This is a genomic window from Clostridia bacterium (assembly GCA_026414765.1).
Classification (GTDB): domain Bacteria; phylum Bacillota; class Clostridia; order Acetivibrionales; family DSM-27016; genus SKW86.
Window position 1 is genome coordinate 1 of the sequence record JAOAIJ010000015.1, and the last position, 57,671, is coordinate 57,671.

50 protein-coding genes and 2 tRNA genes (1 of these 52 running past the window's edge) are annotated in these 57,671 nt (G+C 37.9%); 45 read left to right on the plus strand and 7 right to left on the minus strand.

Translation table 11 applies throughout. The features are described 5' to 3' along the window. Positions 1–669: EF-Tu/IF-2/RF-3 family GTPase (locus N3I35_03795; GenBank protein ID MCX8129207.1), on the plus strand; the 669-nt coding region annotated here is incomplete at its 5' end. A 58-nt stretch (positions 670–727) separates the two neighbouring features. Here N3I35_03795 and N3I35_03800 read toward each other — a convergent pair. Next, the gene (locus N3I35_03800; GenBank protein ID MCX8129208.1) at positions 728–1,273 is read right to left on the minus strand and encodes a biotin transporter BioY; all 546 of its coding nucleotides are present in this window, start codon (positions 1,271–1,273) and stop codon (positions 728–730) included. Between the two features lie 246 nt (positions 1,274–1,519). Here N3I35_03800 and N3I35_03805 point away from each other — a divergent pair, with 246 nt between their 5' ends. From N3I35_03805 to N3I35_03840, 8 genes are all read left to right on the plus strand, one after another. Continuing rightward, complete coding sequence (locus N3I35_03805) at positions 1,520–2,227, plus strand: response regulator transcription factor (GenBank protein MCX8129209.1); 708 nt, start codon at positions 1,520–1,522, stop codon at positions 2,225–2,227. Next, complete coding sequence (locus N3I35_03810) at positions 2,217–3,308, plus strand: HAMP domain-containing histidine kinase (GenBank protein MCX8129210.1); 1,092 nt, start codon at positions 2,217–2,219, stop codon at positions 3,306–3,308. Before N3I35_03805 ends, N3I35_03810 begins: the two co-directional genes overlap by 11 nt. Positions 3,309–3,455: 147 nt before the next feature. Continuing rightward, the gene (locus tag N3I35_03815) at positions 3,456–5,387 is read left to right on the plus strand and encodes a serine hydrolase (GenBank protein ID MCX8129211.1); all 1,932 of its coding nucleotides are present in this window, start codon (positions 3,456–3,458) and stop codon (positions 5,385–5,387) included. Positions 5,388–5,480: 93 nt separating this feature from the next. Further along, positions 5,481–6,662, plus strand: a complete 1,182-nt coding sequence (locus N3I35_03820) for a flavodoxin domain-containing protein (protein ID MCX8129212.1) — start codon at positions 5,481–5,483, stop codon at positions 6,660–6,662. Between the two features lie 155 nt (positions 6,663–6,817). Continuing rightward, positions 6,818–7,921 carry a beta-lactamase family protein gene (locus tag N3I35_03825; GenBank protein ID MCX8129213.1) on the plus strand — a complete coding sequence of 368 codons (1,104 nt, stop codon included), beginning with the start codon at positions 6,818–6,820 and terminating at the stop codon, positions 7,919–7,921. Positions 7,922–7,933: 12 nt separating this feature from the next. Continuing rightward, positions 7,934–8,890 (plus strand): MoxR family ATPase, encoded by a 957-nt coding sequence (locus N3I35_03830; protein ID MCX8129214.1) that lies wholly within the window; start codon positions 7,934–7,936, stop codon positions 8,888–8,890. Next, on the plus strand, positions 8,887–10,023 hold the full coding sequence (locus tag N3I35_03835) for a DUF58 domain-containing protein (GenBank protein MCX8129215.1): 1,137 nt from the start codon (positions 8,887–8,889) through the stop codon (positions 10,021–10,023). The genes N3I35_03830 and N3I35_03835 overlap by 4 nt, the downstream gene beginning before the upstream one ends. Beyond that, the gene (locus N3I35_03840; GenBank protein MCX8129216.1) at positions 10,016–11,428 is read left to right on the plus strand and encodes a hypothetical protein; all 1,413 of its coding nucleotides are present in this window, start codon (positions 10,016–10,018) and stop codon (positions 11,426–11,428) included. The genes N3I35_03835 and N3I35_03840 overlap by 8 nt, the downstream gene beginning before the upstream one ends. Before the next feature lie 73 nt (positions 11,429–11,501). On the opposite strand, the gene N3I35_03845 is transcribed toward N3I35_03840, so the two are convergent. Then, positions 11,502–11,831, minus strand: a complete 330-nt coding sequence (locus N3I35_03845) for a carbohydrate-binding protein (GenBank protein MCX8129217.1) — start codon at positions 11,829–11,831, stop codon at positions 11,502–11,504. A gap of 599 nt (positions 11,832–12,430) precedes the next feature. Between N3I35_03845 and lon the strand changes: the two genes are divergently transcribed. Together lon and N3I35_03855 are read left to right on the plus strand one after the other, a co-directional pair. Continuing rightward, positions 12,431–14,875, plus strand: a complete 2,445-nt coding sequence (lon, locus tag N3I35_03850) for an endopeptidase La (GenBank protein ID MCX8129218.1) — start codon at positions 12,431–12,433, stop codon at positions 14,873–14,875. A 140-nt stretch (positions 14,876–15,015) separates the two neighbouring features. After that, positions 15,016–16,704: a SpoIIE family protein phosphatase gene (locus tag N3I35_03855; protein ID MCX8129219.1), complete on the plus strand. Its 1,689-nt coding sequence runs from the start codon at positions 15,016–15,018 to the stop codon at positions 16,702–16,704. 44 nt (positions 16,705–16,748) lie between these two features. Here N3I35_03855 and N3I35_03860 read toward each other — a convergent pair whose 3' ends face one another. After that, complete coding sequence (locus tag N3I35_03860) at positions 16,749–17,279, minus strand: hypothetical protein (protein MCX8129220.1); 531 nt, start codon at positions 17,277–17,279, stop codon at positions 16,749–16,751. A 433-nt stretch (positions 17,280–17,712) separates the two neighbouring features. Here N3I35_03860 and N3I35_03865 point away from each other — a divergent pair, with 433 nt between their 5' ends. The 3 genes from N3I35_03865 (at position 17,713) to N3I35_03875 (ending at position 21,927) form a co-directional block, all read left to right on the plus strand. Further along, the gene (locus N3I35_03865; protein MCX8129221.1) at positions 17,713–19,239 is read left to right on the plus strand and encodes a hypothetical protein; all 1,527 of its coding nucleotides are present in this window, start codon (positions 17,713–17,715) and stop codon (positions 19,237–19,239) included. A gap of 70 nt (positions 19,240–19,309) precedes the next feature. After that, positions 19,310–20,416 carry a PRC-barrel domain-containing protein gene (locus tag N3I35_03870; GenBank protein ID MCX8129222.1) on the plus strand — a complete coding sequence of 369 codons (1,107 nt, stop codon included), beginning with the start codon at positions 19,310–19,312 and terminating at the stop codon, positions 20,414–20,416. 140 nt (positions 20,417–20,556) lie between these two features. After that, on the plus strand, positions 20,557–21,927 hold the full coding sequence (locus N3I35_03875; protein MCX8129223.1) for a VanW family protein: 1,371 nt from the start codon (positions 20,557–20,559) through the stop codon (positions 21,925–21,927). A 40-nt stretch (positions 21,928–21,967) separates the two neighbouring features. Here N3I35_03875 and N3I35_03880 read toward each other — a convergent pair whose 3' ends face one another. Continuing rightward, positions 21,968–22,594, minus strand: a complete 627-nt coding sequence (locus tag N3I35_03880) for an adaptor protein MecA (protein ID MCX8129224.1) — start codon at positions 22,592–22,594, stop codon at positions 21,968–21,970. A 428-nt stretch (positions 22,595–23,022) separates the two neighbouring features. Here N3I35_03880 and N3I35_03885 point away from each other — a divergent pair, with 428 nt between their 5' ends. The 9 genes from N3I35_03885 to minE all read left to right on the plus strand — a co-directional run bounded on the left by N3I35_03885 (position 23,023) and on the right by minE (position 30,021). Continuing rightward, positions 23,023–23,979: a hypothetical protein gene (locus tag N3I35_03885; GenBank protein MCX8129225.1), complete on the plus strand. Its 957-nt coding sequence runs from the start codon at positions 23,023–23,025 to the stop codon at positions 23,977–23,979. A 208-nt stretch (positions 23,980–24,187) separates the two neighbouring features. Next, positions 24,188–24,766 carry a Maf family protein gene (locus N3I35_03890; protein MCX8129226.1) on the plus strand — a complete coding sequence of 193 codons (579 nt, stop codon included), beginning with the start codon at positions 24,188–24,190 and terminating at the stop codon, positions 24,764–24,766. 42 nt (positions 24,767–24,808) lie between these two features. Beyond that, complete coding sequence (gene radC, locus N3I35_03895; protein ID MCX8129227.1) at positions 24,809–25,516, plus strand: DNA repair protein RadC; 708 nt, start codon at positions 24,809–24,811, stop codon at positions 25,514–25,516. 48 nt (positions 25,517–25,564) lie between these two features. Beyond that, positions 25,565–26,587: a rod shape-determining protein gene (locus N3I35_03900; protein ID MCX8129228.1), complete on the plus strand. Its 1,023-nt coding sequence runs from the start codon at positions 25,565–25,567 to the stop codon at positions 26,585–26,587. Positions 26,588–26,622: 35 nt separating this feature from the next. After that, entirely contained in the window at positions 26,623–27,480 is an 858-nt protein-coding gene (gene mreC / locus N3I35_03905) for a rod shape-determining protein MreC (protein MCX8129229.1), read from the plus strand. Continuing rightward, positions 27,477–27,992, plus strand: a complete 516-nt coding sequence (mreD, locus tag N3I35_03910; protein MCX8129230.1) for a rod shape-determining protein MreD — start codon at positions 27,477–27,479, stop codon at positions 27,990–27,992. The genes mreC and mreD overlap by 4 nt, the downstream gene beginning before the upstream one ends. Positions 27,993–28,048: 56 nt before the next feature. Next, positions 28,049–28,723 (plus strand): septum site-determining protein MinC, encoded by a 675-nt coding sequence (gene minC, locus N3I35_03915; protein ID MCX8129231.1) that lies wholly within the window; start codon positions 28,049–28,051, stop codon positions 28,721–28,723. A gap of 199 nt (positions 28,724–28,922) precedes the next feature. Then, positions 28,923–29,723 carry a septum site-determining protein MinD gene (minD, locus tag N3I35_03920; protein MCX8129232.1) on the plus strand — a complete coding sequence of 267 codons (801 nt, stop codon included), beginning with the start codon at positions 28,923–28,925 and terminating at the stop codon, positions 29,721–29,723. 13 nt (positions 29,724–29,736) lie between these two features. After that, positions 29,737–30,021, plus strand: coding sequence for a cell division topological specificity factor MinE (minE, locus tag N3I35_03925; protein MCX8129233.1), 285 nt, complete (start codon positions 29,737–29,739; stop codon positions 30,019–30,021). A 40-nt stretch (positions 30,022–30,061) separates the two neighbouring features. On the opposite strand, the gene N3I35_03930 is transcribed toward minE, so the two are convergent. Next, positions 30,062–30,319 (minus strand): YkuS family protein, encoded by a 258-nt coding sequence (locus tag N3I35_03930; protein MCX8129234.1) that lies wholly within the window; start codon positions 30,317–30,319, stop codon positions 30,062–30,064. 223 nt (positions 30,320–30,542) lie between these two features. Between N3I35_03930 and N3I35_03935 the strand changes: the two genes are divergently transcribed. The 4 genes from N3I35_03935 (at position 30,543) to N3I35_03950 (ending at position 34,868) form a co-directional block, all read left to right on the plus strand. Next, positions 30,543–31,406, plus strand: a complete 864-nt coding sequence (locus N3I35_03935; protein ID MCX8129235.1) for a M23 family metallopeptidase — start codon at positions 30,543–30,545, stop codon at positions 31,404–31,406. Next, positions 31,407–32,309: a site-2 protease family protein gene (locus tag N3I35_03940; protein MCX8129236.1), complete on the plus strand. Its 903-nt coding sequence runs from the start codon at positions 31,407–31,409 to the stop codon at positions 32,307–32,309. It begins immediately after the preceding gene. A gap of 90 nt (positions 32,310–32,399) precedes the next feature. After that, the gene (gene pdaA / locus N3I35_03945; protein ID MCX8129237.1) at positions 32,400–33,401 is read left to right on the plus strand and encodes a delta-lactam-biosynthetic de-N-acetylase; all 1,002 of its coding nucleotides are present in this window, start codon (positions 32,400–32,402) and stop codon (positions 33,399–33,401) included. A gap of 99 nt (positions 33,402–33,500) precedes the next feature. Further along, complete coding sequence (locus N3I35_03950) at positions 33,501–34,868, plus strand: aspartate aminotransferase family protein (protein ID MCX8129238.1); 1,368 nt, start codon at positions 33,501–33,503, stop codon at positions 34,866–34,868. Positions 34,869–34,965: 97 nt separating this feature from the next. On the opposite strand, the gene metF is transcribed toward N3I35_03950, so the two are convergent. Beyond that, positions 34,966–35,829 (minus strand): methylenetetrahydrofolate reductase [NAD(P)H], encoded by an 864-nt coding sequence (metF, locus tag N3I35_03955; GenBank protein ID MCX8129239.1) that lies wholly within the window; start codon positions 35,827–35,829, stop codon positions 34,966–34,968. 529 nt (positions 35,830–36,358) lie between these two features. On the opposite strand from metF, the gene N3I35_03960 reads away from it, so the two are divergent. The 11 genes from N3I35_03960 (at position 36,359) to N3I35_04010 (ending at position 49,683) form a co-directional block, all read left to right on the plus strand. Then, positions 36,359–36,538: a hypothetical protein gene (locus tag N3I35_03960; GenBank protein MCX8129240.1), complete on the plus strand. Its 180-nt coding sequence runs from the start codon at positions 36,359–36,361 to the stop codon at positions 36,536–36,538. A gap of 207 nt (positions 36,539–36,745) precedes the next feature. Continuing rightward, positions 36,746–38,374, plus strand: coding sequence for a sodium:solute symporter family protein (locus N3I35_03965; protein MCX8129241.1), 1,629 nt, complete (start codon positions 36,746–36,748; stop codon positions 38,372–38,374). A gap of 146 nt (positions 38,375–38,520) precedes the next feature. Next, positions 38,521–39,162: a TetR/AcrR family transcriptional regulator gene (locus N3I35_03970; GenBank protein MCX8129242.1), complete on the plus strand. Its 642-nt coding sequence runs from the start codon at positions 38,521–38,523 to the stop codon at positions 39,160–39,162. A gap of 49 nt (positions 39,163–39,211) precedes the next feature. Next, entirely contained in the window at positions 39,212–40,045 is an 834-nt protein-coding gene (locus N3I35_03975; GenBank protein MCX8129243.1) for a hypothetical protein, read from the plus strand. A 185-nt stretch (positions 40,046–40,230) separates the two neighbouring features. Further along, positions 40,231–41,064 carry a sulfide/dihydroorotate dehydrogenase-like FAD/NAD-binding protein gene (locus N3I35_03980; GenBank protein MCX8129244.1) on the plus strand — a complete coding sequence of 278 codons (834 nt, stop codon included), beginning with the start codon at positions 40,231–40,233 and terminating at the stop codon, positions 41,062–41,064. A 43-nt stretch (positions 41,065–41,107) separates the two neighbouring features. After that, positions 41,108–42,499 (plus strand): NADPH-dependent glutamate synthase, encoded by a 1,392-nt coding sequence (gene gltA / locus N3I35_03985; GenBank protein MCX8129245.1) that lies wholly within the window; start codon positions 41,108–41,110, stop codon positions 42,497–42,499. 720 nt (positions 42,500–43,219) lie between these two features. Then, positions 43,220–44,557: an NADP-specific glutamate dehydrogenase gene (gene gdhA, locus N3I35_03990; GenBank protein ID MCX8129246.1), complete on the plus strand. Its 1,338-nt coding sequence runs from the start codon at positions 43,220–43,222 to the stop codon at positions 44,555–44,557. A gap of 152 nt (positions 44,558–44,709) precedes the next feature. After that, a complete protein-coding gene (locus N3I35_03995; GenBank protein ID MCX8129247.1) occupies positions 44,710–45,105 on the plus strand; it encodes a secondary thiamine-phosphate synthase enzyme YjbQ in 396 nt (131 codons plus the stop codon). 421 nt (positions 45,106–45,526) lie between these two features. Further along, a complete protein-coding gene (locus tag N3I35_04000) occupies positions 45,527–46,153 on the plus strand; it encodes a PilZ domain-containing protein (GenBank protein ID MCX8129248.1) in 627 nt (208 codons plus the stop codon). Between the two features lie 305 nt (positions 46,154–46,458). Beyond that, on the plus strand, positions 46,459–47,919 hold the full coding sequence (gene gltX / locus N3I35_04005) for a glutamate--tRNA ligase (protein ID MCX8129249.1): 1,461 nt from the start codon (positions 46,459–46,461) through the stop codon (positions 47,917–47,919). A gap of 45 nt (positions 47,920–47,964) precedes the next feature. Then, positions 47,965–49,683, plus strand: coding sequence for a glutamine--tRNA ligase/YqeY domain fusion protein (locus tag N3I35_04010; GenBank protein ID MCX8129250.1), 1,719 nt, complete (start codon positions 47,965–47,967; stop codon positions 49,681–49,683). A 131-nt stretch (positions 49,684–49,814) separates the two neighbouring features. Here N3I35_04010 and N3I35_04015 read toward each other — a convergent pair whose 3' ends face one another. Continuing rightward, positions 49,815–50,717, minus strand: coding sequence for an MBL fold metallo-hydrolase (locus N3I35_04015; protein ID MCX8129251.1), 903 nt, complete (start codon positions 50,715–50,717; stop codon positions 49,815–49,817). Between the two features lie 181 nt (positions 50,718–50,898). On the opposite strand from N3I35_04015, the gene N3I35_04020 reads away from it, so the two are divergent. The 7 genes from N3I35_04020 to rapZ form a co-directional block, all read left to right on the plus strand. Next, positions 50,899–50,973: transfer RNA gene (locus tag N3I35_04020), tRNA-Gly, on the plus strand. Between the two features lie 96 nt (positions 50,974–51,069). After that, positions 51,070–51,143: transfer RNA gene (locus N3I35_04025), tRNA-Gly, on the plus strand. 382 nt (positions 51,144–51,525) lie between these two features. After that, complete coding sequence (locus N3I35_04030; protein ID MCX8129252.1) at positions 51,526–53,982, plus strand: sodium-translocating pyrophosphatase; 2,457 nt, start codon at positions 51,526–51,528, stop codon at positions 53,980–53,982. Positions 53,983–54,138: 156 nt separating this feature from the next. Further along, positions 54,139–55,086, plus strand: coding sequence for an HPr(Ser) kinase/phosphatase (gene hprK, locus N3I35_04035; protein MCX8129253.1), 948 nt, complete (start codon positions 54,139–54,141; stop codon positions 55,084–55,086). A gap of 15 nt (positions 55,087–55,101) precedes the next feature. Then, positions 55,102–55,812, plus strand: a complete 711-nt coding sequence (locus tag N3I35_04040; GenBank protein ID MCX8129254.1) for a phosphatase — start codon at positions 55,102–55,104, stop codon at positions 55,810–55,812. 142 nt (positions 55,813–55,954) lie between these two features. After that, positions 55,955–56,869, plus strand: coding sequence for a UDP-N-acetylmuramate dehydrogenase (murB, locus tag N3I35_04045; GenBank protein ID MCX8129255.1), 915 nt, complete (start codon positions 55,955–55,957; stop codon positions 56,867–56,869). 15 nt (positions 56,870–56,884) lie between these two features. Beyond that, positions 56,885–57,671 carry the 5' portion of an RNase adapter RapZ gene (gene rapZ, locus N3I35_04050; GenBank protein MCX8129256.1) on the plus strand. 89 nt of this gene lie beyond the right edge of the window, so 787 of the gene's 876 nt are visible here — the first part of the coding sequence; it begins with the start codon at positions 56,885–56,887; its stop codon lies off the right edge, out of view.

The window sequence follows — 57,671 nt, forward strand, 5'->3', positions numbered from 1 at the left end:
TCGTCGGCAGCGTCAGATGTGTATAAGAGACAGGAATACAAATGTATTCTCGACATTATGAACACTGTTGACAGCTATATTCCTACTCCTGAAAGAGCAACTGACAAGCCTTTCATCATGCCTGTAGAAGATGTATTCACCATCACAGGCCGTGGTACTGTTGCTACTGGTAGAGTTGAAAGAGGCGTAGTAAAGGTTAGCGACGAAGTTGAAAGCGTTGGTCTGGCTGAAGCTCCCAAGAAGACTGTCGTAACTGGTGTTGAAATGTTCAGAAAGCTGCTGGATCAGGCAGTTGCCGGTGACAACATTGGTGCTCTTCTCAGAGGCGTTCAGAGAAATGATATCGAAAGAGGACAGGTTCTGGCTAAGCCCGGTTCCATCAAGCCTCACACTCACTTCACCTGCCAGGTGTACGTTCTGTCCAAAGAAGAAGGCGGAAGACATACTCCTTTCTTCAACAACTACAGACCTCAGTTCTACTTCAGAACAACTGACGTTACTGGTGTTGTAGAGCTTCCTCAGGGTGTTGAAATGGTTATGCCTGGTGATAACATCACCATGACTATCAAGCTCATCACTCCTATCGCTATGGAAGAAGGCTTGAGATTCGCTATCCGTGAAGGTGGTAGAACAGTTGGTTCAGGAACAGTTACTTCAATAATTGAATAATTTGAGCTAACATAAAAAATCCGGTGTCATCGACACCGGATTTTTTGATTTTCAATTTTTAAAGCAAGCTGGCTTTTTTAAGAGCCATTCTTACCTGGTAGCCTAGTATAGAGGCTGCAATAAGTTTTACAATATCAAATGGGATAAAAGGTATTACAACAGCATTTATTGCCTTAACGTAATCATACCCTTTAATCAAGCCAAATTGGAGTGTTCCAAAGGTATAGCATATAATCATCCCTATTACTAAAAGTCCGATTACATCTGTCCTTGATACTTGCTTTTTACGTTCCATAACAAAACCAATAACAAAAGATATTACTGGAAAACTTAATAAAAATCCCCCTGTTGGTCCGATAAGCCATCCTAATCCACTGCCACCATTTGAAAAGACCGGCATTCCAACTATTCCAATCATAATGTAAACAATTTGCGAAAGGGCACCGTATTTACTACCTAGGATAACTGCAGACATGAATACGGCAAATGTCTGCAGTGTTATCGGTACTGGAGCGAGCGGCGTATTAATGGAAATACGGGCACAAACGGCAGTTAGAGCTGCAAATAGACTTGCTAAGATTAATCCTCTTAAATTTAGTTTCATATTAGCCTCCTCGTTGATTGTCAACCAGTGCACGAAAAACGGTTGACAATATAAAGAATAATGTATTTACCTTTCTTTGTCAATACGGGTATCTCATTGCAAGCAGATAAACATATATCACTAATTAACACAGGAATTGGGGTTAAGAAAATCTTAAGGATTATTATCTGTAATTTTTAAATAATAAAGTTTATAATTTATATAATAAATACAACGGTTTTTATGTTTATTGAGGGAGTAGGATGTATGGCTGGAGAAACTGTTTTGGTAGTAGATGATGAAAAGGAAATCGCGGATCTGATAGAGATATATTTATCCAATGAGGGTTATAGGGTATTGAAAGCATATAGTGGCATTGAAGGATTAAGTATTGTCGAAAAGGAGAGTTTACAACTTGTAATACTTGATATAATGATGCCTGGAATGGATGGCTTGGAATTATGCAGAAGGATAAGGCGGGAATGGAATATTCCTATTCTCATGCTGAGTGCCAAATCACAGGATATTGATAAAATAATGGGTTTAAGCACGGGAGCTGACGACTATCTGACAAAACCCTTTAATCCTCTGGAGCTTATAGCAAGGGTTAAATCCCAGTTAAGAAGGTTTTTACAGCTGAATCCCCAGAATAATCCGGCGGCTGAAGGCTATGAAAGCTCTATAACAGTAAACGGACTTTGTATAAACACAAGAAACCATTCTGTAAGTGTGTATGGGAATGAAATAAGCCTGACACCTACGGAGTTTGGCATACTTCATCTGCTAGCCAGCAATAGAGGCCGTGTATTCAGTTCGGAGGAGATATTTGAGAGAGTCTGGAAGGAAAGATATTTTGAATCCGATAATACTGTGATGGTACATATCAGAAAAATCCGTGAGAAGACAGAGGAAAATCCAAGAAAGCCTGTTTTTATAAAAACTGTGTGGGGGGTAGGGTATAAAATTGAAAACTAATTACTTCTCAAGCATCAGATTCAAGTTTATATTTATGTTTATTATGAGTGGTATTATAGCTTTTGCGGGTACAATAATGATAGCTGCCGGTACATATATTGCAATTCTTCTGTTTAAGCCGCTCGGACGGGTTATTTCATTATTTGTCAGAACAGATATTGCAGTTATAGTAATAATATTTTTATGCTTTCTTGTTTTATTTATTGTAACATATCTCCTATTTACTCAGCGGAGCATCCGGTATATAGAAGAAATATCTGCATCTTTGAGAATTATTGCCGAAGGCAATCTTGATTATAGTATACCTATACGTTCAAAGGACGAACTGGCACATCTTGCAGAGAATATCAACTCCATGACTTTCAAATTAAGAAAATCAATAGAAGAGGAAAGATGTGCGGAGAAAACAAAGAATGATATTATAACCAGTGTATCTCACGATCTGAGAACCCCACTGACGTCTATATTAGGGTATTTGGGACTGGTAGCAAATGATAAGTACAGGGATGAAGTTGAATTACGTTATTATATAGATATTGCATATAATAAATCACAAAAGCTTAAGAAGTTGATTGACGAGCTATTTGAATATACAAGACTGAGTAGTGATGGGTTTGTGCCTGTTCCCGGAAGAGTCAGCTTAAATGATATGCTAGAGCAGCTTGCAGAAGAATTTGTTCCTGTTTTTGATGATGCAGGTATGAAGTACAGATTATTCATTACCACTGAGAAGGCTTATACTTATGCTGACGGAGATATGCTGGTAAGAGTTTTTGAAAATTTGATTTCTAATGCCGTACGATACGGGAGAGACGGTAAATATGTTGATATAGAGCTTTTTAAAGAAAGCAGGGATGCTGTTGTGAGGATAATTAACTATGGAAAGCGGATTCCTGAAGAAGAGCTGCCATACATTTTTGAAAAATTCTACAGGATTGAAAAGTCAAGGTCGGAAAATACGGGAGGCACAGGGCTGGGTCTTGCAATAGCAAAAAACATTGTTGAGCTTCACAAGGGAAGAATTACGGCATACTCTCAGAATGACAGGACTGTATTCGAAACAAGGCTTAGTGTTGTATAGGTGTGATAGGGCTTGATAAACATCAGGCTCTTTTTGTTTATATTAAGAAAATATTAAGGAAAAGTCTAACAATTTATTTAGCATTTTCAGGTAAAGTTTTATTGATATGGGATTCGGTTTAGCTTAACAATGAAAGGAGATGTTTTGATGTCTGTTAAAGCGGAAATGGCAATAAAAAGACTAGCAGCTGTTATTCTTGCAGGTTTACTTATATTGACAGCTTATACACCGGTAATAGCAGAAACGAAAGAAAAAAAGATAGAAGATAACCATGAGTTGGAGGACTTTTTTGAAAAGTGTATAGGCGCAAATATGGAAAAGCATCATGTGCCGGGGGTTGCTGTCGTGGTAGTGAAGGATGGAAAAGTCATCCTAAAAAAGGGGTATGGATATTCAGACCTTGAGGAAAAGATTAAGGTAGACCCTGATATTACAGTATTCAGGAGCGGGTCGGTTGGAAAGCTGTTTACACAGACGGCAATAATGCAATTATATGAGCGTGGGCAGTTGAGGCTGGACCATGATGTTAATAAATATCTCAAGAAAATCCAAGTAGATAACCGCTTCTCAAAGCCGCTGACCATGGAAAACCTTCTGACCCATACAGGGGGTCTTGATGAGATCCTATTTGATACTTCCTTTGCGGATAAGAATGATGTTAATGCTTACGAAAGCTATATGAAGAGCAATATTCCAAAAGTAGTGGATGAGCCGGGAAAAACTACAAAATACAGCAATATAGGGACAAACCTGCTAGGGTATATCGTTCAGGTTGTTTCCGGTATCGGCTATAAAGATTATATAAAAAACAACATATTCGAGAAACTGGATATGAGAAACAGTGTTGTTTCAACACCAATACCTAACATGTCCAAAGGGTATATATATGAGAATAATAAATACCGTGAGATTGATTACGTATTTTTTTCTGACCCGGGATCAGGAGATATTAACTCTACCGTAGCAGATATGGGAAAGTTTATGATTGCACATTTACAGAATGGAGAATATCAGGGTAAAAAAATTCTTCAGCCGGCTACTGTGCAAATCATGCATAAGCAGCATTTTACACATCATCCCAGGTTACCGGGCATGGCATATGGATTTATTGAAGATTACAGGTATGGTAAGCGTGTTTTAAAGCATGAAGGTGCAGTGCCGGGTTTTGCAACAACTTTGTTCCTAATTCCTGAAACTGGTCTGGGAGTTTATATAGCAACTAACGCCCTGGGACCTATGCCGTTATACGTAGAAGATGAATTTTTTGAGCATTACTTCAAGCAGGAAAAAGGTAATCAAACGAAAGAGGTCTTTAAAAGTTTGGGCGATAACGTTGTAAAATTTACAGGAAGCTATAGAGATTATAGTGAGCTTTCTAAAACCGGTATAGCAAAATTCATGGGGTTGTTGCCTGGTAGTGAATCAAAGATTATTGATAATATGGATGGAACTCTGACTCTTGAAGAATTCAATTTTAAAAAGGAGTTTGTCAGAACTGTGCTAAAACAAGTAGAACCATATGTATTTAAGAGGGAGGATAACCAGGGTTATGTTGTATTCCGCGCAGATGGGAAAGGGAATGTGACGCATTTTTTTAACGGGAACCCAATAGTTTCTTATGAGAAATTGAAGTGGTATGAAAAACAGGGTTTACAGAGAATAATTCTGATGTGTTGCTTAGCAATATTCAGTGTTTCATCTCTGGTTTGGTTTATCAGGTATCTTGCTGTTGGTTCAAGGGGGAAGAAAAAGGCAGGTTTCGGTACTGCTGCATTTGCCAGGCTGCTGGGAGGAGTGGTCTGCTTTCTTAATTGTATTTCACTTATTGGGATTATTTTTATTGCTTCTTTAGCTGGACTTGGCCTCCAGCACTGGATGCTTACAGCAATAACAGCATTTTTAGTTGTGCTTTTTATTACCAGTATCCTGACTTTTGGATTAGTAATGTTTGCCTCTTTAGCCTGGAGGGTTGGATATTGGACAATTGCAGGCAGGATTCATTATTCGGTTGTAACTGTGGCATCATTGGTATTTGTATGGGTATTGAATTATTGGAATCTGCTGAGATTAATACCTTAGCATATATTTATACACTCTGTTGGAATAAACGAGTTTAAACAAGCTCCAAATGGGAATATATATGTTTAAAGAAAATGAATAAGGAGTGTAGTTATGCTTGAGATAAAAAAGAAAATATACTGGATAGGAATTAAAGACTGGGAGCTCAGAGTATTCCATGGGCATGAGCTATCTACGCACAGAGGTTCCACTTATAATTCCTATATTATTAAAGATGAAAAGACAGTTTTGGTAGATACTGTCTGGGATCCTTACAAGGAAGAGTTTGTAGAAAATCTTGAAAAAAAAATCGGGTTAAGAAATATAGATGCAATTGTGATAAATCATGTTGAACCCGACCATGGAGGTAGTCTGGGTTATTTAATGGAAAAAATGCCGGATACGCCTATTTACTGTACAAAAAATGGAGCTGAAATAATAAAAAGACATTTTCATAAGGACTGGAATTTTAACATTGTAAAAACAGGAGATACTTTTAAGACAGGGGAATATGAGCTTGTATTCGTCGAAATGCAAATGCTGCACTGGCCAGACAGTATGGCAACCTATGTGAAGGGAGCCAATACTCTGTTATCCAATGATGCATTCGGGCAGCACTACTCGCCTGCATCGCTGTTTAATGATGAGGTTGACAACTGTGAGCTGTATCAGGAAGCATTAAAGTATTATGCAAATATACTTACCCCCTTTAGTGCTCTAGCAAAGAGAAAAATAGAACAGATAAGAGAATTAAAACTGCCCATAGATATGATTGCCCCGAGTCACGGAGTTATTTGGAGGGAAAACCCTGCGCAGATAATTGAAAAGTATTATGAGTGGGCACAGGACTATAATGAAGGTACCGGAGTTATAATTTATGATACTATGTATGATGCAACAAAAGCTATTGCAGAAGCTATCGGTGAAGGACTTGCCGACAGCGGAATAAAATTCAAAATGTACCATGCTGCCGAAACGGACAGAAGTGACCTTCTTACGGAGATTTTCAAAGCCAAGGCTGTTATTGTAGGCAGCTGTACTGTAAATAATGTTGTTATGCGTGCAATATCATCACTTTTAGATGATATTAAAGGACTTAAGTTTAAAAACAAGCTGGGAATGGGCTTCGGCAGTTATGGCTGGAGTGGTGAAGCTCCGAAGATTATTCACCAGAAGCTTGGTGATGCAGGCATTAGTATGGTACAGGAGCCTTTGGGAATCAAATACAGACCCACTGGGGAAGAACTTGGACAGTGTGTGGAATTGGGCAGAAAAATTGCGGCAAATATGAAATAGAAGGGATTAAAAAAGCTTTTATACAGTCAGGTATAAAAGCTTTTTTAATGATTGCTGAAAAAAAACCACCTACAAACAGAAAAATATCTACTTCATACTATCTTTTCAATGTGATAAGCTATACATGAAAATGGTGTGGGATGGGGGAGTTTTTTTTGAACAGATTTGCAAAAGAGATTATTGTGATATCAGTAATTCTTATTGTCTCCATATGCATCAGTATTCCTTCCTATATAAAAAACGATAAAGAATACAAGGTTATGAGGGAAAAGGAAGAAGCTAACTCAAAAGATTGGGTTGTTTCAACGCCTGAATCCCAGGGTATGAACCCGGAAGTGCTTAAGAGGGCGGATAAGGTGCTAAAGAGGACAGATGCTCTTAGTTTCCTGGTTGTGCGGCATGGGAGACTTGTGCATGAAAGCTATTACAGCAGCGCTGGCAGGGATGACTATAATAATGTGTTTTCAGTAACAAAAAGCTTTATTTCTGCTCTCACGGGTATAGCTATCGATAGAGGTTATATTAAAGGGATAGATGAGAAAATCAATATATATCTGCAAGGATACTATTCACAGATTAATGATACAAGGAAAGAAGAAATTACCATAAAACATCTTCTGACTATGACACCGGGGTTTGTTGAGGATTTCAGCAGCTGGACAGGAAGCACAGATTGGATAAAACATACGATTAGGCTTCCTCTTAAATATGACCCGGGTCAAAAATTCCAGTATGCAAACTCGGCTTCACACTTGCTCTCTGCTGTTCTGACGAAAGCTGTAGGCAAGAGTATGTCTGAATTTGCCGATCAATGTCTTTTCAATGAGTTGGGTATCAAGGACAAAAAGTGGACTGCCGATCCTCAGGGTTATACTGCAGGACATGCGAATCTGTATTTAAGACCCAGAGATATGGCAAAATTCGGACTACTTTACTTGAATAAAGGGATGTGGAATAACAAAAGAGTACTGTCCGCTGAGTGGGTGGAGGAATCTACAAAAAAGCATGTTGATACTGAACCGGAAAAAACCAGGGGTACACCGACTGGATATGGTTATAAGTGGTGGACCTTTGAGGAAAAAGGATACTACATATATGCAGCAGCGGGTTTTGGCGGACAGTATATCTGTATCATTCCCGACCTGGATATTGTATTGGTTACAACTTCGTTACCGGGAAGGCGGGGCAGCTTAGATGATAATTACCGTTCGGTACTAATAAAAGAATACATAATACCTTCAGTAAATGATAAACAGTAAGGAGTGTGTCCTATGAAACTGCATGAAATAAAAGAGCTTGGTGAAAGAATAAAAGGCAATATTTCAAAGGTGATAGTCGGTAAAGACGATACCATAGACCTGATACTTGTTGCACTTTTCTGTTCAGGGCATGTGCTGCTTGAAGATGTGCCGGGTGTAGGCAAAACCGTATTGGCAAAATGTCTTGCTAAATCAATTGATTGCAAATTTAAGAGGATACAGTTTACTCCTGATTTGCTACCCTCGGATTTGACCGGGATAAATTTTTACAATCAGAAGGAAAGTGAATTTGTTTTCAGACCGGGACCTGTATTTGCCAATATAATACTTGCTGATGAAATTAACAGGGCGACGCCCAGAACCCAATCAAGCTTGCTTGAGTGTATGGAAGAAAGACAGGTTACCATAGATGGTGAAACCAAGGCAATAGGATTACCCTTTTTTGTTATTGCTACACAAAACCCGGTAGAGACTCACGGGACATTTCCGCTACCCGAGGCCCAGCTGGACAGGTTTTATCTGCGGCTGAAGCTCGGATATCCATCCTTGCAGGAGGGAAGGCAGATACTGGACAGATTTCAGAATGTAAGTCAGATTACATCCGTTGATTGTGTAGCAAAAGCGGAAGAAATCCTGGAAGCACAGAAGTCTTTTTCTGTTGTTAAGATCAGCAGTGAGGTAAAGGATTATATAATTAACATTATTGAAAGAACGAGAAAACATGAAAGAATATTGCTTGGAGTAAGTCCAAGAGGTAGTCTGGCACTGATGAGGGCAACCCAGGTATTTGCGATTTTAAAGGGACGTGACTTTGTGACGCCTGATGATATTAAGAGTGTTGCTGTAGCAGTTCTTGCCCACAGGATCATACTAAAAGGACATTCAGTTTCAGGTAGTGCTTCTTCAGCTGAAATTATTATTGAAGATATTTTAAAGACAGTTCCTGTACCTGTGGAGAATGTTATATGAAAATCATAGCTTTTATGATTATAGTATTTGCAGCAATACAACTACAGAAAGTGGTTTTTACTGCACTGGGATTGAAGAAGCTTGAATACATGTGTGGTTTTAGTGAGAACGAAGCCCATGAAGGCGATGAAGTATTTCTGGTCGAAACTGTACATAATAAAAAGCTTTTACCTGTTCCGTGGTTGAAAGTTGATATTCATTCTTCGAGATGGCTTGAATTTGCAGGAGTAAGGTCGGTCATAACTCAGGATAACAGGAGAGTAACGAGCAGTTTTTTGCTTAAAAGCTATCAGAAGGTAACACGGAGATGGAACCTCAGATGTTTGAAAAGGGGTGTTTTCTTTACCGAGAATGTAACTTTGATTTGGGGAGATATACTCGGGATAGGAAATGATTCTGCTGCTGTCCCGGTAAATGCCAGATTGATCGTATACCCTGAGATACTGAATCTTGAGGATATGTTCATACCCGCAAATTATGTTCCGGGAGATACGATTGTTAAAAGATGGATTGTAGATGATCCCTTTATGGTTTCCGGAGCAAGGGAATATACTGAAAGAGATCCCATGAACAGGGTGCATTGGCAGGCTACTGCCAGACATGGGAAGCTTATGGTGAGAAAAAGTGATTTTACATCCCAGCTAAGTCTTACAGTCATACTAAATATGCAGTCCGTAGAGTATGAATATGACAGGGTAATGTACAGAGACAAGGCAGAACTGGGAATAAAGGTAGCAGCAACGGTTCTGGATAGAGCGGCAAGAATGGGAATTCCTGCAAGGCTTATATCCAATGGGCATACTGTCCATGATGATAAAAATATGGTGTATAGTAGTGAGGCTGGAGGTATCGAGCATATCAGAGGTCTGATGAAAATCCTTGCTGAGCTGGAGCTTAAGAATTTAAAGGATTTTGATAATTTCCTAGAGGGTGTTATTCCTGATATAGCAAACAGTCAGGTAGTATTAATCACTTCATATATGAACAGACAGACTGCTGATTCAGCAAGATATCTTAGGCAGAATGGAAATGCTGTAAAAATAGTTTTGCTGGATTACATTTCAGAAGCGGGGAAACTCCCCGGAGATATTGATTTATTTATGCTTTCAGGAGTTGATAATATTTATGCCTGAAAAAATCAGAATAACTGTAATGAAGTTAACGGCGTTAACCGGAGTTTTTTTGTTTATCTATCCTGGTGTTGAGTTGTTAAGGTATACTGTTTTTAAGGGTGCATCAGAGCTGCGGGACATATTCTTTTTCGCACTGACGGTTTTTTTCGGCTATCTTACAGGAAGAGTAGTGGTGAGAGATAAATCCAAAATACTGGAAAGAATCATTTCTGTTCCTGCAGTGGAGTTTTTTCTGGATAAGCATGCTACAGTTCTCTTCATGTCAAAGCTTACTGCATACTTAACCTCACTTGTGCCATTTTTTGCTGTAATTATTTTCTCTTCAGGAGAAAGTTTGCAAAGGCGGCTTATAGAAGCAAGTATTGCTCTTATCTTTTATTTTATCGGGTTAAGGGCTAATTTTCGCGAGTTTGGCAGGATACTTGGCAGCACATTTTTTTATATTGCATTTATTTTCTCTATGTGCCTGCTTTTTGCAGTAACCTACTCTAAAGGCCTTAGTCACCTAAGAATTCAATTTTCCATCATGTTTTTTATTGCAGTTATAGCTTCACTAATCATACAAAATCAAGCCTATCTGGACTTAATGGTAATGAAAAAGGAAGCACATTCTGCCGGCACTCCCAGGAATATAAGAATTTTTAATATTAAAGCAGTTGTCATGTTTTTGTTTTTTTTAGTACTTCTTTTGAATTTAAACAGTATCGTTGCATTTACTCTTAGTATGCTGAAAATGTTTGTGAGTGTGGTAGTAGAGATAATGATGAAGCTTTTTAGACTACTTTTTCCGGATGCAGGAGGAGCTAAGATACAAACAGCAAGTGCTGAAGTCCCTTTTTTTGGGAGGATCAGGTTACCTAGCCCATTCTGGAATTTTATTACTGAGGTTTTCAGAAATGCTATTTTTTTATATGCGATATATAAATTTATACCTGCTGCTATTCTGAAAATCAGAAATATGCTATTGTGGATAATTAAGTTGATAAAACGTTTATTGTTCAGCAATGTGGAAAGCGCTGCCGCTAATTTACCAGTAGACTATACCGATGAAACTGAGACAGTAGGGCCACCCTGGTTAAGAAAAAAGAAAGAGAGCACAGGGAAAAATATCCGTAAATTCAGGAAAGCCCTAAAGGATATCAGCGATCCTATAGTGAAAATCAGAGTTATCTATGCTTGTATAGCTGAAATCTTTATTGAAAAGAAAATTGATATCAGAAAGTCTGATACTACAGGAGAGATTCTTAAGAAAGCAATGCATATGGAAGAAATAAGGGATGCTTTGAGCAGCGTTACATCTGTGTATGATAAAGTAAGATATGGCGATGTAATCCCCCAGGAGACAGAGGTATTTAGTACAGAAAAGAGTTTTGAAAGGATATGTGGGACAATAGATAGAAAGTAACTAAAAAAGAGTTGAAACACGCTGGTCTCCTTAAACACTGCCTGTTTCAACTCATCGAAATCAATTAACTTGTTTATCTCGTATCTATTGATACAAACCTATTCTGTACTTCGAAGGAGTAGTTTCTTCCTGAGTTATTATCCCAGTGATTTGCACTGTCTTTAAAAGCTATCTTTAACTGTTCACGTGAGGTTATAGGCAAGTGTGCCTCAAAACCTTCATCTGTTCTGCTCATTTTTATGTCTTTTGCATCTTTCCAGTCTTCACTATAACCTATATGCATATAAACCGAGTCTGCTCCTTTGTTGTGCAATATCCCTTTATACATCACAGTTGCGGTATCACCTTCGGCAATTACGTTGGGCCTGATTACGACACCGTTCTGATGATAAATATTATACACAAAACCACCCCTTATAGTTTTTTTCAAGAATTAAACTATTTTTATAGGTTTAATTCTTGTCGGCAAAACTGAAAAGTTACAGACAACAAATTTTCTGTGATAAGCTGTCCGTATTTATTATTTCTTGCGAGGTTTATATTATGTGAGACTCTTTTTGACTATTAAGATACATTTAAACATTACTTTGCGTTTTTAAAGCAAAATATGCTATAATAATTAATATAATACCATTCAAAAAATTTCCACACTAGATTTGATATTTGTTTCGGCAGGCAATGAAGAAGTGGTTCCCTCTTATTCCATATAAAACAATTGAAAATAAAAAATTTAACAGTTATAATTGTTAGCATTGAGGAAGTTCGGATATTAATGTGCTGTTTTGTGTATGCTCCTGCTAAAAGATTCTGTGAATACACCGCACTGCTAGTGGCCGAATTTAAGTATATGCCTGTTGTATATGTAATATATTTATTATTACTTGTGAAGTAACGACTATCCGTAACTTCATAAATTTATTTTTATTTCCCAAATTAGATATAAATCCAGGGAAATAAATTAACAAATATTTATTTATTTTATTTAATTGAGGGGATGGTCAAATGACTGAATCAAAAAAAGTTATTAAAAGGCAGGTACTACCGTTATTGCCTCTCAGGGGACTGACAGTGTTTCCATATATGACTTTGCCGTTTGATGTAGGTAGGATTAAATCTATAAAGGCATTGGAAGAAGCCATGATCAACAATCAGTTAATACTGCTTGTTACACAAAAGGATGCAAAAAATGATTCTCCCGGTGAAGAAGATATTTACAATGTAGGTACGATATCTAAAGTTAAGCAGCTTTTAAAACTTCCGGGAGATACGATAAGGGTACTTGTTGAAGGGGTCAGCAGAGCTGAAATTGGTGAATTCACTCAGACAGAACCGTTTTTTATGGCTGAGGTTATAGAGAAGATCTATACTTATGATGAAGGAAGCAGTGTGGAAGTAGAGGCTCTCAAGAGGAGAGTGCTGACGACTTTTGAAGAATATGTCAAGCTGAGTAACAAGGTTCCTGCTGAAATAATGCTTTCAGTAGGAAGCATAGAAGACCCGGGACAACTGTCTGATATTATTACTTCAAACCTGACACTGAAGGTAGAACAGAAACAGGATATTCTGAATGAATTCAATCCCAATTCCAGGTTGGAAAAGCTTCTTGAAATACTCTTGAAAGAGATAGAGATCCTAGAAGTAGAGAAAAACATTAATGCGAGGGTCAGAAAACAGATAGACAAGATGCAAAAGGAATATTACCTTAGGGAGCAGCTGAAAGCTATACAGACAGAATTGGGAGATAAAGACGGAGTTGCCGGAGAAGTAGAGGAATACAAGGAAAAGCTTAAGAATGCAAATGTTTCCGAAGAGGTGGAAAAAAAGGTTCTCAAAGAGTTGGACAGACTATTGAAAATGCCTTCAGGATCCGCAGAAGGTTCTGTTATCAGAACATATCTCGACTGGATATTTGATCTTCCTTGGAATAAGACTACTGAAGAGGTAATAGATCTCAAAATAGCCAGAGATATACTGGATGAAGATCATTATGGGCTGGAAAAGGTCAAAGAGAGAATTATTGAATATCTTGCAATCAGGAAGCTGAAAAACTCGCTGAAGGGGCCTATTCTTTGTTTAGTCGGACCTCCAGGGGTAGGAAAGACTTCTATAGCAAAATCCATAGCCAGGGCGCTTAACAGAAATTATGTAAGAATGTCACTTGGCGGGGTAAAAGATGAATCTGAAATAAGAGGGCATAGGCGTACTTATGTAGGTTCAATGCCTGGAAGACTTATTGCAGCACTCAAACAAGCGGGCTCTAAGAACCCACTTTTATTGCTTGATGAAATAGACAAGATGAGTAGTGACTTCAGGGGGGACCCTGCATCAGCTATGCTGGAAGTGCTTGATGGTGAGCAGAATTTCTCGTTCAGGGATCATTACCTGGAATTGCCGTTTGACCTTTCAGATGTTATGTTCCTCACTACGGCTAACAGCCTTGATACCATACCGAGGCCACTGCTTGACAGGATGGAAGTCATAAGCCTTACCAGTTACACAGAAGAAGAAAAGATCAATATAGCTATGAACCACTTGATTCCAAAGCAGATACAGGCTCACGGCCTTAAAAAGAACAATATTATTATAGAGGAACAGGCTGCAAGGGATATAATTAATTTCTATACACGAGAGGCAGGAGTAAGAAATCTGGAAAGAGAGATTGCTGCTGTGTGTAGGAAAGCTGCCTGTAATTTGGTTTCAACAAATAAAAAGTCAATTAGAATTACATCAAAAAATATAGAGAAGATGCTTGGTACTAAGAAGTACAGATACGATAAGGCTAATGAAAAGGACGAAGTAGGAATAGCTACAGGCCTTGCGTGGACGTCTGTAGGTGGTGATACGCTTTCCATAGAAGTTACACTGATGAATGGAAGTGGAAAAATTGATCTTACTGGACAACTCGGAGATGTGATGAAGGAGTCTGCAAAGGCGGCAATAAGCTATATACGTTCAAGAGTAGACCAGCTTGGTATAGACAGTGAATTCCACAATAAGTATGATATCCACATTCATGTTCCTGAGGGTGCTACACCTAAAGATGGGCCATCGGCGGGTATTACACTTGCAACAGCTATGGTTTCTGCACTTACAGGAATGCCTGTAAGGAAAAACGTAGCAATGACAGGAGAGATAACCCTTAGAGGAAGGGTTCTGCCTATAGGCGGATTGAAGGAAAAAGTACTTGCTGCTCACAGAGCAGGAATAAATACAATAATTGTTCCGTTTGACAATAAGAAGGATATAGATGATATTCCTGAAAACATACGGAAAAAATTGAAGTTTGTTATTGCGGCTGATATGGATACGGTATTGAATACTGCTATTATAAAGGGGAAGTCAAAACAGCTTACAAGTGGGGTACGTGAAGAGGGGGCAATAATATTGCCCGCAGATCAGACAGTTATGACTGGTGTCGAACAGAGTGCCAGCTTGATTGAACAGTAATTTTACAAAAGTTAAAAGTGTTCAAGGAATTATGTTTAGCGATTGACAATTCCTGGAACACTTTTTTCTCTATTCAGTTGTAAAAAAGCACTGCAAAATGTTAGAATCTATTTTATCGGATTGACTATAAAGGAGCTCCTATGAAGGCGGTAAGAGAATCAATAAAGCAATCGGCAAGGTATAATAGCTATATATTTCTTGCGTCAATTATTTTATCTGCATTGGCCGTATTTCTTGCAGCATATTTCCTGGAACATGAATTCAGTCAGGTGATGAGTGTAGCCAGCTACCTTACATGGCACAATCTTTTTGAATTTATAAGCATTCTGGTCTCTTTTTCCATTTTTGCTGTTTCATACTATACATATGAGCAGACGCGTAGACTAAGATCTATATTTATTGGCAATATACTGCTGCTGACAGGCATGCTTGATGCATTTCATACTCTGAGTTTTAAAGGGATGCCAGACTTTTTTGTAGCTAATGATGGAGCAAACAGGGCGACAACACTCTGGATAATTTCGAGGCTGATAATATCTGCAGGGTTCTTTGCTTCTTGCTTTATTCCTAAGGAAAAACGCTCTTTACTAAATAGAAAGATTTTCATCATACCGTCATTAGCGGCAAGTGTGTTGATATTGGTTACAGTAACCTATTATCCGGAAGTTTTCCCCCTAATGTTTGATGAAAAAAGTGGGATTACCGGCATAAAAAAGATACTTGAGATACTGGTAATAGTTTTGTTCTTATTGACAACTGCTAAATTTCTGTATGAGTATGAAAAAACCAGGGATTATCTTATAGTAATGCTTGCAGCTGCGTTGATTCTTGGTGTTTTTAGTGAATGGGCCTTTGTTTCCTACAAGAATGATGTGCACAATATCTATAACTATTTGGGGCATGTATATAAATTTGTTTCATACTTCATTATTTTCAGAGTGATATTTATTTACAATGTAAAGCAACCGTATATCGAATTATCCCTGGCAAAAAATGAACTGAAGGAGTATGCAGAAAATCTTGACAGGACTGTAGAAAAGAGGACACAGGAATTAAGACTAATAAATCAAAGGCTTTTAGAGGATTTGGAGTATGCGAGGGATATACAGAAGGCAATACTGCCATCCACACTTCCTAAAGAGCAAGGAGTAAGCTTCTGTGCACGATATTTTCCGGCAGAACGTGTAAGTGGAGATTTTTATAATATATTTAAAATTGATGAAAACAATATCGGCATGTATATAGGGGATGTGGCCGGGCATGGTGTTCCTGCTGCGATGCTGATGGTATTTCTCAATCAAAGTATAAAAACAATAAGTGAAGCAAATGAAAAAAAGAGTGAAATACTGAAACCCTCAGAAGTATTGAAATCCTTGTATACATCCTTTAATAGGACCAACTTCAAGGAAGACGTTTACGTTGTTTTGATATATGCAGTTTATAATATTAAGGATAAGAGGCTTACGTATTCTTCGGCAGGTATAAATGTTCCCCCATTAATAATTAAGAAAGACACAGGAGTAACTGAAATGGAGGTTAAAGGATTTCCCATATGCAAGTTCATTGAATATTATAGCGCCGAATATGCTGATGAGACTCTGCAACTAAAAAAAGGCGATAAAATCTTTTTTTATACAGATGGTCTGGTAGAAGCGGAAAATGAAGTAAGGGAACTATTTGGAGAAAATAGGCTGAAAGGGCTTCTTAGAGAAAACAGAGAGTATACGTGTTTAAAGCTGATAGAAAAAATAGAAAAAACGTTTTTTAGGTTCTTAGATAAAAAAATATTAAAGGACGATATAACGTTTTTTGTTATGGAGGTACAATAAGACGGATCTGGTTTTTGAAATAAATCTATCTGGTACACGATCTATCAGTATTTCTGGTTTATATAGCTATCTATCAGAGACTTGCGTTCCTCGTTTGAAAATGCATTTTCATATATCAGCATGTTTAGTATGCTTTCACTTGTAGAGTGAAGGATCACGCTTTCGTATTCCTTTAATACTATCTCAAAAAGCCTGTTTTTCAGATTCGGAGATTTAACTTTCACAAAATATGCTTCAATACCCCTGAAGTCAAGCAGCTTCAAAAGCTTTTCAGTGACATGATCTTTCTTTGAATAATAATAGTTTGACAGCTCAAAAAAATCTTCTCTGGATGCATTTCTTTTATTAAGATCATGAGCACGCTTCTGATAGTATTTTGCAAGTACATTATAATACTGATAGTTGTAAATTGCTTTTTTTACATTGTCAATCTTCTGGAAGGGCTTTATATCCAAAGCATTTATACAGGCATAATTTTCTTCGATGAATTCTTCCTTTGAAAGATCACCTTTTGCATATTGATCGATCAGGTTTTGTCTGTTTCTAAGGAACTGTTCAAATTTGTTCAATGCCATTTAATCAATCCATTCTATGCGTAGTGGGCTATGTATATACTAAATTATAATGATAAAAAAGTAAAGTGTATAAGCATAATGAAATATTATGCAGGAATAGCGGCATGAAGATACACATTTTCAGGTGTTACCTTAATAAATAAATTAATGTATTATAGAAAAAGTATTGAAGAAAATGAGAAAATTGCACGATAGATATATATAGCAAATATATTTTTTGCGATTTTAGCAGGAATTATTGCGGATAATAGCGAATATCTCTTAGGATTATAGAAAAATATCATAATTATTTATTATCAGTGAAAAACCGCATTATATCTTGTTAAAACACTTTTTATCTGCTATATATGGAAATCTATCAAGTGATACGGAAGTCAGCCTGAAGACAGGAAAATAAACATACAAAAGAGAAAGTGTTTAATGGGAGGACATTATGGGGATTTATACTATTGGAATGATTTCAATGGTAGTTTTATCAACCGCAGCGTTAGTGTATATACTTAAGAAAAACAGCCTTCTAAACCTCAATATGGTTGCTGCAATAGCTGTCAGCTCAGTTTCAATCTGTCTGTTAATCCCTTTTATATTTTCTAAAATAAGCCTGGTTGGACTAAATTTCATTCCTGCCATTCTTATAACTATTTTACTATATATAACTGTTGTTTTCGTGGTAGCCGTAGCCATATCAGTATTTGTTACTGAGAAGAAAGCCGGGGAAATCCTGGATAAAATATTAAAATCAAAAGTATTACAAGCTTGCAATACACTATATACAAAAATTACACAAAAGGTCAAAACCAGAAAAACAAAGTATGACGATAATGTGCTAATAGAAATAGAACCTTCTGCAAAAGATGACAAATTAGGGGAAACTTTGCAGGACAGTACCAAAGAAAATTCCGATATTAATATGGTAAACATTGCTCAGGATGGCTCTGAAATAGAGAATGAACCACCACTTGATGAAAATGGCATGGATTATGTTGATGGGCAAGTTGAAAATATCTTAGAAAAACATGTTGACACTGAGCGAATTATTGATAAAATGGGAATAGAAAATGTTAATGAGGATATACTGGGAATAAGTGTATCTTTAGAATGCGACAAAAATCTACAGAGTATCGAACAACCTGAGCTTGATTCCTCATTATATGAAAACAAAGAAGATAATACTGATGACGCCCAGCATACTGAGAAGTACGAAGTGAGTATAGATTACTACAATACCGGCTATTTTGAAGAAAATACAGAAAAAGAAAATATTGTGTTTCAAACAGATTATACAGAGCAGTGTGATGAAACGGCAGTGTTTGTATCAGATGAAGTTGAAGAAAACCTGTTTGGGAATGATTTGGGAATGATTGAACTTCCGCTTCAAAGCTCAGCAGACGTCTTAAAAGAAGCTGAGGAAGATGCTGCACCCGTAATAGAAGAATTTACTGCGATAGAAGAAACTGCAATAGAAGAAACTGCAATAGAAATAAAGGATTTACTGCAAGAGAAAATACCTGTTCAGGAAGAATATGTGCCGGATGGGGTTGAAACTGTTGATGAGTCACCTGTAGAAACCGTTAAGGATCCCGCAAATATAAATGATTCCATAAGTGGAGACACATGGTGCTTGCAAACAGAGCAATCAATTGGTAATATTGATATTGCAGAAGATATTGTGAAAATCGACAAAGAGGATAATCGGGAAATAAATGATTTTATAAATGAAGCTTTCAGACTTAAGGAAAATGGTGACAAGGAAGGGGCAATACTTCATTATATGTACGCCCTGGAAAAGAATCCTGAAATAGATGCTGTGTTTTGGATTGTACTTGATACCTGTGTATTGTATAAGGAATTGGGACAAGTTGATTTGGCAAAAGAGATACTGGAGGGTTATGTATCTGATTTTGGAGATGTAATAAATCCGGATATTAAGGCGGAGATTGAGAGAAATTTATCAAATTAGCAGATTTGGAACTTGTTTTGTGACTGGTAAGGGATTGGCTTAACGTAATCAGAAGGGGGAATTGTAAGCAATGAAAAAAACTCAGGAAATAATAGGCTTACCGATAATCAGCATATCTGACGGGATGGAAGTGGGCAAGGTAAAAAGCATTATAATAAATGCGGATAAGGGTGCCATTGACTACATAGTTGTTGACAGCGGTATTCAGATTCTAAGTGCAAGAGTTATCCCTACAGACAGTGTTCAGGGAATAGGAGAGTATGCGCTTACTATAGAAAATGAAAATGCTATTAACGATATCAGCAAAATTCCCGCGGCTATAGATCTTCTTCAGAAAAACATTCAGGTCAAGGGAACCAAGGTTCTCACCAAAAAAGGCAGATTGATTGGTGAAATAGGCGATATTTATATTGATGAAGATGAGTGCTGTAAAATAACCGGTCTTGAGTACATTGCCGATATTACCCAGAAAAGGATAAGGCTTATTCCGCGTAAGAGCGTAATAACATTTGGTAAGAATTTAGTAGTAGTTACAGAAGATGTAGAAAGTACTCTGGTAGATAAAATAACAGAATTAGCCACTGGGGAAGGAAGCCTGGGGGCCGAAAAAAAAAATCTGACGGATTCTGATTCTGGTAATTTGGGCGCAGAAATCGTTATGCCTGATAGCGAAGAAAGTAATAATTATGTAGCACCTGTAGATTATAGCAGCTCCTTACCACATATTGAGAAAATAGTTGCAGATGGTGAAGCTTTGTATAAGGATAATACTGCTGAAAATGAAAAGCAGGAAAGCAGGCAGCAATCTACAGAAACATATACTATAGAAGCAGATACTACGGATAGCCTTAAGAATAATGATACTAATTTACTCAGCGGTTTTGATACAACCGTTGGACAGGAGGCCCCCGATAATGGGGGAATGTTTCCCGGACAAGAACAGATTGCTCGACAGGATGTACAGCCTGCTAGTGATGCTCAGACAGAAAGCAGCGCTGCTAATTTATTCGAACAAAGGCAAAGACAGTATCTTAATGGCAGAAGGGCTACAAAAACGATAGTGGATAACAATGGTAATACTATTGTGAGCGAAGGGACACTTATAGATAACGGCATTATAGATATGGCAAAAGAAAGTGGAAAACTAATTGAGCTGGTTATGAACAATAAGGCATAGAGGTAAATATAGATATATCGATAATACAGATTGAGAAGTATAAAACATAAGAGTTTTATACTTCTTGTATATTGAGGGTAGTTTGAAATATCCCGATTGTTTTAATTCAATTACAAAACCCGGAAGTTGGAGTGACTCTTGTGACCAAGGTACAGAAAAGTGTTTTTATAGTTTTCATATCAGTATTGGTTCAGACCGTATTAGGGCTCTCAGTTGGGCTTGGGATGCTGTACATTTCCTCCAGGGACCACATAAACGATAATGTTTATATAGGCAATACTCCTTTAGGCAATCTGAACAGGGAGGAAGCCGCGGCAAAGGTTGAGGAGATGTACAAAGCTACTATATCCAACGGGTCTTTTACAATTATATATGGAAGCAATAAGAAATTTCTGGTCAAGTATAGTGAGATTGATGCATTTTTAGATATTGCAGCTACTATCAGAACTGCATTTGGCAGTACCGGATCAGAATCCTTTGAGAATATGATAAGAGGGCATTTCTCATCTCAAAAAAGGGAAATCACGCCTGTAATAACATTTAACGAAGGCAAATTGCGGGAAAAGCTCAATGAGCTTGCAATTTATATTAATAAAGAACCTGTTGATGCAGACATAGAGGTAAAAGAAGGCAAGGTAGTAAAAATTCCTGAAGAGAAGGGATTAAAGCTAAATTTCAATAAATCATTAAAAAGAATAGAGTCGGAAATAGGAAAGAGTATAGGCGGTTTTATTAGCTTCAGAGAAGCAGATGATCTTGAAGTGGAAACTATTGCTGCTGAATACACTTTAAGCAGTTATGATGGGCTGAATGAGATAATCTCACAGCATACGACAAAAGTGCTTGATTTAGACGTTGCTGATTCACTTATTCAGGCGGCTTTTGCAATAAACAAAGTTTGTGTTCCTTGTGCGGATTTAAAGAATAGAAAAGAGCCTTCAAGCTTTTCTTTTAACAAATACCTAGTCATAGAAGGCGGGATTATTAATAAAAATGATGAGGGATATAATCAGGTGGCATCTACGCTATACGCAGCTGTGCTGAAAGCTGGAATTGATCCCAAATTTATAACACGGACACCGCATAAAAATACCGTTGACTATATCCAGCCGGGCTTAGATGCTGTTGTTATAAGTAATACCTATGACTTCAAATTTGTGAATACACTAGACAGTCCGGTACTGATTTATACTGAGATACATGGAGATACTCTGACAGTAAGTATAATAAGTAAAAAAAAACAGTCTCAGGTGACTGGCAATCTGGAAACTGAAGTGATTCAGAAATACACTCCTACAGTTGAATATGTAGAGAATGAAAAAATGGCAGCCGGAGAGAGAAAAATGGTCAGTTCCGGAAGAGAAGGGCTTTTGGTAAAGGTATACAGGACTGTACCCAATAGTACATCGGAAGATACAAGAAGGTTTTTGTATGAAGATAGATACGAGGCGGTAAAAGCTATTATTGAGATAGGCCCTAATACTCGTTGGGGAGATGACAGTATAAAATAAATCCCAAGCTAAAGAATTCTGGCTTGGGATTTTACATTTTCTAAAAATAGTTATTTAGTATTTCTATTGCATTATACTCAATAATCTTTGTTCCGTATTCATTCAGGTAGCCTTCATAAAATCCGGTATTGGGTACTTTATTACCATATTCGCCGAGCATTACCTCAAAGAGTTTTGTATTCGAAATAGTAAGACTGCTTCTGGTCAATACAAGGTAGTAGGTTTCCTTATATTTAAATAGAGAGCTGTCTCCTGAATACAAGGAACTGATTTTCTTGCTCAGGGAACATAAATCCTCAAATTCTCTAAAAGAATAAATCATTAAAGTCGAATAGATTTTCCTGTTTTTTCTCTTTACCTTTAAATCATTCTTTTTAAACTTATTCTTAATGTACTTCTGTATTGACTCAAAATCTCCATCTTCGTCCATCTTTGTTATTGTTACTATAAAACCCTCGTCCGAATCCGGCAGTGCTTCTATGCACAATTGAGAATCTGATGTGTTGAAACCGTACTGCACCTCGGCTTGCTCCATCATATCCCAGAATAATTCCTGGGCTGCAGGTGAATTATAGTTAAGAGAGTTCAAATCAATATTTCTTTCCTCCAGATCGCTGATAGAAATAGTAACCTTTATTTCATTTTCACTTATCTTTTCAATTTTCATTGATATCACCACAATCTAATTTTATATTTTTTCACTTGCAGGTGACAGAAAACCTGTGCCTGATTAAGCATATATCATTTATACTTTAAGTTTACTCACTATAGGAACTATAAGAAGTTTTTGAATAGCTGCTGCAAAATGTAAAAATGCTTATTATATATATATATTATACTAATTATTGAAAGAAAAGAGAAGTATTAAAATTTTTACAGGTTGATGAAATATTAGTTATAGTAGATTACTTGTTTTACTCAAATAATATACTAAAGAAAGTAATAGATCAGCTTTTATGTATGGGTCGCATGACTTCTCGAGAAACAATTTGAATGTATACAGGATCAAATTTATTCAGGAGAAAATTCACATAATCCAGCGCGGGTTATTGTCCCGGTTAGAGTATACAAGAGTAATTTCCGGAGGTGAAAGTATTGGAAAACGAAGACGTAAATAATGATGAGATTGAAAAGGATAGCAGGGGTTCGGAAGTAGTTTACAGCTCTGAAAAGGATTTCTATAAAGGAATAAGTGGAGAACTCAGGTATAAGGCAGAGGGGCTTTTTAAAAAAGCCAAGGAAAAGGGAATATCTATTGAAAACGTGAATATTGAAATGTTGAAGGAAAGTCAGGCCGAATTTCCCGGTATAGGTGCAGTGAGTCTGCCGGCCTTTCTGGTAACAGTTAAAGGCAGGCACCTTCAGAGCGGACAATTGATGGTAGATGGCAAGCAAATCGATTATTTTAACATCTACCAAAAGTATGTGGCTGATAAGATTGAGAAGAAAAACTGGGCGCGCGATGATACAGGCAGGGTCATAAAGCAAAACAACAGACCTAAAATAAAGAGCGAAACAGAACTGGTGCTGACTGAATGGGAAAGATTTGAAATCGGAAAGAACGTAGTGGATGACAAGGAGTTTGGAATAGAAAAGACTATAACGGGAGCATGTGACAGGGTTATCAGAAAGCTTATGGGTGAAAATGACTGGCTTTATCCTGGAGAAGCCAGGCTATTGGATGAAGAGTTCAAAAGTGTACAGGAGAAAATTGCATCAGATAAGGAATCCCGAAAAAACAATGCTGCTAGTGAAGCGTATGGAGGTGCAGCTCAAAAGAAAGCAACTGATAGGCAGATAAACTACTTAAAATCCAGAATCAAGAATTCAGGCGTAGACCCGGATAATGATGCGGTAATGCGGGAAATACTCAAACAAAGCGGGTTTGATGATACTAATATTAATGATTTGACCACAACTGATATGAGTAAGATAATTGACAGTGTAAATATTGTAGTTCCCAAGATAAAGGAAACTTTGACCAGAGTCAACACAGTAAATAACCTTGGGCAAAATGATCAGATCAGAACAGGAAATACAGTTAAGCAATAGGAATAAACATTTTTGGATATAATTGTTTATTAAAATAATGTAAAACAACCTGAAATGACAGACAGATAATACGAATAAGTATATGGTTATAGAAAAGGAAACGAAATTTAGCGATTAATCACTAAATTTTCCTTATTTTGTTGAAAAGGGTTTAATGTATAGTTATAATTAGGATTAATGGAAGAATAGTAGGTTTTACGAGGGTTATATGAAGGAAATAGTGCTTGCATCGGCCTCGCCGAGGCGGTTTGAACTACTAAGGCAAATTGGTCTTGAATTTAAAGTAATGCCTTCAGCTATCGAGGAAATTATTGAAAATGAGCTTATGCCTGAGCAGATAGCATGTAATCTTGCTCTCATTAAAGCGGAGGATGTAGCTGGTCGTCTGAACGGGGATTTTGTTGTTATAGGAGCGGATACGATAGTAGTTTGCGATACCATTCTAGGCAAGCCTGAAGACCGGGAAAGCGCATTCCGGATGCTTCAAATGCTGCAAGGCAAGTGGCATGAGGTAATCACAGGGGTTGCAGTTATTGATTGCAGGACTTTGAAAAAAGAAAGCTTTTATGAGAGAACCCGTGTTAAGATGCGCAGCATGAACGACGGAATGATTAATGCATATATAAATACCGGCGAACCGATGGATAAAGCCGGAGCGTATGGTATTCAGGGTATGGGGGCCGTACTTGTTGAAAAAATTGATGGGTGCTATTTTAATGTAGTAGGATTTCCTATTATGAAGTTTACCCAGATAGCAGAGGGTTTTGGAATAAAAGTACTTGGATAGAATAAAGAATAGAAGCTTGGTATTATAGATGTGGGGGCACAGATGATTTACGAACATCAGAGGCTGAAAATAAAAGACCTGCCGGCAGGTGAAAGACCCTATGAAAAGCTTGAGAGATACGGCCCTCAGATTTTATCTGATGCAGAGCTCCTGGCTATAATTATTAAAACCGGAAGTAAAAGTGATACATCGGTTACTCTGTCGCAAAGGCTACTTAAGGAGGATAAGAGTGAAAAAGGATTAAGCTTTTTATATGACTTATCTTTAGAACAGCTTAAGTGCATCAGAGGAATAGGTAAAGTAAAAGCAATACAGATTAAAGCATTGACAGAATTGTCAAAAAGAATTGCTGCTTCTTTCGGTTTAAGTGAAAGACCGGTAGTAAAATCACCGGATGATGTAAGCAGGTTACTTATGGAAGAAATGAGACACTTGAAAAAGGAAGTTTTTAAGATTATTCTCCTAAGTACCAAAAATCATGTGATAAGAATACTTGATATATCTGTGGGTAGCCTTGCTTCATCGATAGTCCATCCACGGGAGGTTTTCAGCGAAGCAGTTAAGGCAGGATGCTCAGCGATTATTCTTATACATAATCATCCCAGCGGAGACCCTGAACCGAGCAAAGAAGATATAGAAACTACAAACAGGTTGGTAAGCGGCGGGAATATATTAGGTATCAAGATATTGGATCATATAGTGATTGGAAATGGAAAGTATGTAAGCCTCAAGGAAAGAGGATTGCTTTAGTATAAAAAATAGCAATGTGAAAACGAACAACTACAGGAGGAGAAAACAATGAGTTTTTTTTCTAGGGATATAGGAATAGATTTGGGAACGGCAAATACACTGGTTCATGTCAAGGGCAAGGGTATAATATTAAGAGAGCCTTCAGTTGTAGCTGTAAATAAAAAGACTAATGATATACTTGCGGTTGGTGATTCTGCAAAAAGCATGATAGGAAGGACACCGGGGAATATAGTTGCCATAAGACCTATGAAAGATGGTGTAATAGCTGACTTTGACATAACACAAAGTATGTTGAAGTATTTCATTAAGAAAGTTATGTCCAAGGGGTTATTTGGTAAGCCAAGAGTTGTTATTTGTGTACCTTCGGGTGTTACAGAAGTTGAAAAGAGAGCTGTAGAGGAAGCTACACTGCAGGCAGGTGCAAAAGAAGCATACCTTATAGAAGAGCCTATGGCAGCGGCAATTGGTGCTAATTTGCCTGTGGAAGAGCCTTCAGGAAGCATGGTTGTCGATATAGGTGGCGGAACCAGTGAAGTAGCAGTAATATCTCTTGGGGGAATTGTTACCAGCAAGTCACTAAGAATAGCAGGAGATGAACTTGACGAATCTATTGTACATTATGTAAAAAAAGAATATAATTTAATGATAGGAGAAAGAACAGCAGAGGAAATAAAGGTAACGATAGGTGCGGCCTATCCTAAGCCTAAGGAAGAAACAATTGAAATCAGAGGCAGAGATTTGATTACTGGACTTCCCAAAAACCTCTCTATTACTTCATCCGAGATAACAGAGGCATTAAAGGAACCCGTGAATTCAATAGTTGATTCCATAAAGTATACTTTGGAAAAAACACCTCCTGAGTTAGCGGCAGATATTATGGACAGAGGTATTATGCTTACTGGCGGCGGCGCTCTTTTAAGCGGCCTTGATAAACTGATAAAGGAAGAGACAGGAATGCCAGTATCTATTGCAGAAAATCCTCTGGATTGTGTTGCGCTTGGAGCAGGTAAAGTTCTTGATGAAATAGAAGTATTAAAGAAAGTTTTGATTTCACCCAAAAAACTGAGGTAATGATATTTGTTTTTATTTAGAAGGGAGATACACGGTTGTTACGTCTTTTTAGAAACAAGTTGTTTGTAGTGATACTTGTGACAGTAACAATATTTATTATTATGGGGGTTACAGCAACACCGGGCAGCAGACTGGCCTATATAGGAGATGCTGTCAGTGTACCGCTATCCCCTTTTCAGAGTTTCTTTTCCTTTATCGGGGAGAAAGTTGAGGGCAGCTTTACTTTTTTCAAAGATATGAAAGAGCTAAAAAAGGAAAATGAGGAACTTAAAACTAAAGTTGACGAACTTGAAAATGAAAGAAGAAATCTTTTAAGATATGAAAAAGAAAACAAGGAATTAAGGGATGCTCTTAATCTGAAAAACCAGTTTAGTAACTATGAATCCGTAGGTGGTAATATAATTGCAAAGGATGTCGGTAACTGGTTTAACATTTTTACTATTGATAGGGGAAACAGTGACGGTATTACCGACTTTTCTCCCGTTATTACAAGTAAAGGTCTTGTAGGCTGTGTAAATGATACCATGCCTTTTACGTCAAAAGTCTTATCGATAATTGATGTTGACAGCACTGTAAGTGTATTAATATCGAAATACTCGGAGATGGCTATAGTCAGAGGAGATTTGAAGCTAAAGGACGAGGGTTTCTGTAGAATGGACAATATTGGGGACGAAATAGAGTTAAGTGCCGGTGATACCATAGAAACATCAGGTATGGGAGGTATTTATCCAAGGGGAATTCTGGTAGGGCGTGTTAAAGAAACCAGAAGGGATAGCGGTGAATCCAGAAAATATGCCGTTATTGAACCAGCTGTTGACTTTAAAAAACTTCAGGAAGTGTTTGTTCTGAAAAGCAAGAACAAGAATACAGACATAGGTAGTGCAGGCAAATGAAGTCAAAGATTTTTATTTACACAATTACCATTTTAATTATTACTATAATACAGTGCACGGTGTTGGATTATATCAGGGTATACAATGTCAAGCCCGACCTTATGATAGTTTTTGTCATAGCGGTTGCACTCCTGCGGGGCAATGTTGAAGGGGCTGCTATCGGGTTTGTTATGGGACTTCTTCATGATGTGATATCGGGAAAGATTTTGGGTTTTTATTCTTTATTGGGACTATATCTTGGGTTAATAATAGGGTCTGTAAATAAAAGACTGTACAGAGAAAACTTTCTCGTAATAATTTTCTTTACATTTATTTCATCTATTGCATATGAAGGTGGTGTGTATTTCCTTTCAACTCTTACCAACGGAAATGCAGATTTTGTTTATGCTTTTAAAGCTCTGATATTGCCGGAAGCTGTTTATAACAGCATTGCATCAATAATTATCTATATTTTGGTTATAAAAATGAACTACAGGTTTGAGGATGTAGGAAAAACAACCCGGAAATACTAATATTTAAGAGTCAATAGCAATAGTAAAGAATTGTATCATGCGTGGGGGTTAATTCAATGAGTGAAGCTAGTGTTACTTTTAGGGCCACAGTAAATGGTTTGATTATCATTATGAGGGAAGAAGACAGTTTTGAAAATATTTACGAACAGATTGAAAAGAAGGTGGCTTCTGCCGGAAAATTTTTTAAGGGGGCAAGTCTTTCCGTAAAATACCGTGGGAAGAAACTGAGTAAAGATGAAGAAATAAAAATAAGTGAGCTTATGACTACGAAAACAGGTGCAGAAATCAAGAGCTTTGAAGAGGATGCCGAAGAGCCTGTAAAAGTTCAAAATCCTGTTCCCGCACAACAAAAGATAAAATTACGCAAATACTTCTTTAACGGCATAGACGAAGGAATTACCAAGTTCTACAGGGGAACAGTGCGTTCCGGTCAGTTGATAAACTTTGATGGTAATCTGGTAGTCATAGGTGATGTAAATCCTGGAGGAGAAGTAGTAGCAACAGGCAATGTAATTATCATGGGTTCGCTGAGGGGAATAGTTCATGCAGGGGCTGATGGTAATAAGTCTGCTATTGTAGTAGCATTTAATCTGCAGCCTACACAACTTAGAATCGCGGACGTTATTACCCGCTCACCGGATGAGAAATCAAACAAGGGAGCTTCTATTCCGGAGTTGGCGTACGTAAAGGATGATACGGTATATATAGAGAGATTTCTTCCACAAAGGTAGGCCGGCCTGAAGATATGTCTGCATCCAGTCATTATTAATTGACAAATGTATAAAAGAAATATATATTTTATTTATGAGCTTATAGACATTACATAATATTTAAATAAATCTGTGGTTTGCAGGGATATTGGATGTTAACATTCACTGATTGTCCAATATCGGCTGTTAATTTTCAACTAATTTCGGGGGGTAAGTATAAATGGGAGAAGTCATTGTAATAACTTCCGGTAAGGGTGGAGTAGGGAAGACTACTACAACCGCTAATATTGGTACAGGCTTGGCTTTACAAGGCAAGAAGGTTGTATTGATAGATACCGATATCGGGTTAAGAAATCTGGATGTAGTTATGGGTCTTGAAAACAGGATAGTTTATGACCTGGTTGACGTTGTGGAAGGTACATGCAGAATAAAGCAAGCATTGATCAAGGATAAACGTTATGAAAACCTTTATCTCTTACCGGCTGCACAGACAAGGGACAAGTCCGCAGTATCTCCGGAACAGATGATAAAGCTTTGTGATGAACTGAAAGAGGAATTTGACTATATATTAGTAGATTGCCCTGCAGGTATTGAGCAGGGATTTAAAAATGCTATTGCAGGTGCAAGTAGAGCTATTGTTGTTACGACTCCTGAAGTTTCTGCGGTTAGAGATGCAGATAGAATAATAGGATTGCTTGAAGCTAATGAACTGAGGAACCCCAAGCTGCTGGTAAACAGGGTAAGAATAGACATGGTAAAACGCGGTGATATGATGAATATAGATGATATCATCGATATTCTTGCGATAGACCTTATAGGGGTAGTTCCGGATGATGAAAAAATTGTCGTATCTACAAATAAAGGTGAACCTGCGGTAACCGATAATAAATCATTAGCCGGACAAGCATACAGAAATATTACAAAAAGAGTGATGGGTGAGGATATTCCTTTACTTGAGCTTGAAGCAGATGAAGGCATTGTATTTAAACTAAAAAAACTTTTTGGTTTAAAAACCACTTAAAGGGGGGATAAGTATGTTGCTGGATTTATCAAAGTTATTTGGAAGGTCTAAAAACTCAAAAGATGTAGCCAAAGAAAGGTTGAAACTCGTACTTATCCACGATAGAGCAAATGTTTCGCCACAATTTCTAGAGATGGTGAAAGGTGAGATAATTAAAGTTATATCAAACTATATGGATATAGAAGAAAGTGAGCTGGATATTCAACTCACCAGGACAAAAAGCGAGGAAGGTGACAGAACAGTTCCCGCTTTGGTGGCAAACATTCCTATTAAAAAAGTTAAAGACAGTGGAAAATAGAAACACTAAAAAAAGACCGGTTTATATAAACCGGTCTTTTTTATTCAAATTTCTTTTGCAACTCGTGATATACCTGCTCAGCAGTCAATCCCTTTGCATTTATTACAACAGCCTTGCTGTTTGTATCGCTTATTCCCATAAAGTTGGTGTCTATTCCTGTGACAATGAATGCGTCATAATTTTTATCAGACTTGATTATCTGCTCACCGAAATTTATACTATCAACACTGTATCCCTTATTGGACAAAAAGTCCTTAATCGGTGTAAGATTAGGCTCTATAGCTATCTTTTGTTTCATAAAACTCACCTCCTCCAATATTATCTGTTTCAGCGGATTAATATATTCACTCACTAAAAAAAACTTATTTCCCAATAATAAAAGTTTTTGCTATTTATATAAATCAATGATAATAAATCTCTCCTCTTAAAAATATAAATAATATAAAACCGTTTTATGAAATTTTATACCTTTGCTGCTTTAACTTAAAACATGAATGAACAAGAGAGAAGGAAGTGGAATTATGGATGAGACAGTATCCAGGTCAAGGTATTCGCACAGAAGTACACCTGTAAGAAGAAGGAAAAAGAGTATAAGGGAAACAAATACTTTCTTCGAAAATTTTATGAGACAGGTAGTTTTTGCTTTGGTTATCCTGGCAGTTGTGGGTATTACTAAGAGTGTAAATACGCAGGTAACAAATTTTTTATGTGACAAATTCAAAGCTGTTATTTCGCATGATATAAAAGTAAAGGAAATATACTATGAGGCTAACGACTTCCTCGACAAGATTTTAAATAAGGAGGGCAGAGAGACTACCGGAGAGGGTAAGATTGATGAAATCAATACAGAAGATGGTATTTCATCCCGGTATGCAAATGATTCCTCTGGTACTGCTGCTGAAAGTAATGAGGATGCGGAGATTGCAGATAAAGATGCTGTCAAGCAGTCTGCTGAAGACACTGATGAATTAATAGAGGCAGTCAAAGAAAAACATTCATTCACAACTCCGGTTTTGGGAACTGTAACTTCAGGCTTTGGAATGAGGATACATCCGGCGTTTAAAAATGAATCCTTTCATACCGGCATTGATATAGAAGCTGAGAAAGGTGTACCGATAAAGGCTGCTTTGGATGGCAACGTGATAGAAGCCGGCAGTTCTAAAGTTTATGGCAAATACATAAAAGTTGAACATGGTGATGGTATAGTGACACTTTACGGCCATTGTTCGCAGCTACTTGTAAAAAAAGGCCAGAAAGTTGCGAAAGGGAAAACTATAGCAAAAGTAGGCAATACAGGTGTAGCGGTAGGAACACACCTGCACTTTGAAGTGTGGAAGGAGGGTAAGCCTCTGGATCCCAGTGAGTTTATTGAGGTTCCCGGTTAGGTGAAAAGAGAATTAAGCTTTAAGGTTGGAGACATTAATATACTATTTGACTGTCTGATTATGGTGGTTATTTTTATAATGCTGGCTACCGGGTATTTATTGGAATTTTTCATTATACTGGCCAGCATTTTTTTGCATGAACTTGGACATATATTAACAGCAGTACGTTTTGGGTGTAAAATCACATTTTTAAAGATACTTCCCATAGGCATGAATGCTGTGGTGGATACAGATATATGCAGTCGGAGTGAAAGAGTTTTGATTGATATCAGTGGGCCATTAATAAATATTTTGTTGGCTTTTTTTTCTTTTATTGCATACATATGCTGCATACCGTTTAAAAGCATCTGGCATTTTCTCATGCTCGCCAACATATACCTTGCCCTGTTCAATCTGCTTCCGGTAATGCCGCTTGATGGGGGGAGGATACTAAAGGATATACTGATTGAAGTATTTGGAATTTTTTTTACAAACAGGCTTATAAAATATCTTTCAATTTGTTTTTCTTTTGTTGTAATATCAGCTGGGATTTGTCAACTTACGCAAGAAACCAGCAATTTCAGTTTAGTTGTTATAGGATTTTATATATTAACATCCAGCTTTAAAGGAATGGAGGCAGCAATAATGAATATAAAGAATGTTATCTACAGGCGTTCGCGACTGTTGAAAAAGGGAATTTATCAGGCAAGAGACCTTGTTGTGGTTAGAAACATGCATTTGAGTGATATTATAAAAAATCTTGATTTCGACAGGTTTCACATAATTCATGTGCTTGACGATGAGCTGAAGCTGATAAAAACTTTTACCGAACATGAAGTTATAGAAGGTATACTGAGACATAGCTCTGAGTTGACTTTTGGGGAATTCATAGAAAAAGACTACAGCAGTAATTGCAGCAAGTAAAAGTTTGAAGAGTGTTTAAAAAAGTATTAATTTGATGAAAAATCAGTTATAATGTAAAACATAACTGCTATTTACAAAGGATGAAGGGGCATGTCAAAAAGAATTGTGTTCACAATACTGATAGGTGCTGTAATTGTAATTACATATACGGCATTTTCATTTTTGAAAATCAGAGCTAATAGGCAATTACCTGTGTTTGTTAATAAATATGATGAAGACAGATCTGTAAAATTCCCTGAGACTATAGAAGACTCAATAAAAAAAGAAAAGGCACTGAAAGAACTTGCAGAAGCAATAAAAAAGCAGGAAGAGGGCTTGCCGGACAAGGAAGAAAAAAATACAGATGATGAGAGCCGGCAGGACAGTCCAGATAGTTGTAAGGTACTGGATTATGAAAAGCTTAAGACTCTGAGCGCTACAAGACTTGCGTGGTGGATAAAGCTGAACAGTGAGCACAAGCCTACGACAATATCTCAGGACATTCAGGATATGATATCTGAATATGACGGTATATATATAGGTGACATATCTCAGAAAAAAATTTATCTCACATTTGATGAGGGATATGAAAACGGATACACCTCAAAGATCCTTAATACATTAAAGGAAAATAGCGTAAAAGCAGCTTTTTTTGTTACAAGTCCATATATAAAAGGGAATTCCGGCTTGGTTAAGAGAATGATTGATGAAGGTCATGTAGTGGGTAATCACACTATGCGCCATCCAAGTCTTCCTTCACTAAAAGCAGCTGAATTGGAAAATGAGCTTTTGGGACTGGAAAAACAATTTAAAGAAATGTTTGGTACAGGTTTCAAGTATATGAGGCCACCTAGAGGTGAATATAGTGAAAGAGTTCTTGCGGCAAGCAAACAGTTAGGATATAAAACAGCCTTCTGGAGTTATGCATATAAGGATTTTGACGTAAGCGACCAGAAGGGGGCAGATTATGCATATAAAAAGGTAATGGACAATTTGCATAATGGAGCAGTAATACTTCTTCATGCAGTCTCAAAAGATAATGCAGATGCTCTGGACAGAATCATAAAGGATGCTAAATCGCAAGGATATGAGTTTAGTCCCTTTGATCTGTAAAATAAATTCCAACTCTACAGTAATTTCCGGAATAGAAATCATCCATATGTGGAAAATAGGAGTAAAGCATGCAAAGGAAGGTTGATGCAATTGAAAGGCATGATGTTTACTCTTGGAGATGTTGATGGCTTAAGTAGAAAAAGTGTAACAGAGCTTTATAAAAAATACCTGAATTCGGGATTTGTGACTCTGGCGTCACTGATTAATTTTGATAAAATCTATCTAAAGGCTGAGGGCAGTATCATAACAGATGAGCAAGGCAACAGGTATATAGATTTTCTCGGGGGTTACGGTGCGTTAAATGTTGGGCACAACCACCCTGAGATATTGCAGGGATTGGAAAAGGTAAAGGAAAAGCCTAATATTCTGCAAGCAGGCTTGAATCCATATGCAGCTGCACTGGCATCCAATCTGGCAGTGATGAACGATGGAGTGCTGAATCGTTCATTTTTCTGCAATAGTGGAGCTGAAGCTGTAGAGGGAGCGCTAAAAATGGCTAGGGCGGCTACGGGCAGAACAAAGATAGTTTATTGCAAAAACTCATTTCATGGAAAAACCTTCGGAGCCTTGTCTGTAACAGGCAGGAAAAAATACAGGGAATGCTTTAATCCTCTCTTGCCCGGGTGCGAAGAAGCAGCATTTGGGGATATCGATGAGCTTGATGATAAACTGAATAAAAAAGATGTTGCAGGTTTTATTGTGGAGCCCATACAGGGAGAAGGCGGGGTTCTGATCCCTCCGGAAGGTTATCTGAAAGCAGCAAGAGAGTTGTGTACACTTCATGGGACACTTATGATTATTGATGAGATACAAACCGGGTTGGGAAGAACAGGAAGAATGTTTGCATATGAGCATGATAATATAATGCCTGACATCATATGTCTTGCAAAATCCTTAAGCGGTGGCATTATGCCGATAGGAGCATTCGTAACCAAAGATGAGATTTATCATAAGGCGTATGGAGGTATGGAAAAATGCCTGCTGCACACTTCAACATTTGGGGGGAATACATATTCATGCGCTGCAGGTCTTGCTGCCATTGAGGTTATTTATAAGGAAAATCTTATCCATGAAGCAAAGAAGAAGGGAGAGTATCTCTTAGAAAAACTGGCCGTACTAAAACAAAAGTACGATATGGTAAAAGATATACGAGGCAAAGGTCTTTTGTTAGGCATAGAATTTAATAACAAAACGTCAAGATTTTTAAATGCTTTGACAAAAGGGAATCTGGACAATATATCGAAAGAATACTTTGCTTCCCTGGTGGCAGGAAAACTTCTGACTGAATATGGAATACTTACTGCGTATACGCTTAATAACCCAAATGTCATAAGGATTGAACCGCCTCTAAATATAAGCTATAAACACCTGGATAGGCTTGTGGAGGCTCTGGAAGGTATTTTAAAGGACAATAAAGGTTTTATCGGTATGGCTCTGGGGAATGTAAAAAATATGGTTAGAACGTAAAACAAGGGCAGTTTTGACTGCCCTTTGTATTACTTATCCTGTTTACAATAAATGTATCCGTGTTTTATTCATAGAATGACTATCATAGCTCCTAGAGTCAATTGAGTCCTGCCTGTTCCAATATTTCTCTTGTAGATTTCTTCCTGTTCATTGTATATAAATGAACGCCCGGTGCTCCGTTTGCTATCAGGTCTCTGATTTGTCCGGCTGCATATTCTACTCCTGCTTTTCTTAAGTCCTCTGCGTTATCAGAATACTTATCTATCATAAGTACAAGCTTTGCAGGGATTGAACAGCCGCTTTTTGCTGTCATTACCTTAATATTGGTATTAAATATCGGCATTATCCCAGGCATAATAGGGCAAGAAATGCCTATGGAAGCAGCCTTCTCGATAAAATCATAATATAATCTGTTATCGAAGAAAAATTGTGTCAAAAGAAAGCTTACTCCCTCGTCAACTTTATTCTTTAAGTTTCTCAGATCATCTCTCAGGAGTCTGCATTCGGGATGTCCTTCAAGATAAGCAGCCGCAGCTATACAGAAATCATTTTTGCTCTTGATATGCTTTATAAGCTCATTGGCATATTTATATACATTTTTACTGAAGTCGAAATCAGGTTGGTTTACAGGAGCATCCCCTCTTAATGCCAATATGTTTTCCAGTTTGTGTTCCTTCATTAGCTCAAGCATGTTGTCAATCTCTTCACAAGAATGACCTACACAAGTAAAATGAGCCATACTCTCAATACCGTATTCATTCTTTATCTTTGAAGCGATTTCTACAGTTCTGCCTTTCTGGCTTCCTCCGGCTCCATATGTAACACTGATGTAATCAGGTCTTAAGGACTTAAACTCTTCAAGGGAATCGAAAATGCTTTCAAGCGGTACATCCGGTTTTGGTGGAAACATTTCAAAAGCCAGTACCGGTTTTTTTGTCTTGAAAATATCTATAATTTTCATCTATTATCTTGCCTCCACTTCACTTTATCAAATTAATTATACGATTGAATAAATAAAAATACAATGCAACAAACATTTTGTGATGTTTATTTGGTTACTTAAAGTTATTATAACATAATATTAAATTCAGTCAAGTACAATTAAATGCAACTAAATACAATTAAACAAAATTTGCTGACTAAACAAAATACTATTGAAGTAATGCACATTTTCCAGTACAATAAATTTAAGTAGAATGGTATTAAGGTAGGTTAAGTGTAATAATTAGCGGCACACTCAGGGACTGGATTCGGGAAATATTCTCCTGCATCTTACAAGGTTACTCGGTCCTTTTATGTGTTTATTATTGGAATTCATTGATACCCTCTATACAGGGTATTTTTTTATTGTAAAGATCCTAATGCCGAAAAGTGGTGCGACCACCTTTGGCTTTTATAAACAGTTTTGTTTTTCAAATGTTCGTGGAGTACGCGAGTTTGTGTAAAGTGAAACTTCAGGCTCTAAGATTATTATGAGAGGAGGAGTTAATGTGTTGGGAATTCCTGATTTCTGGATATGGAGTGCTTATGTTCTTTGTGTATTAAGTGCGGTTGCTTGTGTCATATACGGTTTATACAACTGGAATAAGGGCGGAGACGATGAGGCTCAGCAGATTCTTGAAGAAAGCAAATGGGAAGAAGCGGAAGCAGAACTGGAAGCAAAGCTATAATCAGATTTAGGTTATTTGAAGCTGATTGTGGAGCTTAATTCAAGCGGTAATATAGCAGGTGGGATAAGGGTTATTGAAAATAAACTTTTAATAATTGCCTGGTGCAAGGCGGAGAATGTTGTTTAGGATAGGCGAGCGGATCGCAAATCCGGGAAATGCAAGCTCCTTGGGAAAACATGCAAAGTGTTTATTTTGAGGAGGATTAACATGTCGATTTATGTTGGTGTTGTTGTCTTTATTTATCTGGTCATTACAGCTGTTCTGGGCTATATTGGATTCAAACAAACAAGAACTTCACAGGATTATTTGGTAGCGGGAAGGAAAACACATCCGCTGATAATGGCGTTATCGTATGGCTCAACCTTTATAAGTACCTCTGCCATAGTAGGATTTGGCGGATTGGCTGCAAATCTGGGTATGGGACTTCTCTGGCTTACATTTTTCAATGTATTCATCGGAATTTTTATTGCTTTCATATTCTTTGGGAAACGGACGAGAAAAATGGGTCATACCCTGGATGCACACACATTTCCTGAACTACTGGGAAAAAGGTTTGACTCAAGATTTCTGCAAGGATTTGCTGCGGCGATTATATTTATATTTATGCCTATATATGCCGCAGGAGTAATAAAAGGTGGAGCGAATTTTGTACAGACTTATTTGCATATACCTTATGAAACTGCTCTTCTGGGATTTGTACTTATTGTTGCCATATATGTATGGATGGGTGGAATGAAAGGGGTAATGTATACGGATGCCTTCCAGGGTAGTGTTATGTTTGTGGCTATGCTTACTCTTCTGGTGGTTGCATATGCCAATCTTGGGGGTGTTTCATCCGCTCATAAGCAGTTAACGGATCTTTACACTAATCCTGATATACAGCAGGATATTGCAAAGTCCATCAAAGTAGGCTTCCAGGGTTGGACCGCGATGCCTAAAGGAGGTTCACCCATGTGGTGGAGCCTTGTATCAACAATAGTAATGGGAGTTGGTATAGGGGTACTTGCTCAACCACAGCTTGTCGTCAGGTTTATGACTGTCAAAAGCAACAGGGAGCTTAATAGAGCTGTTCTTTCAGGCGGTATCTTCATATTGGCTATGACAGGAATCGCATTTGTGGTAGGCGCATTATCAAATGTTCTTTTATATAAAGATATGGGGATGATTGCAATAAAAGCTGCAAAGGGTGTAAATGACAACATTATCCCAATGTTTATAAGTAAATATATTCCTGAGTGGTTTAGTGCGATATTCCTCATCTCAATGCTTGCAGCAGCAATGTCTACCCTCAGCTCACAGTTTCACGCCATGGGTACTGCAGCAGGAAGGGATTTATACGAGAAAAGCTTTGGAAGAAAGGGCAACAGCGTGATAATTACAAGGACTGGTATTCTCGTAGTAATATTCATCAGTACTGCACTGGCATGGATGGCAAGCAGCCTTCCCGTAGCAGATGGTATTATAGCAAAGTTTACCACTATGTTTTTTGAGTTGACAACAGCAGCATTTCTTCCTGTTTATATTGGTACATTGTATATCAGAAATCTTCCTAAAGCAGCGGCAATATCAGGAATGATTTCAGGTACGGTTGTGTGGTTTATATGGACCTTCTTTATCCATTCAAATGCTTCCATAATGCAGATATGCAAGCTGATATTCGGAAAAGCGCCGTTGGTGGCAGATACAGCACTTAAGGATTGGTCCATGATAGGAACCACGTTTGTAGCACTTCCGGCCTCGATTATTGTAACGCTTGCTGTATGGGCAGCTTATACAGCTCGTAAGAAATATGATTTGGATAAAAAGCACATAGCAAAGTGTTTTGAGGGGATATAGAGACTTAACACCTGGGGCTTCCAGGTGTTTTTTATTGTTTGTCAAGTAAACTAACAGTGCAATTAATTGCTTGACAAGTATAATATGGGAATATATACTAAAATTAATCTGCATTATACTATGTGTTATAGAGAAAGGAATTTGAGATGGGCTCCTGCCAAAGAAAAGAAAAAGAAAAAAGTATTAGGACAGAAGATATACTAAATGCTGCTGAAAAAGTATTCTTTTCAAAAGGCGTTGAAAATTCTACTATGGATGATATAGCAAAGGAGGCGGAGTATAGTAAAAGGACACTGTATGCGTATTTTGAAAGCAAGGAACAGCTCTATAATGCCATAATCCTCAGGGCATTCAATGTTTTGAAAGTAATATGTGATGGCGAACTGAACAAAAGCAGTGCTATGTCCGGGTTGGAAAAAACAATTTTGATAGTCAGAACGTTTATGGCATTTATGGATAAATACCCCAATTATTTTAAAGCAATATCACAATATGAAAGCTGGAAGATCGAATTAACTGAAACAGATCGTATAAAAGCTGCTTGCCACAGCGAAGAGGGAAACAGTTTTAATACTGTGATAAGGCTAGTAAATGAGGGTATCAGGGATGGAAGCATAAGAGATGACATTGATGCTGTCAGTACAGCATACATCCTTTATGCCAATGTACTCGGAGTAGGGAACATTATTATGAACAAGGGAAAACATATATGTCGGAATTATGATAAGCAAACAACAGAAGTAATTGAGGAAATGTTCAGATTCATAGAACGTTCATTAAGAAAATAAACTGCAAGCGGGATAATTCATTTATCATACGCTGGAAAGAGGGGCTAAAATGGATGTTTATAAAAGTATAAAGAACAGGATTTCAATAAGAAAGTACAGTGGAAAAATATTTGATGAGGAAACAATAGGTCTTGTAAAAGAAAAATTAGAAGGTCTTATTCCTTTGTATGAAGACATCAAAGTGAGATTTGAGCTGGTTACTGATCCTGAGACTTCAAAATCGTTACAGACCGGACTTATAGGAAGTTATGGGAAAATAAATGCGCCACATTGTGTAGTAGCTGTAACGGAAGAAAAACCAGGACATAAGGAAAATATTGGGTTCATACAGGAGCAACTAGTGTTGGAATTGACTGATATGGGAATCGGGACATGTTGGGTGGCCGGATCACTTGACCGGGATAAAGCAGGAAAAGCAATAGAACTGAAGGAAGGCGAAAAAGTAATTGACATAATAACTCTAGGCTACCCCCAGGACAGCTTTTTAAACAATGGATTGAGAAAAATTATTGGCAGTCATAAGAGAAGACCAAGAAATGAGGTTGCTTACTACAATAAATGGGGAGAAGATATAGAAGCTTATTTAAATATGAATCCCAGCATGACTAGAATGCTGGAAGCATCCATTCTTGCACCTTCTGCTGCAAATAAACAACCGGTGAGGGTAGTTTTATGTGACAATAGCGCAGCTTTTTTTGTACAGGAGGATCAAGGAGCTCATAGAGAGTATGCAAGGGTAGATGGGGGGATACTGTTAAGTCATTTTTATCTTTCTGCTTTAAAGGAAGGTAAAAAAGCTGGTTTTTGCAAGGAAATAAATGCACTGGAAAAATATACTGTACCAACCGGCTATGGCTATATAACTACTTTAAAATTGGATTAATCCCAACACTGCTGGCTTGGGAAATACTCAGCGAAAAGAAAAGTGGAAAAGCAGCGAGTACATAGTAATACACCGGCAGGACAGTTAATTGACAAAGACATGCGTTGATATTAAAATTAAGCTGTATATAAGATGGGGAAATAATAATTTCTTATAAATCAGTAATAAACCAAGGGGGTCATGGGATGTTCAAAATAGTAAGGAAGGAAACACTGAATCCTGCCGTAAAGCTTATGGAGATTGAAGCTCCATATGTGGCAAAGAAAGCTCAACCCGGTCAATTCATAATATTCAGAATAAATGAAGATGGCGAGAGAATTCCTCTAACAATTGCTGATTATGATCGTGAAAAAGGTACTGTTACCATTATATTTCAGGAAGTTGGGAAATCCACAAGAATGCTGGGAGCTTTGAATGAAGGCGACTTTTTGCTTGACTTTGTGGGGCCATTAGGCATAGCTTCACATTTTGGCGGACTAAAAAAAGTTGCTGTAATAGGGGGTGGGCTGGGAACTGCCATTGCATATCCTCAAGCCAAGCATTTGCACGCTTTAGGGGTTGAAGTACACTCCATAGCCGGTTTTAGGAATAAGGAACTCATTATACTTGAAAAAGAAATGGCAGCTGTAAGTGAAAAGTTAATTATTGCTACTGACGACGGATCTAACGGCAATAAAGGCTTTGTGACTGACGCGTTAAAGAAACTAATAGAGGAAGGCAATCAGTATGATCTGGTAATAGCAATCGGACCACTGATCATGATGAAGGTAGTGAGCAATCTCACGAAACAATATGGCATTAAAACCGTAGTAAGTATGAACCCCGTAATGATTGACGGTACAGGGATGTGCGGAGGATGCCGGGTAACTGTAGGTGGAAAAACCAAGTTTGCATGCGTTGACGGACCTGACTTTGATGGACATGAAGTTGATTTTGATGAAGCGATGAGGAGACAACTGATGTATAAATCAGAAGAAAAACAAAGTGTGGAAAATCATGAGTGCAGGTTGGCGAAATAATATGAGTTAACCGACTATAAGAATTATGTGGGGGATGGGAAATATGCCAAATATGTCTTTAAATAAAGTAAGCATGCCTGAACAGGATCCCAATGTGAGGAATAAAAACTTCACTGAAGTAGCATTGGGATATACTGAAGAAATGGCTAAAGAAGAAGCGCAGAGATGTTTACAGTGCAAGCATAAGCCCTGTGTGGAAGGTTGCCCGGTAAATGTTCAGATACCTGAGTTTATTAAACTTGTAGCAGAAGGTAGATTTGAAGAAGCATATGAAAAAGTAAGGGAAACTAACAGCCTTCCTGCTATATGCGGCAGGGTTTGCCCGCAGGAGACACAATGCGAACAGTTGTGTGTAAGAGCCAAAAAAGGTGAATCAGTAGGTATAGGACGACTTGAAAGGTTTGTAGCCGATTGGTATATGTCAAAAAAAGAAGTTAAGCAGGAAAAGGCGGAGAGGCTGAACAGAAAGGTTGCTGTAATCGGTTCGGGACCTGCAGGTTTGACATGTGCTGGAGACCTGGCAAAGAAAGGTTATGATGTCACTATATTTGAAGCCTTCCATACTCCGGGCGGTGTGTTGATGTACGGTATTCCTGAATTCAGGCTTCCAAAAGCGCTGGTTCAGAAAGAAATCGATACAGTAAGACAGCTTGGTGTGGAAATAAAAACAAATATGGTTATTGGAAAGGTGCTTTCCCTGGATGAATTGATTGAGGAAGGCTATGAAGCCGTATTTATCGGTTCGGGAGCAGGACTGCCCAGCTTTATGGGTATACCTGGCGAAAACCTGAATGGTGTTTACTCGGCAAATGAGTTTCTTACAAGAATTAATCTTATGAAAGCATACAAATTCCCTGACTGCGATACTCCGGTCAAAGTAGGCAGAAATGTTGCAGTAGTAGGCGGCGGTAATGTTGCTATGGATGCTGCAAGGAGTGCAAAAAGGCTTGGAGCTGAAAATGTATATATAGTATACAGACGTTCAGAATCAGAAATGCCTGCAAGACTTGAAGAAGTGCATCATGCAAAGGAAGAAGGAATTATATTTAAGCTGCTGACTAATCCTACAGGTATTATCGGAACAGATGACGGATGGGTAAAAGGTATGGAATGTGTGGTAATGGAGCTTGGAGAACCGGACAGCTCTGGCAGGAGAAGACCAGTTGCTAAACAAGGATCCGAGCATATAGTTGATGTTGAGACTGTGGTTATTGCCATAGGGCAGAGTCCAAATCCTCTTATCAAATCAACTACACCGGGTCTGGAGACGCAAAAGTGGGGCGGAATTATAGTGGAGGAAGAAACCGGGGCTACCAGTAAATCAGGGGTTTATGCCGGAGGCGATGCTGTCACGGGTGCTGCAACTGTCATACTGGCAATGGGAGCAGGTAAGAAGGCTGCAAAAGCAATAGATGAATATATACAAAGTAAATAATAAATAATAAATAGTAAATAGTAAATAGTAAAGCAAGGGAGCATATCAGACACATGTGTCACCCCTTGCTTTATTATTTATGGAAATGACGTTTGAAGAATAAAATCCTGCAAAGTTTTTTTGTTTGAAGAATAAATGCAAGATATCTTGCAAAAATACAAGTATTTGCATTCTAGCCAATATAAAAATGAAATTTTTATTAAAACCTCTTGCAAATTTTACAATAATTGTGCTATAATTTTTTTGGAGTTGCGATATTGTACAAATTTACCTTCCTAAAAATAATAGAGCAACTTCTTGGAAATATCATATCGTTAATCCCCCAAACTGTTAAGTATTGGGGTATACAATGGGGTATACCGTATACAATGTGCGATGTAGTATGTTGTCAGGCCTTGCGATGGTTGTAAGGTGTAGCTTCAATAAAAGAAATGAGTACGGATTTTATAAATTCCTGTATTTGTTGTAACGGTATTTTACCAGGGACTGAAGTGGCTTTTATTGTCATTTTTGGACCTTATTTACATTTGCCGGATAAATCTTTTTTATGGAAAATGATTTATTGCAGGTTTATTTTGTGTTGTCTTTAAATATATGATTGAGTTGTTATGTTAGCGTAATGTATTAAATAAAAGGTAATTAGGTAATCTTGGTTAATTATTTTATTAACTTTTGGTTACATTATTAATAACAAATAAATAACATATTGGGGGTTTATTTATGAAAATACTTGCAAGTGTAATGGAACAAGTTGTTAAAAGAAATCCTAACGAACCTGAGTTTCATCAGGCAGTTCAGGAAGTACTAGAATCCTTGGAACCTGTAGCAGAAAGGCATCCTGAATGGGTTGCAGCCGGAATCTTTGCTAGGATAGTTGAACCCGAAAGAATGATCATGTTCAGAGTGCCATGGGTAGATGACAACGGTAAGGTGCAGGTTAACCGTGGTTTCAGAATTCAATTCAACAGTGCTATTGGGCCTTACAAGGGTGGTTTAAGACTTCATCCTTCAGTAAATGCCAGCATTCTCAAATTCCTTGGATTTGAGCAGATATTCAAAAACTCTTTGACAGGTCTTCCTATCGGTGGAGGTAAGGGTGGAAGTGACTTCGATCCTAAGGGTAAATCAGATGGAGAAGTTATGAGATTCTGCCAGAGCTTTATGACAGAATTACAAAGACATATAGGTGAAAACACAGACGTACCTGCAGGAGATATCGGAACAGGTGCAAGAGAAATAGGTTTCATGTACGGACAGTACAAGAGATTGAGAAATGATTTTACTGGCGTATTGACAGGAAAAGGCTTGACTTGGGGTGGAAGCTTGGCTAGAACTGAAGCTACAGGTTATGGACTTTGCTACTTTATGGAAGAAGCAATGCAGGCTAAGGGCAAATCCTTCAAGGGTTCAACCGTTGTTATTTCCGGTTCGGGTAATGTTGCAATATATGCGACTGAAAAAGTACACCAGATGGGTGGTAAGGTTGTTGCATTAAGCGATTCAAACGGATACATATATGATCCGGACGGAATTAAGCTTGATACAGTAAAGCAATTAAAAGAAGTTGAAAGAAAGAGAATTAGCGAGTATGTTAAGATACATCCAAATGCAACATATACCGAAGGATGTACTGGAATCTGGAATGTAAAATGTGATATAGCTCTTCCTTCAGCTACACAGAACGAAATTGACGAGCAGTCAGCTAAGACTCTTGTAGCTAACGGATGTTTTGCAGTAGGTGAAGGTGCAAACATGCCTTCAACCCCTGAAGCAGTTGAAGTATACCTTAAGAATAAAATCATATATGGGCCTGCAAAAGCTGCAAATGCAGGCGGTGTTGCAACTTCAGCTCTTGAAATGTGCCAGAACAGCATGAGATATTCATGGACATTTGAAGAAGTAGATGCAAAACTCAAGGATATAATGGTTAATATCTACAAAAATGCAAGCAAAGCTGCTGCTGATTACGGAGATCCAGATAACCTCGTATTAGGTGCAAATATTGCAGGTTTCTTAAAAGTAGCAAATGCTATGTATGCTCAAGGTGTAGCATACTAAGATCCGAGTTAACAAAATATATTGGCTGTAGACTTACGAAATGTAGGCCTACAGCCTTTTTGATTTAGAGACATGTAAGTGTTGTGTTTGCTTGTTGTTTTTCCATTCTTTACATGTGGTATGTAGCATTGTATAATTATTAAAAGGTGAGAATCATGTATACTTTAAATGTAAAAACCCAATCGCGGACTTCTATGATTGATATTACTTCAAAGGTTCAGCAAGTGGTCAAAGAAAGCGGAATAAAATCAGGTGTATGTACGGTTTTTGTTCCTCATACCACAGCTGGTATTACAATAAATGAGAACGCAGATCCAGATGTTGTATCAGATATGTTGAAAGAAATCAATAAAATTGTTCCGTTTGACGATAATTATGCCCATATGGAGGGTAACTCAGCGGCACATATAAAAGCAAGCATGTTTGGTTTTTCATTACAAGTTATTATTGAGAACAGTGAGCTTCAGCTAGGTACATGGCAGGGTATATACTTCTGTGAGTTTGACGGTCCGAGGAGCCGAAAGGTTTATGTGAAAATTACAGGATGATACTTACGTATAGCCTCCACATACCCGGTATGCCCCTTTGACAATTATCTTAAAAGCATGTTTTTCTGCGTTAATAGTGAATGTGAATATTTTTTATAATTATATGTAATAAATTGTCATATTTGGTGCACAAAGAAACAAAGTGCTTTTGTAGGGTAAAATTCAGCATAGAGCACCTTCCAAACATCAGATATGCATCAGCCTTCCAGAATAAAGCCTTTCAAGCTGATAACGGTTTTGTTATCCGGATTTATGGTAGTTAATGATTACCTGGATTTATTTCAATTGTAGTTTATCTGAAGAAACAATAACTGAATATACTTGTTAATAAAATATTTGCTTTCGCAGTAATTACCGAAAATCAGAGATGACACTCTGTCTTAATAGAAATATTTTTATGCTAATGTTCGGAGGTGCTGGTGTGTATACTGTTCATTTAAAAGCCGGAGATATTGTGTCAATACGGCACTACTCGGGAATTAATCCGTTTAAAAGTGTTGTACTTGATGCAAATGAGGATATACTTCTGGTAAGACTTACAAAGGATTTTGCTTTAATGAATTTCCTTGAAGGCGACCCTATTGTATTTGGTTATGAACTGGAGGGACAGATTTTTGTATATGGGGGGAATATATCCTGTATCAACAATAATGAGTCAATAGTAGAACTGAATGTTGACAAAGTTGAGGAAGGGGCTGAAAAAAGGCAGTACGAGAGATATCCGGTTTCCCTTTATGCGGATATGAGGGAAAGAGTTAGCAGAAAAAAGTATCTTGCTACAATAAAGGATATAAGCTACTATGGAATAAAAATATATTCCAAATCAGATATAGAGCTGAAGCAGGAACTGGAAATAGATATTTATATGGATAAAAATATGTTGTTTCTGAAAGCTACTGTCTTAAGAAAGAATATGCTTGGCAAGTTCTTTGAGTATGGTATGGGAATACATTATGAAGATACAAATTCAATAAATGCTATGAAAGAGTATATAAAACGTCTTATAAACGAGCAGGAGGAAGCGATAAGGAAGCTAAGGGGCAAGTAGTAAGTAGTAAGAGTTCTGCCTTCGTCTGGCAAGACATGTCCGATAGTATAATCATGCTTGTGCGTTGACCGGTTTGCTTAAATGCTATACTTGTCACCGCTTTTATTTTTTTAGCTAAAAATAGTAATAATATGATATAATATCTTTTAAAATATAAATTGCATATCGGCAGCGTGGTTTTGGATAACCCCGGGTTGATCTGGGTAAACCTTGGGAATGGATACTTCCAGGGTTTATCCGGGTTTACCCGTTTATCATGGTTTGCTGTGAACAGCTGTGTAATATATTGAAAAGGAGAATAACATATGGCATCAGAAGTTAGAACAAGGTTTGCACCCAGTCCTACGGGATATATGCATATAGGAAATCTGAGGACGGCTTTATATGAGTATTTGATTGCAAAATCAAAAAATGGAAAATTCATTCTGAGAATAGAGGATACAGATCAGGACAGATATGTAGAGGGTGCTGTTGATGTAATATATAAAACGTTAAAGCTTACAGGATTAAAGCATGATGAGGGTCCCGACGTAGGTGGTGATTACGGCCCGTATGTGCAGAGTGAAAGAAAACCCATGTACATGCCTTATGCAAAACAGCTTATTGAAAACGGTAAAGCCTATTACTGCTTTTGCACAAAAGAAAGGCTTGCCAAACTGAAAGAAGAGCAAGAGACTTTGGGTATTCCTCATAGGTATGATCGGTGCTGCGAAAAACTTGATAAGGAAGAAATAGAGAAGAAGCTTGCTAACAATGAGACCTTTGTAGTCAGGCAAAAGATGCCCGATACGGGAACTACTACATTTGAAGATTCCGTATATGGAAGCATAACAGTTGAGAACAGTACTCTGGATGATCAGATACTGATAAAGTCAGATGGACTTCCAACTTACAATTTTGCAAATGTAATAGATGATCACTTAATGAAAATTACACATGTAGTGAGAGGGAGTGAATACTTATCTTCTGCACCCAAATATAATCTGCTTTATAATGCTTTTGGATGGGAAGTACCGGTTTACGTACATCTGCCGCTAATTACAAAGCCTGATGGCACAAAGATAAGTAAAAGGGCGGGAGATGCGTCTTTTGAAGATTTGGTTGCTATGGGCTATCTCGTAGAGGCTGTAATAAACTATGTTGTTCTGTTAGGTTGGAGTCCTGGAGATAATCAGGAGATATTTTCCTTAAGTGAGCTTGAAAAAGTATTTAGCATAGAAGGTATCAGTAAATCACCGTCTGCCTTCGACTTTAACAAACTCAACTGGTTTAACGGAGAATATATTAGAAAAATGGGCCTGGATGAATTCCACAAAGTAGTAGAGCCGTATTATGAGGGAGTAATTAAGAATAAAAATATTGACCTTAAAAAGGTAAGTAAAATTTTACAGGCTAGGGTGGAAATACTAACTACTATTCCTGAAAAAGTGGATTTTCTGGATGAGTTGCCTGACTATGATGAAGCAATATATATACATAAAAAGATGAAAACTACCTTGGAAAACTCGCTGGAAAGCTTAAGAGCGGCACTTCCGATTTTGGAAGAACTTCCTGACTGGAACGAACAGTCTGTTCATGACAGCCTGCTCCAACTGGTGGAAAAAATGGGTATAAAAAACGGACAGATGCTATGGCCTGTAAGGACAGCCATAACTGGAAAGGATGTAACTCCCGGAGGAGCAATAGAGATTGCAGATATCCTCGGTAAGGAGGAGACCCTGAAGAGGATAAGGCAAGGTATCGAAAAGCTTTCGGCTAAAGTTTGACATTAATTAAAGATAGCAATAGATATGGTTAAGGAGGATATGGTAATGGCAGGTATAGATGAAAAAGTAGAGAATCCTTTGGGAGATGATTTGAGTGAGTATTTGAATTTCATTCAGGAATTTGTAACTGAGGACTTAAAGGCAGGCAAGAATGATGGAAGGGTGCACACGAGATTTCCGCCGGAACCAAACGGGTATCTTCATATTGGTCATGCAAAGGCTATTTGCATAGATTTTGGAATTGCTGAGAAGTTTGGTGGGTTATGTAACCTGCGTTTTGATGATACCAATCCGACCAAGGAAGATGTGGAATATGTGGAGTCCATCATGGAAGATGTACGTTGGCTTGGATTTGATTGGGGCAACAGACTTTTCTTTGCTTCTGACTATTTCGACAAGCTTTATTTGTTCGCAGAAGAACTGATTATGAAAGGACTTGCATATGTTGATGATCTTAGTGTTGATGAAATCAGGGAATATAGGGGAACCTTGACACAGCCGGGAAAAGAAAGTCCTTATCGCAGCCGTTCTGTTGAGGAAAATCTGGATTTGTTCAGAAGGATGAAGGCGGGTGAGTTTTCTGACGGCTCGCGTGTTCTCCGTGCAAAAATCGATATGGCATCACCAAATCTTAATATGCGGGACCCCGTTATATATAGAATCAGAAGGGATCACCACCATAGAACAGGTGATAAATGGTGTATCTATCCGATGTATGATTTTCAGCATCCGCTTTCTGATTCAATTGAGGGAATAACTCACTCTTTGTGTTCTCTTGAATATGAGGATCACCGTCCACTTTACGATTGGTTTGTGAATAATGTAAGCGTGCCAAGCAAGCCAAGACAGATTGAATTTGCCCGGCTTAACCTTACTTATACAGTTATGAGTAAGCGTAAGCTCATAGAGTTGGTTAAGAACGGATATGTATCTGGTTGGGATGATCCAAGAATGCCTACATTATCAGGGCTTCGCAGACGAGGATATACACCTGAGTCAATAAGAGATTTTTGTGACAGAATAGGTGTTGCAAAAACTGACAGTACAGTAGATACAGCCTTATTAGAGCATTGTATAAGGGAAGATCTGAACAAGAAGGCTTTACGTGTTATGGCTGTATTAAGACCATTGAAGGTTATAATCGATAATTATCCTGACGGACAGGAAGAGGAGTTGGAGGCTGATAACAACCCGGAGAATCCGGATTCGGGAACAAGGAAAGTACCGTTTTCCAAAGTAATCTATATAGAGAAGGATGACTTTATGGAAAATCCTCCGAAAGGTTATTTCCGCCTGTTTCCTGGTGCTGAGGTCAGATTGAAGCATGCATACTTTATAAAATGTATCGATTATAAGAAGGATGAAAGTACAGGTGAAATAATAGAAGTACATTGTACTTATGACCCTGACTCAAGGGGAGGGAATTCTCCTGATGGCCGTAAGGTTAAAGGGACTCTTCACTGGGTGTCCGAAAAACATGGACTTAATGCAGAGGTAAGACTATACGATAGATTGTTCAGTGTTCAGAATCCGGGCGCGGACGAAGGACGCGACTATAAAGACGAAATGAATCCAAACTCACTTGAGGTTTTGACATCCTGCAAAGTTGAACCAAGCCTGGGGGATGCAAAACCTGGAAGCAGATATCAGTTTTTAAGAATGGGTTATTTTTGTACGGATTCCGGCGATTCAAAACCGGGATTATTGGTTTTCAACCGTGTTGTCGGCTTAAAGGACTCATGGGCCAAGGTGGCAGGGAAGTAAATATTGGGATTATCAGCTGCCGTTATGTTTTGAATAATGGCAGCTTTTTCACACCCTTATATAATTAGCTAGCATTACTGACTAATCTTATACTTCTAAAAAACGGTAAATAGTATTCTTTCAATAGACTGTTAGTGGGCGAATCGTAATGTTTCACCATCCTCAGGGATTGCTATTCTATCCAGCATATTTCTCTTCTTCAAATATTCCCTCAGATTATTTCTTGTCAGGCCGCAGTGGTTTATTGCATCCATGTGTACAGTTATGATGTTTGCATAGGGCAGCGTATCAGCTATTGAGACAATATCTTCCGTATTCATGGTGATGGGCTTGCCAAACAGCATTCTGGCCTCACCGGCATTGGCTACTATAATATCAGGCTTGCAATCATTGAGGGTTTTTCTTAAAGCTTTATCGTATAGTGCATCTCCTGAAATGAATACAGATTTCTTTCCATTACTTATCAAAAATGATGAAGAATTACCCATGATCTTTCCAAGTAGGCCTGTTCCATGGTTTGCATCAAATCTGCCGAAAAGTAAATTTTCCCAGACAAATTCCTTTTCAACCGCTGTAACCTTTTTAAAGCCATGCTTTCTAAGTTTGTTCTCATCTGCAGGCTGGCAGAATATCTGAATATCCTTTGGGAAAAACTTTTGGGCTTCTGTATCGAAATGGTCGAAGTGGTAGTGTGTTATTAATATTGCATCTGCATGCTGAAGCTCACTAATATTTACCGGCAGGGGAACCATTGGATTTCTCAGTCTGTTTGAAGTCAGGGGAACAGGGGGCAATTTATTTACATCAGATATCATCGGATCAATCAGTATTTTTTTTGAGTTGATACTTACCATTACAGTTGCATGCCTGATATGCTGAACATATATTTCGTCTTCATTTTCGGGGTCTGTTATGTTCATATTTAGTTTTGCCGCATTATCCGATATATGGTTGGAAGTGACAAAGATATATCCTTTTAAATATAAGCAGGCTATAATTAACAATGCTATTATGGAAGCTAATATTATTTTCATGCCTTTAGACCTCTCTTATCATAATACTACAAACTTAACTTAGGTACCACAGCAACATTATAAAGTATGTAGTAAGTACAATGTCAATAAGAAATATATTTGACATATGTATGTGCCATAAAATTCCTTCACAAATTCCTTGACAAAGATTAACGTACTGTGTATAATAACTTTTGCAGATGCGGGTTTAACTCAGCGGTAGAGTGTCACCTTGCCAAGGTGAAAGTCGCGAGTTCAAATCTCGTAACCCGCTCCATTTTAGAGACTGGATGCTGGAAACTGGGTACTGGAGTAGAATTATTTCCAGTATATGGTTTCCAACATCCAGCTTCTAACATTTAGCATCTAATATGCGGGTGTAGTTCAATGGTAGAACATCAGCCTTCCAAGCTGATTGCGTGGGTTCGATTCCCATCACCCGCTCCAAAATACATCCGGCTGCCGGATGTATTTTTTTTTGCCTTGTATATTGAATATTTACTTTATGCATATTATAATGTACTCTGGTATGATTTTTTTCTATATCTTCCTCTATGGGAAGATTTGAAATATATTTTTCTATATAGGTAGTGAGCCTTATCCACAATTGTAAATATCCGGAAAAAAAGAGATGTTTTTGTGGGAAAGACCGATTCTACATTTTCAACAGCAGTTGGTTTTTCCGGCAAGGAATGTACTGAATACCAACAATACAGCTTTCATTATTTATTTTTTTATTAACTGTATCAGTAACATCGCATCCCATATTTACTCTAGGTGTAAGTAGCGTTATCTATAACAACAAATTTAAAAGGGAGGTTGTCAACTAATGAGTCAAAAAAAGACGAAGAAGTTAACAAAGGCAACGGTAACTGGTTTGATCAGCTTGGTTATGGCAATGTTTTCACCGGTAATTGCTTTTGCCAGCGAGGCAGATTTGAAATTACCTCAGGAAATCAAATCTGAAAAAATTCTTTATGGCGGTTTTGTTATTACACTATTAGGGCTTTTATTCGGTTTATACCAGTTTTTAAAAGTTAAAAAGCTGCCGGCGCACAAATCGATGCTTGAGGTGTCAGACGTAATTTACAAGACCTGCTCAGCGTACCTTAAGCAGCAGGGTAAGTTCTTAGCAATTCTTTTTATATTTATTGGTGCAGCAGTAGCGGGATATTTTGGACTGCTTGCAAAAGATCATGAAGGTCATGCTCTTTTCGGTATTGGAGGAGTTGCTCTTATACTTTTCTGGACAGTTGTAGGCATAATGGGTTCATATGCTGTTGCAGCATTTGGTATCCGTATGAATACTCTTGCAAACAGCAGAATGGCTTTTGCTTCGCTTGAAAAGAATCCGTTAAAACTTCTTAATATTCCTTTGAATGCAGGTATGAGTATAGGAGTTATGCTTATTTGTATCGAACTTATAATGATGTTGATCATACTTCTTCTTATGCCTGGAAACCTTGCAGGTGCATGCTTCATAGGTTTTGCTATTGGAGAATCACTTGGAGCCTCAGCACTCCGTATAGCCGGAGGAATTTTTACGAAGATAGCGGATATAGGATCTGACTTGATGAAGGTTGTTTTCAAAATTGGTGAGGATGATCCGCGTAACCCGGGAGTTATAGCTGACTGTACAGGTGACAATGCCGGAGACAGCGTAGGACCTACTGCAGACGGTTTTGAAACTTATGGTGTAACAGGTGTTGCTCTTATATCATTTATATTACTTGCTGTGGCTGCAGCAGGGCTTCAAGTTGAACTTCTTGTGTGGATTTTCGCAATGCGTATCTTAATGATAATAACATCCGTAGTTTCCTTTTGGATTAATGGAGCTATAAGCAAAGTCAAATATGGAAATAAGGAAGATCTTGATTTTGAACAGCCTCTGACAAACCTTGTTTGGATTACTTCAGTTTTATCTATAATAGTTACATTTGTTTCAAGCCGCATACTGATTCCTGATATCAACGGGAATACAAATATGTGGTGGATACTTTCAACAATAATAAGCTGCGGTACTCTTGGCGGAGCCCTGATACCTGAGTTTACAAAGATATTCACTTCACCTAAATCGGGCCATGTAAATGAAGTGGTTAATTCAGGTAAAGAAGGTGGAGCTTCACTTACCATTCTTTCCGGTTTTGTTGCAGGAAACTTTAGTGCGTTCTGGAAAGGGCTTGTATTCTTTGCGCTGATGTTTGTTGCATATTTCCTCAGCACGTTCGGCCTTGGCGACTTCATGATTTATCCTTCAATATTCGCCTTTGGACTTGTTGCATTCGGTTTGTTGGGTATGGGACCAGTTACAATAGCTGTTGACAGTTATGGTCCTGTAACAGATAATGCTCAGTCGGTTTATGAGCTTTCACTTATTGAGGAAATACCTAATATAGAAAAAGAAATACAAAAAGACTTCGGATTCAAGCCTGATTTTGAAAAATCTAAGCATTATCTCGAAGCAAATGACGGAGCAGGAAATACGTTTAAGGCAACTGCAAAGCCTGTTCTTATCGGAACAGCTGTAGTAGGGGCGACAACTATGATTTTCTCGCTCATACTTATGATACAAAAAACACTTGGTGTTAAGCCGGAAGAATTGCTTAACCTCCTGAATCCATATGCGATACTCGGTTTCCTGCTTGGCGGTGCTGTAGTTTACTGGTTTACCGGTGCTTCAACGCAGGCTGTTACAGTAGGTGCTTTCCGTGCAGTAGAGTATATTAAGAGACATATAAACCTCGACCCGAATGCGCCGAAAAAAGCAGATGCAAAGTCATCTACTGAAGTTGTTAAGATATGTACACAGTATGCGCAAAAAGGTATGTTTAACATATTTATTGCAATATTCTTCTTTGCACTTGCATTTGCATGTATGTCATCACCATCAGGTATTGGGGGCAATAATGCAGTTGCACTCTTTGTAAGTTACCTTATTGCTATAGCAGTATTCGGACTTTATCAGGCAATATTTATGGCAAATGCCGGCGGGTGCTGGGATAATGCTAAGAAGGTTGTAGAAGTTGATTTGAAGGCGAAGGGAACTGACCTACATGCTGCTACTGTTGTAGGTGATACAGTAGGAGATCCTTTCAAGGATACTTCATCAGTTGCTCTAAATCCTATCATCAAGTTTACAACTCTTTTTGGACTTCTTGCCATGGAAATAGCTATTTCCAAAGACTTCAGGGATATAGCACCTTACATCGGCGTAGGATTCCTGGTAGTAGCTCTTGTATTTGTATGGCGTTCATTCTATGGTATGAGAATCAAGTCTAATAAATAATGGTTTGCAGTTTTAGGAAACCATATGAAGTGCTCTTCATATGGTTTCTTTTTTTATATTTTTGGAGTATAATTGATAGCAGTAGAATTTTGTAAGTAAACTTTAGAAATATTATCCTTTAAAACCAGAACATAAGAATTTATGGGGGTATTAAATATGTATTCCGTTACTCTTAGTGAAGTAGTCAAAGAATTTCAACTTGAAGTTATCAGTGATACTAAAAATCTGGATGATATTATTATTTATACATCGGATATAAACAGGCCGGGTCTACAACTGGCAGGTTACCTTGAGTATTTTGGAACAGACAGGATACAAACTATGGGAAAAGGGGAATCTGCATTTCTTTCACAGTTGACTTCGGATGAGCGCTATAAAAGACTTGATGAGTTTTTTAAGTGTGGTTTTCCTTGCATGGTTGTAGCCAGAGGACTTGAGATTTTTCCGGAAATGGTGGAAGTATCAAAGAAGTATTCAATACCTGTATTGAGAACAGATGATGTTACCTCAAGATTTTTAAGCGGTCTTATAAGGTATTTGAATATTCAGCTTGCTCCAAGAACTACCAAGCATGGAGTACTGGTTGAGGTATATGGTGAGGGAATACTCATACTGGGAGACAGCGGAGTAGGGAAAAGTGAAACTGCACTGGAACTTGTAAAAAGGGGACACAGGCTTGTTGCCGACGATGTTGTAGAAATCAGAAAGGTTTCAGACAAGACGCTTGTGGGCACAGCTCCTGATATTATAAGGCATTTTATTGAGATTAGGGGTATTGGCATACTTGATGTCAAGAACCTGTATGGTGTGGGCTCAGTAAAAGTTACTGAAAACATTAACCTCGTAATTCATCTCGAATTCTGGGATACACAAAAGACATATGACAGGCTAGGCTTGGTAGATGAATATACAGACATACTTGGGATTATGGTACCTTCACTGAATATACCTGTAAGACCGGGTAGGAATCTGGCAATAATAGTAGAAGTAGCAGCAATGAACAACAGACAGAAAAAGATGGGCTATAATGCTGCTAAGGTTTTAAATGAAAGAGTAATGGGAGAAATTAATAAGGATATGAGCAGTGAAGACAAACAACTATAATCAGGAGGATGAGCTTTGAAAATCGTAGTTGATTCACATACCCATACTGTAGCCAGTGGACATGCATACAGTACTGTACAGGAAATGGCCAGGGAAGCTCCGAATAACGGTATTAAGATGTTTGCAATAACTGACCATGGTCCGGCTATGCTTGGCGGGCCAAGCTTATACCATTTCGGCAATCTGAAGGTAATACCTTCAGAGCTGTACGACGTAAGGATAATAAAAGGTGTAGAAGCAAATATTATAGATTTTGACGGCAAAATAGACATGCCTGAAGAGTACTTGAAAAGATTGGATTTTGCAGTAGCAGGTTTCCATGAAATTTGTATTAAGCCGGCAACGGTCGAGGAGCATACAAATGCGATAATCAATGTACTGAAGAACCCATATATTGATGCAGTTGCACATCCTGGGAATCCTCAATTCCAGGTGGATGTGGAAAAAGTGGTAAAAGCAGCAAAGGAAAATAATAAGTGTCTGGAGATAAACAACCACTCCTTTATTATCAGGACCGGAAGTGAGAAGAACTGCAGGGATTTTGTCTTGATGTGCAAGGAATACGGTGTGAAAGTTGTATGTGGCAGTGATGCCCACATAAGCTTTAGTGTAGGAAATTTCGGAAAAGTATTAAGTCTCTTTGATGAACTCAAAATGCCTGAGGAACTTGTTCTTAACACTTCAGTAGAAAAATTTGAGCAATATTTGAGAGAAAAGAAAAAGTGAGATTAATATAAGTGGAAAATTTTCAAGTTTAAAGTGTTTGATCTATATAATATAATTATTACAGGTACTATTCTTAATTGACATTTGGGAGTATTTTATGCTATAAACCATATGTCAATTATTATTTAAGGAGCTGGGGTTATTGATAAATGAGAAAGTTGCAGGTTTAATAAGGAACATAGCAGGCGAGGAAAACATAAAGATAAATGAACCGATGAAACTGCATACGTCATTCAAGGTTGGCGGACCTGCAGATATTCTTGTAAAACCTGCAAGCGCTGTTGAACTTGCGAAGATAGTTGATGTCTGTAATAGTTTTGATATGGGTTTTTATATCATGGGTAACGGAACCAATCTTGTAGTCAGGGATAAAGGAGTAAGAGGTGTCGTTATAAAAATCTTTGAGAATTTCTCAGGGTATTGTGTGAAGGGTGACGTGATAGAGGCAGAGGCCGGATTGCTATTGTCCAGGATATCGAACATTGCCTTGCAACACAACTTGTCAGGCTTCGAATTTGCTTCAGGAATACCGGGAACACTTGGCGGAGCGGTGGCAATGAACGCAGGTGCTTACGGCGGAGAAATGAAAGATGTGATTTTAGCGACGGATTACATGGATAAAAACGGACATGTTCATACTGTCGAGGGTGACAAACATGAGTTTGGATATAGAACAAGCTTTATACAAAGAGAAGGCGGTATTATTCTCAAATCCGTAATTAAGCTGAAAAAGGCTGATAAATCAGAGATTGAAGCAAAAATTACTGATCTTACAAAAAAGAGAACAGACAAACAGCCGCTGGATATGCCGAGTGCCGGAAGCGTTTTTAAAAGACCTGAGGGGCACTTTACCGGTAAGCTTATTGAAGATTGCGGACTAAGAGGTTATAGGATAGGCGATGCCGAAGTATCCTGCAAGCATTGCGGATTTATTGTAAATGCTGGGGATGCAACTGCAGCAGAAATAATAAAACTGATAGAGTACATCAAATCAGAGGTGAGAGGGCGGTTTGGTGTAGAGCTTCAGACAGAAGTGAGAATTATTGGAGAGGAATAAGCAGGGGAGGTACAAATGAGGTTCGTAGTAATTACTGGAGTATCAGGTGCTGGGAAGAGCCAAGTAGTTAAGTTTTTGGAGGATTTGGGATATTTTTGTGTCGACAACCTGCCACCCTCATTGATTCCTAAATTTACCGAGATTTGCTTCCAGAGCGGGGGCAAGATGGATAAGATAGCCCTTGTAATAGACATTAGGGGTGGGGAACTGCTGAAGGATTTGTTTCCTGGACTAGAAGCCATAAAGGAAGCGGGGTTTTCTTATGAAATTCTATTCCTTGAAGCTTCGGACGAAGTTCTTATCAAGAGATATAAGGAGAGCAGGCGTGCACATCCTTTAGCGCCCGAAGGAAGGCTTATTAAAGGAATTAAGGAAGAAAGAAAGATATTGCAGGGAATAAAGAGCAAGGCAAACCATATAATAGATACCTCAAACCTCACGACAAAACAGCTCAGAGAGGAAATATCAGGCATTTTTGTTGAGGGTAAAACTTTTGAGGGTTTGATAGTAAGTATAATGTCTTTTGGATTCAAATACGGCATTCCGATAGATTGTGATTTGGTTTTTGATGTAAGGTTTATACCAAACCCTTATTATATACCATCAATGAGGAAATATACCGGAAAAAATGAAAATGTCAAAGAGTTTGTACTTAAGTGCAATGAAACAAATACATTTTTATGCAAGCTTGAGGATATGCTGGAATTTCTCATTCCTAACTATATAAAGGAAGGGAAATCACAGCTTGTCATAGGTATAGGCTGCACAGGCGGCAAACATAGGTCCGTCGCCATTGCGGATG

What these genes read in the sequence shown, in the direction of transcription:
- N3I35_03800 (MCX8129208.1), bottom strand. Translation starts at nt 1,273, where the DNA reads ATGAAACTAAATTTAAGAGGATTAATCTTAGCAAGTCTATTTGCAGCT.
- N3I35_03805 (MCX8129209.1), top strand. Translation starts at nt 1,520, where the DNA reads ATGGCTGGAGAAACTGTTTTGGTAGTAGATGATGAAAAGGAAATCGCG.
- N3I35_03815 (MCX8129211.1), top strand. Translation starts at nt 3,456, where the DNA reads ATGTCTGTTAAAGCGGAAATGGCAATAAAAAGACTAGCAGCTGTTATT.
- N3I35_03820 (MCX8129212.1), top strand. Translation starts at nt 5,481, where the DNA reads ATGCTTGAGATAAAAAAGAAAATATACTGGATAGGAATTAAAGACTGG.
- N3I35_03830 (MCX8129214.1), top strand. Translation starts at nt 7,934, where the DNA reads ATGAAACTGCATGAAATAAAAGAGCTTGGTGAAAGAATAAAAGGCAAT.
- N3I35_03835 (MCX8129215.1), top strand. Translation starts at nt 8,887, where the DNA reads ATGAAAATCATAGCTTTTATGATTATAGTATTTGCAGCAATACAACTA.
- N3I35_03840 (MCX8129216.1), top strand. Translation starts at nt 10,016, where the DNA reads ATGCCTGAAAAAATCAGAATAACTGTAATGAAGTTAACGGCGTTAACC.
- lon (MCX8129218.1), top strand. Translation starts at nt 12,431, where the DNA reads ATGACTGAATCAAAAAAAGTTATTAAAAGGCAGGTACTACCGTTATTG.
- N3I35_03855 (MCX8129219.1), top strand. Translation starts at nt 15,016, where the DNA reads ATGAAGGCGGTAAGAGAATCAATAAAGCAATCGGCAAGGTATAATAGC.
- N3I35_03860 (MCX8129220.1), bottom strand. Translation starts at nt 17,279, where the DNA reads ATGGCATTGAACAAATTTGAACAGTTCCTTAGAAACAGACAAAACCTG.
- N3I35_03865 (MCX8129221.1), top strand. Translation starts at nt 17,713, where the DNA reads ATGGGGATTTATACTATTGGAATGATTTCAATGGTAGTTTTATCAACC.
- N3I35_03870 (MCX8129222.1), top strand. Translation starts at nt 19,310, where the DNA reads ATGAAAAAAACTCAGGAAATAATAGGCTTACCGATAATCAGCATATCT.
- N3I35_03880 (MCX8129224.1), bottom strand. Translation starts at nt 22,594, where the DNA reads ATGAAAATTGAAAAGATAAGTGAAAATGAAATAAAGGTTACTATTTCT.
- N3I35_03890 (MCX8129226.1), top strand. Translation starts at nt 24,188, where the DNA reads ATGAAGGAAATAGTGCTTGCATCGGCCTCGCCGAGGCGGTTTGAACTA.
- radC (MCX8129227.1), top strand. Translation starts at nt 24,809, where the DNA reads ATGATTTACGAACATCAGAGGCTGAAAATAAAAGACCTGCCGGCAGGT.
- N3I35_03900 (MCX8129228.1), top strand. Translation starts at nt 25,565, where the DNA reads ATGAGTTTTTTTTCTAGGGATATAGGAATAGATTTGGGAACGGCAAAT.
- mreD (MCX8129230.1), top strand. Translation starts at nt 27,477, where the DNA reads ATGAAGTCAAAGATTTTTATTTACACAATTACCATTTTAATTATTACT.
- minC (MCX8129231.1), top strand. Translation starts at nt 28,049, where the DNA reads ATGAGTGAAGCTAGTGTTACTTTTAGGGCCACAGTAAATGGTTTGATT.
- minD (MCX8129232.1), top strand. Translation starts at nt 28,923, where the DNA reads ATGGGAGAAGTCATTGTAATAACTTCCGGTAAGGGTGGAGTAGGGAAG.
- minE (MCX8129233.1), top strand. Translation starts at nt 29,737, where the DNA reads ATGTTGCTGGATTTATCAAAGTTATTTGGAAGGTCTAAAAACTCAAAA.
- N3I35_03930 (MCX8129234.1), bottom strand. Translation starts at nt 30,319, where the DNA reads ATGAAACAAAAGATAGCTATAGAGCCTAATCTTACACCGATTAAGGAC.
- N3I35_03935 (MCX8129235.1), top strand. Translation starts at nt 30,543, where the DNA reads ATGGATGAGACAGTATCCAGGTCAAGGTATTCGCACAGAAGTACACCT.
- pdaA (MCX8129237.1), top strand. Translation starts at nt 32,400, where the DNA reads ATGTCAAAAAGAATTGTGTTCACAATACTGATAGGTGCTGTAATTGTA.
- N3I35_03950 (MCX8129238.1), top strand. Translation starts at nt 33,501, where the DNA reads ATGATGTTTACTCTTGGAGATGTTGATGGCTTAAGTAGAAAAAGTGTA.
- metF (MCX8129239.1), bottom strand. Translation starts at nt 35,829, where the DNA reads ATGAAAATTATAGATATTTTCAAGACAAAAAAACCGGTACTGGCTTTT.
- N3I35_03965 (MCX8129241.1), top strand. Translation starts at nt 36,746, where the DNA reads ATGTCGATTTATGTTGGTGTTGTTGTCTTTATTTATCTGGTCATTACA.
- N3I35_03970 (MCX8129242.1), top strand. Translation starts at nt 38,521, where the DNA reads ATGGGCTCCTGCCAAAGAAAAGAAAAAGAAAAAAGTATTAGGACAGAA.
- N3I35_03975 (MCX8129243.1), top strand. Translation starts at nt 39,212, where the DNA reads ATGGATGTTTATAAAAGTATAAAGAACAGGATTTCAATAAGAAAGTAC.
- N3I35_03980 (MCX8129244.1), top strand. Translation starts at nt 40,231, where the DNA reads ATGTTCAAAATAGTAAGGAAGGAAACACTGAATCCTGCCGTAAAGCTT.
- gltA (MCX8129245.1), top strand. Translation starts at nt 41,108, where the DNA reads ATGCCAAATATGTCTTTAAATAAAGTAAGCATGCCTGAACAGGATCCC.
- gdhA (MCX8129246.1), top strand. Translation starts at nt 43,220, where the DNA reads ATGAAAATACTTGCAAGTGTAATGGAACAAGTTGTTAAAAGAAATCCT.
- gltX (MCX8129249.1), top strand. Translation starts at nt 46,459, where the DNA reads ATGGCATCAGAAGTTAGAACAAGGTTTGCACCCAGTCCTACGGGATAT.
- N3I35_04010 (MCX8129250.1), top strand. Translation starts at nt 47,965, where the DNA reads ATGGCAGGTATAGATGAAAAAGTAGAGAATCCTTTGGGAGATGATTTG.
- N3I35_04015 (MCX8129251.1), bottom strand. Translation starts at nt 50,717, where the DNA reads ATGAAAATAATATTAGCTTCCATAATAGCATTGTTAATTATAGCCTGC.
- N3I35_04030 (MCX8129252.1), top strand. Translation starts at nt 51,526, where the DNA reads ATGAGTCAAAAAAAGACGAAGAAGTTAACAAAGGCAACGGTAACTGGT.
- hprK (MCX8129253.1), top strand. Translation starts at nt 54,139, where the DNA reads ATGTATTCCGTTACTCTTAGTGAAGTAGTCAAAGAATTTCAACTTGAA.